Source organism: Nocardioides sp. Soil774 (assembly GCF_001428125.1).
Taxonomy (GTDB): Bacteria; Actinomycetota; Actinomycetes; order Propionibacteriales; family Nocardioidaceae; genus Nocardioides.
On record NZ_LMSM01000006.1, the window covers coordinates 334,753 to 390,193 of the forward strand.

Annotated in this window: 55 protein-coding genes and 1 pseudogene (1 of these 56 cut by a window edge); 26 read left to right on the forward strand and 30 right to left on the reverse strand. The window is 72.0% G+C overall.

Annotated features, from left to right (window positions below):
- Window positions 1–47 precede the first annotated feature (47 nt).
- Window positions 48–332, forward strand: a complete 285-nt coding sequence (locus ASG76_RS07205) for a GlsB/YeaQ/YmgE family stress response membrane protein (protein WP_056601804.1) — start codon at window positions 48–50, stop codon at window positions 330–332.
- Window positions 333–392: 60 nt separating this feature from the next.
- On the opposite strand, the gene ASG76_RS07210 is transcribed toward ASG76_RS07205, so the two are convergent.
- Window positions 393–1,067: a ferritin-like fold-containing protein gene (locus ASG76_RS07210; protein ID WP_056601805.1), complete on the reverse strand. Its 675-nt coding sequence runs from the start codon at window positions 1,065–1,067 to the stop codon at window positions 393–395.
- A gap of 158 nt (window positions 1,068–1,225) precedes the next feature.
- Between ASG76_RS07210 and ASG76_RS07215 the strand changes: the two genes are divergently transcribed.
- Complete coding sequence (locus ASG76_RS07215) at window positions 1,226–2,635, forward strand: DEAD/DEAH box helicase (RefSeq protein WP_235529442.1); 1,410 nt, start codon at window positions 1,226–1,228, stop codon at window positions 2,633–2,635.
- Between the two features lie 3 nt (window positions 2,636–2,638).
- On the opposite strand, the gene ASG76_RS07220 is transcribed toward ASG76_RS07215, so the two are convergent.
- Window positions 2,639–3,532 carry a ParA family protein gene (locus ASG76_RS07220; protein ID WP_056601806.1) on the reverse strand — a complete coding sequence of 298 codons (894 nt, stop codon included), beginning with the start codon at window positions 3,530–3,532 and terminating at the stop codon, window positions 2,639–2,641.
- 60 nt (window positions 3,533–3,592) lie between these two features.
- Here ASG76_RS07220 and ASG76_RS07225 point away from each other — a divergent pair, with 60 nt between their 5' ends.
- From ASG76_RS07225 to ASG76_RS07245, 5 genes and pseudogenes are all read left to right on the forward strand, one after another.
- Entirely contained in the window at window positions 3,593–4,357 is a 765-nt protein-coding gene (locus ASG76_RS07225; RefSeq protein ID WP_056601807.1) for an SDR family NAD(P)-dependent oxidoreductase, read from the forward strand.
- Window positions 4,354–4,839, forward strand: a complete 486-nt coding sequence (locus ASG76_RS07230) for a GNAT family N-acetyltransferase (protein WP_056601808.1) — start codon at window positions 4,354–4,356, stop codon at window positions 4,837–4,839. The genes ASG76_RS07225 and ASG76_RS07230 overlap by 4 nt, the downstream gene beginning before the upstream one ends.
- Before the next feature lie 142 nt (window positions 4,840–4,981).
- Window positions 4,982–5,320 (forward strand): annotated as a pseudogene (locus ASG76_RS19585) (hypothetical protein); the annotation flags it as partial.
- A gap of 444 nt (window positions 5,321–5,764) precedes the next feature.
- On the forward strand, window positions 5,765–6,454 hold the full coding sequence (locus ASG76_RS19590; RefSeq protein WP_056601810.1) for an HNH endonuclease signature motif containing protein: 690 nt from the start codon (window positions 5,765–5,767) through the stop codon (window positions 6,452–6,454).
- Window positions 6,455–6,669: 215 nt separating this feature from the next.
- The gene (locus ASG76_RS07245) at window positions 6,670–7,011 is read left to right on the forward strand and encodes a hypothetical protein (RefSeq protein ID WP_056601811.1); all 342 of its coding nucleotides are present in this window, start codon (window positions 6,670–6,672) and stop codon (window positions 7,009–7,011) included.
- 220 nt (window positions 7,012–7,231) lie between these two features.
- Here ASG76_RS07245 and ASG76_RS07250 read toward each other — a convergent pair whose 3' ends face one another.
- The gene (locus ASG76_RS07250) at window positions 7,232–7,507 is read right to left on the reverse strand and encodes an HU family DNA-binding protein (protein ID WP_056601812.1); all 276 of its coding nucleotides are present in this window, start codon (window positions 7,505–7,507) and stop codon (window positions 7,232–7,234) included.
- 213 nt (window positions 7,508–7,720) lie between these two features.
- Between ASG76_RS07250 and ASG76_RS07255 the strand changes: the two genes are divergently transcribed.
- Window positions 7,721–9,247, forward strand: coding sequence for a Re/Si-specific NAD(P)(+) transhydrogenase subunit alpha (locus tag ASG76_RS07255; RefSeq protein ID WP_056601813.1), 1,527 nt, complete (start codon window positions 7,721–7,723; stop codon window positions 9,245–9,247).
- A gap of 4 nt (window positions 9,248–9,251) precedes the next feature.
- On the forward strand, window positions 9,252–10,682 hold the full coding sequence (gene pntB / locus ASG76_RS07260) for a Re/Si-specific NAD(P)(+) transhydrogenase subunit beta (RefSeq protein ID WP_056601814.1): 1,431 nt from the start codon (window positions 9,252–9,254) through the stop codon (window positions 10,680–10,682).
- A gap of 19 nt (window positions 10,683–10,701) precedes the next feature.
- Here the strand turns inward: pntB and ASG76_RS07265 are convergent, their stop codons facing one another.
- The 3 genes from ASG76_RS07265 to ASG76_RS07275 all read right to left on the reverse strand — a co-directional run bounded on the left by ASG76_RS07265 (window position 10,702) and on the right by ASG76_RS07275 (window position 13,978).
- Window positions 10,702–11,613: a sugar ABC transporter permease gene (locus ASG76_RS07265; protein WP_056601815.1), complete on the reverse strand. Its 912-nt coding sequence runs from the start codon at window positions 11,611–11,613 to the stop codon at window positions 10,702–10,704.
- Window positions 11,613–12,560 carry a carbohydrate ABC transporter permease gene (locus ASG76_RS07270; RefSeq protein ID WP_200948096.1) on the reverse strand — a complete coding sequence of 316 codons (948 nt, stop codon included), beginning with the start codon at window positions 12,558–12,560 and terminating at the stop codon, window positions 11,613–11,615. The genes ASG76_RS07265 and ASG76_RS07270 overlap by 1 nt, the downstream gene beginning before the upstream one ends.
- Before the next feature lie 113 nt (window positions 12,561–12,673).
- Window positions 12,674–13,978 (reverse strand): extracellular solute-binding protein, encoded by a 1,305-nt coding sequence (locus tag ASG76_RS07275; RefSeq protein WP_056601817.1) that lies wholly within the window; start codon window positions 13,976–13,978, stop codon window positions 12,674–12,676.
- Window positions 13,979–14,103: 125 nt separating this feature from the next.
- On the opposite strand from ASG76_RS07275, the gene ASG76_RS07280 reads away from it, so the two are divergent.
- Window positions 14,104–15,117 carry a LacI family DNA-binding transcriptional regulator gene (locus ASG76_RS07280; protein ID WP_056601818.1) on the forward strand — a complete coding sequence of 338 codons (1,014 nt, stop codon included), beginning with the start codon at window positions 14,104–14,106 and terminating at the stop codon, window positions 15,115–15,117.
- A 15-nt stretch (window positions 15,118–15,132) separates the two neighbouring features.
- On the opposite strand, the gene ASG76_RS07285 is transcribed toward ASG76_RS07280, so the two are convergent.
- From ASG76_RS07285 to ASG76_RS07300, 4 genes are all read right to left on the reverse strand, one after another.
- Window positions 15,133–15,615 (reverse strand): DUF2231 domain-containing protein, encoded by a 483-nt coding sequence (locus ASG76_RS07285; RefSeq protein ID WP_056601819.1) that lies wholly within the window; start codon window positions 15,613–15,615, stop codon window positions 15,133–15,135.
- A 20-nt stretch (window positions 15,616–15,635) separates the two neighbouring features.
- A complete protein-coding gene (locus ASG76_RS07290) occupies window positions 15,636–16,364 on the reverse strand; it encodes a VIT family protein (protein ID WP_056601820.1) in 729 nt (242 codons plus the stop codon).
- A gap of 152 nt (window positions 16,365–16,516) precedes the next feature.
- On the reverse strand, window positions 16,517–17,074 hold the full coding sequence (thpR, locus tag ASG76_RS07295; protein ID WP_056601821.1) for an RNA 2',3'-cyclic phosphodiesterase: 558 nt from the start codon (window positions 17,072–17,074) through the stop codon (window positions 16,517–16,519).
- Complete coding sequence (locus ASG76_RS07300; RefSeq protein WP_056601822.1) at window positions 17,074–18,219, reverse strand: acyl-CoA dehydrogenase family protein; 1,146 nt, start codon at window positions 18,217–18,219, stop codon at window positions 17,074–17,076. Before ASG76_RS07300 ends, thpR begins: the two co-directional genes overlap by 1 nt.
- A gap of 119 nt (window positions 18,220–18,338) precedes the next feature.
- Between ASG76_RS07300 and ASG76_RS07305 the strand changes: the two genes are divergently transcribed.
- Both ASG76_RS07305 and ASG76_RS07310 read left to right on the forward strand, forming a co-directional pair.
- Window positions 18,339–20,120: a sensor histidine kinase gene (locus ASG76_RS07305; RefSeq protein WP_056601823.1), complete on the forward strand. Its 1,782-nt coding sequence runs from the start codon at window positions 18,339–18,341 to the stop codon at window positions 20,118–20,120.
- A gap of 107 nt (window positions 20,121–20,227) precedes the next feature.
- Complete coding sequence (locus ASG76_RS07310) at window positions 20,228–22,072, forward strand: sensor histidine kinase (protein WP_056601824.1); 1,845 nt, start codon at window positions 20,228–20,230, stop codon at window positions 22,070–22,072.
- Window positions 22,073–22,087: 15 nt separating this feature from the next.
- Here the strand turns inward: ASG76_RS07310 and ASG76_RS07315 are convergent, their stop codons facing one another.
- Window positions 22,088–22,861 (reverse strand): hypothetical protein, encoded by a 774-nt coding sequence (locus tag ASG76_RS07315; RefSeq protein WP_056601825.1) that lies wholly within the window; start codon window positions 22,859–22,861, stop codon window positions 22,088–22,090.
- A gap of 70 nt (window positions 22,862–22,931) precedes the next feature.
- A complete protein-coding gene (locus ASG76_RS07320) occupies window positions 22,932–23,609 on the reverse strand; it encodes an NAD-dependent deacylase (RefSeq protein ID WP_056601826.1) in 678 nt (225 codons plus the stop codon).
- A 79-nt stretch (window positions 23,610–23,688) separates the two neighbouring features.
- Between ASG76_RS07320 and ASG76_RS07325 the strand changes: the two genes are divergently transcribed.
- From ASG76_RS07325 to ASG76_RS07335, 3 genes are read left to right on the forward strand one after another with little or no spacing between them, the layout of a single operon-like run.
- Window positions 23,689–24,492: an N-formylglutamate amidohydrolase gene (locus tag ASG76_RS07325; RefSeq protein WP_056602280.1), complete on the forward strand. Its 804-nt coding sequence runs from the start codon at window positions 23,689–23,691 to the stop codon at window positions 24,490–24,492.
- Window positions 24,489–25,664 carry a flavohemoglobin expression-modulating QEGLA motif protein gene (locus ASG76_RS07330; protein ID WP_056601827.1) on the forward strand — a complete coding sequence of 392 codons (1,176 nt, stop codon included), beginning with the start codon at window positions 24,489–24,491 and terminating at the stop codon, window positions 25,662–25,664. The genes ASG76_RS07325 and ASG76_RS07330 overlap by 4 nt, the downstream gene beginning before the upstream one ends.
- On the forward strand, window positions 25,661–26,701 hold the full coding sequence (locus tag ASG76_RS07335; protein WP_056601828.1) for a glutathione synthetase: 1,041 nt from the start codon (window positions 25,661–25,663) through the stop codon (window positions 26,699–26,701). Before ASG76_RS07330 ends, ASG76_RS07335 begins: the two co-directional genes overlap by 4 nt.
- A 69-nt stretch (window positions 26,702–26,770) precedes the next feature.
- On the opposite strand, the gene ASG76_RS07340 is transcribed toward ASG76_RS07335, so the two are convergent.
- Window positions 26,771–27,931, reverse strand: a complete 1,161-nt coding sequence (locus tag ASG76_RS07340) for a sterol desaturase family protein (RefSeq protein ID WP_056601829.1) — start codon at window positions 27,929–27,931, stop codon at window positions 26,771–26,773.
- Window positions 27,932–27,959: 28 nt separating this feature from the next.
- Between ASG76_RS07340 and ASG76_RS07345 the strand changes: the two genes are divergently transcribed.
- Window positions 27,960–28,622 carry a hypothetical protein gene (locus tag ASG76_RS07345; RefSeq protein ID WP_157559011.1) on the forward strand — a complete coding sequence of 221 codons (663 nt, stop codon included), beginning with the start codon at window positions 27,960–27,962 and terminating at the stop codon, window positions 28,620–28,622.
- Window positions 28,623–28,642: 20 nt separating this feature from the next.
- Here the strand turns inward: ASG76_RS07345 and ASG76_RS07350 are convergent, their stop codons facing one another.
- Window positions 28,643–29,578 (reverse strand): 1,4-dihydroxy-2-naphthoyl-CoA synthase, encoded by a 936-nt coding sequence (locus tag ASG76_RS07350; protein WP_056601831.1) that lies wholly within the window; start codon window positions 29,576–29,578, stop codon window positions 28,643–28,645.
- Window positions 29,579–29,716: 138 nt separating this feature from the next.
- On the opposite strand from ASG76_RS07350, the gene ASG76_RS07355 reads away from it, so the two are divergent.
- A complete protein-coding gene (locus ASG76_RS07355) occupies window positions 29,717–30,157 on the forward strand; it encodes a nitroreductase family deazaflavin-dependent oxidoreductase (RefSeq protein ID WP_056601832.1) in 441 nt (146 codons plus the stop codon).
- Between the two features lie 15 nt (window positions 30,158–30,172).
- Here ASG76_RS07355 and ASG76_RS19080 read toward each other — a convergent pair whose 3' ends face one another.
- Window positions 30,173–30,340, reverse strand: a complete 168-nt coding sequence (locus ASG76_RS19080; protein ID WP_157559012.1) for a hypothetical protein — start codon at window positions 30,338–30,340, stop codon at window positions 30,173–30,175.
- Window positions 30,341–30,448: 108 nt separating this feature from the next.
- Between ASG76_RS19080 and ASG76_RS07360 the strand changes: the two genes are divergently transcribed.
- Window positions 30,449–31,765: an MFS transporter gene (locus ASG76_RS07360; protein ID WP_082587338.1), complete on the forward strand. Its 1,317-nt coding sequence runs from the start codon at window positions 30,449–30,451 to the stop codon at window positions 31,763–31,765.
- A 96-nt stretch (window positions 31,766–31,861) separates the two neighbouring features.
- On the opposite strand, the gene ASG76_RS07365 is transcribed toward ASG76_RS07360, so the two are convergent.
- From ASG76_RS07365 to ASG76_RS07400, 9 genes are read right to left on the reverse strand one after another with little or no spacing between them, the layout of a single operon-like run.
- Complete coding sequence (locus ASG76_RS07365) at window positions 31,862–32,467, reverse strand: ACT domain-containing protein (protein WP_056601834.1); 606 nt, start codon at window positions 32,465–32,467, stop codon at window positions 31,862–31,864.
- A gap of 36 nt (window positions 32,468–32,503) precedes the next feature.
- Window positions 32,504–34,255: an exodeoxyribonuclease V subunit alpha gene (gene recD, locus ASG76_RS07370; RefSeq protein ID WP_200948097.1), complete on the reverse strand. Its 1,752-nt coding sequence runs from the start codon at window positions 34,253–34,255 to the stop codon at window positions 32,504–32,506.
- Window positions 34,252–37,620 (reverse strand): UvrD-helicase domain-containing protein, encoded by a 3,369-nt coding sequence (locus tag ASG76_RS07375; protein WP_056601835.1) that lies wholly within the window; start codon window positions 37,618–37,620, stop codon window positions 34,252–34,254. Before ASG76_RS07375 ends, recD begins: the two co-directional genes overlap by 4 nt.
- Window positions 37,617–40,961, reverse strand: coding sequence for an exodeoxyribonuclease V subunit gamma (gene recC, locus ASG76_RS07380; RefSeq protein WP_056601836.1), 3,345 nt, complete (start codon window positions 40,959–40,961; stop codon window positions 37,617–37,619). The genes ASG76_RS07375 and recC overlap by 4 nt, the downstream gene beginning before the upstream one ends.
- A 37-nt stretch (window positions 40,962–40,998) precedes the next feature.
- Window positions 40,999–41,130, reverse strand: a complete 132-nt coding sequence (locus ASG76_RS19735; protein ID WP_268788349.1) for a hypothetical protein — start codon at window positions 41,128–41,130, stop codon at window positions 40,999–41,001.
- On the reverse strand, window positions 41,127–41,660 hold the full coding sequence (locus ASG76_RS07385) for a CinA family protein (RefSeq protein ID WP_056601837.1): 534 nt from the start codon (window positions 41,658–41,660) through the stop codon (window positions 41,127–41,129). The genes ASG76_RS19735 and ASG76_RS07385 overlap by 4 nt, the downstream gene beginning before the upstream one ends.
- A gap of 2 nt (window positions 41,661–41,662) precedes the next feature.
- Entirely contained in the window at window positions 41,663–42,406 is a 744-nt protein-coding gene (locus ASG76_RS07390; protein ID WP_056601838.1) for a hypothetical protein, read from the reverse strand.
- Window positions 42,403–43,632, reverse strand: a complete 1,230-nt coding sequence (locus tag ASG76_RS07395; RefSeq protein WP_056601839.1) for an NRAMP family divalent metal transporter — start codon at window positions 43,630–43,632, stop codon at window positions 42,403–42,405. The genes ASG76_RS07390 and ASG76_RS07395 overlap by 4 nt, the downstream gene beginning before the upstream one ends.
- Window positions 43,629–44,081 carry a hypothetical protein gene (locus ASG76_RS07400; protein WP_157559013.1) on the reverse strand — a complete coding sequence of 151 codons (453 nt, stop codon included), beginning with the start codon at window positions 44,079–44,081 and terminating at the stop codon, window positions 43,629–43,631. The genes ASG76_RS07395 and ASG76_RS07400 overlap by 4 nt, the downstream gene beginning before the upstream one ends.
- Before the next feature lie 94 nt (window positions 44,082–44,175).
- Between ASG76_RS07400 and ASG76_RS07405 the strand changes: the two genes are divergently transcribed.
- Window positions 44,176–44,919, forward strand: a complete 744-nt coding sequence (locus ASG76_RS07405; protein ID WP_056602282.1) for an ABC transporter permease — start codon at window positions 44,176–44,178, stop codon at window positions 44,917–44,919.
- 74 nt (window positions 44,920–44,993) lie between these two features.
- On the opposite strand, the gene ASG76_RS19265 is transcribed toward ASG76_RS07405, so the two are convergent.
- Together ASG76_RS19265 and ASG76_RS19270 are read right to left on the reverse strand one after the other, a co-directional pair.
- Window positions 44,994–45,167 (reverse strand): CsbD family protein, encoded by a 174-nt coding sequence (locus ASG76_RS19265; RefSeq protein WP_056601841.1) that lies wholly within the window; start codon window positions 45,165–45,167, stop codon window positions 44,994–44,996.
- Window positions 45,168–45,287: 120 nt separating this feature from the next.
- Window positions 45,288–45,509, reverse strand: a complete 222-nt coding sequence (locus ASG76_RS19270; protein WP_056601842.1) for a hypothetical protein — start codon at window positions 45,507–45,509, stop codon at window positions 45,288–45,290.
- Window positions 45,510–45,620: 111 nt separating this feature from the next.
- Here ASG76_RS19270 and ASG76_RS19275 point away from each other — a divergent pair, with 111 nt between their 5' ends.
- Window positions 45,621–46,469 (forward strand): DICT sensory domain-containing protein, encoded by an 849-nt coding sequence (locus ASG76_RS19275; RefSeq protein ID WP_056601843.1) that lies wholly within the window; start codon window positions 45,621–45,623, stop codon window positions 46,467–46,469.
- Window positions 46,470–46,494: 25 nt separating this feature from the next.
- Here ASG76_RS19275 and ASG76_RS07425 read toward each other — a convergent pair whose 3' ends face one another.
- Window positions 46,495–46,794, reverse strand: a complete 300-nt coding sequence (locus ASG76_RS07425) for a Rho termination factor N-terminal domain-containing protein (RefSeq protein ID WP_056601844.1) — start codon at window positions 46,792–46,794, stop codon at window positions 46,495–46,497.
- 85 nt (window positions 46,795–46,879) lie between these two features.
- Here ASG76_RS07425 and ASG76_RS07430 point away from each other — a divergent pair, with 85 nt between their 5' ends.
- The gene (locus ASG76_RS07430) at window positions 46,880–47,341 is read left to right on the forward strand and encodes a DUF6328 family protein (protein WP_082587339.1); all 462 of its coding nucleotides are present in this window, start codon (window positions 46,880–46,882) and stop codon (window positions 47,339–47,341) included.
- A gap of 5 nt (window positions 47,342–47,346) precedes the next feature.
- Here ASG76_RS07430 and ASG76_RS07435 read toward each other — a convergent pair whose 3' ends face one another.
- Window positions 47,347–47,784, reverse strand: a complete 438-nt coding sequence (locus ASG76_RS07435) for an SRPBCC family protein (RefSeq protein ID WP_056601845.1) — start codon at window positions 47,782–47,784, stop codon at window positions 47,347–47,349.
- Window positions 47,785–47,862: 78 nt separating this feature from the next.
- Between ASG76_RS07435 and ASG76_RS07440 the strand changes: the two genes are divergently transcribed.
- The 5 genes from ASG76_RS07440 (at window position 47,863) to ASG76_RS07460 (ending at window position 53,238) form a co-directional block, all read left to right on the forward strand.
- On the forward strand, window positions 47,863–48,474 hold the full coding sequence (locus ASG76_RS07440; RefSeq protein ID WP_056601846.1) for a Dps family protein: 612 nt from the start codon (window positions 47,863–47,865) through the stop codon (window positions 48,472–48,474).
- Window positions 48,475–48,707: 233 nt separating this feature from the next.
- A complete protein-coding gene (locus ASG76_RS07445) occupies window positions 48,708–49,805 on the forward strand; it encodes a sugar ABC transporter substrate-binding protein (RefSeq protein WP_056601847.1) in 1,098 nt (365 codons plus the stop codon).
- Window positions 49,806–49,912: 107 nt separating this feature from the next.
- Window positions 49,913–50,686 (forward strand): ATP-binding cassette domain-containing protein, encoded by a 774-nt coding sequence (locus tag ASG76_RS07450; protein ID WP_056601848.1) that lies wholly within the window; start codon window positions 49,913–49,915, stop codon window positions 50,684–50,686.
- A 32-nt stretch (window positions 50,687–50,718) separates the two neighbouring features.
- Window positions 50,719–51,996 (forward strand): sugar ABC transporter permease, encoded by a 1,278-nt coding sequence (locus ASG76_RS07455; RefSeq protein WP_056601849.1) that lies wholly within the window; start codon window positions 50,719–50,721, stop codon window positions 51,994–51,996.
- A gap of 9 nt (window positions 51,997–52,005) precedes the next feature.
- Window positions 52,006–53,238 carry an ROK family protein gene (locus ASG76_RS07460; protein WP_056601850.1) on the forward strand — a complete coding sequence of 411 codons (1,233 nt, stop codon included), beginning with the start codon at window positions 52,006–52,008 and terminating at the stop codon, window positions 53,236–53,238.
- 11 nt (window positions 53,239–53,249) lie between these two features.
- On the opposite strand, the gene ASG76_RS07465 is transcribed toward ASG76_RS07460, so the two are convergent.
- Entirely contained in the window at window positions 53,250–54,296 is a 1,047-nt protein-coding gene (locus ASG76_RS07465) for an ROK family protein (RefSeq protein WP_162254096.1), read from the reverse strand.
- A 143-nt stretch (window positions 54,297–54,439) separates the two neighbouring features.
- Window positions 54,440–55,441: the 3' portion of a xylose isomerase gene (xylA, locus tag ASG76_RS07470; RefSeq protein ID WP_056601851.1), read on the reverse strand. It continues 165 nt past the right edge of the window; the window shows 1,002 of its 1,167 coding nt (coding positions 166–1,167); the start codon falls outside the window, past its right edge; it ends in the stop codon at window positions 54,440–54,442.

The following is a 55,441-nucleotide window of genomic DNA, read 5'->3' on the forward strand; positions in this document are numbered from 1 at the left end:
TGCCGACACCCCGTCCGCGAGGGCGCGGGAAAGAAAGGTGGCCCATCATGGTCGTAGACCTCATCGTCCTGATCATCGTCGGTGCGATCATTGGCTTGCTCGGCAAGCTGGTCGCGCCGGGCGACAAGGACAACATCCCGATCTGGCTCACGATCCTGTGCGGCATCGGCGGTGTCCTCATCGGCTACTGGGTCTACTCGCTGTTCGGCGGGAACGGGTCCGGCGGAGTCGACTGGGTCCGCTGGATCGTCGCGATCATCGTGTCCGCCGTCCTGGTGGTCATCGCCTCGACGGTCACCGGCCGCAACACCGGGAACCGCACCCGGGTCTGACACCCGCACGGCACCAGGCCCCGCAACCGAGACGGTTGCGGGGCCTCGTCGCGTACGGCGTCAGGCGTCGAGCCCGAGCCGGGCCATGCGGGCAGCGTGCAGCTCGGTGAGGCGGGTGAACATCCGCCCGAGCGCCGCGAGGTCGAGCCCGGGGCGGTCCACTCCCCCGGCCAGCAGCGCGGTGAGCGAGTCGCGGTCGCCCGCCACCCGCTGGGCCTGGGTGAGCGCCTCGCCCATGAGACGACGGCCCCACAGCGCCAGCCGGCCACCGAGGCGGTGGTCGGCGGCGATCCCGGCGCGCACGCGCTCGACGATGAAGGCGGTCTGGCCGGAGTCCTCGAGCGAGGCGATGATGACCTCGCGGGTCTCGGCGTCGAGGTAGGCCGCGATCTCGCGGTAGAAGTCGGCGGCGAGGCCGTCGCCGACGTAGGCCTTGATCAGGCCCTCGTAGTAGTCCGAGGGCGCGGTGTGGGCGTGGAAGCCGTCGAAGCTCTCACGAAAGGCCTGCATCGCCTCACCCGGGTCGGCGCCGAGCTCCTCGAGGCGCCCGACGAGCTTCTTCAGGTGGGCGAACTCCGCGGTGGCCATCGCACAGATGGCGATCTTGTCGTCGATCCCCGGTGCCAGCTTGGCGTCCTCGACGAGTCGCTCGAAGGCCGACAGCTCGCCGTAGGCGATGGCTCCGAGGAGGTCGACTGCGGCGCGGCGGTAGTCCTCGTCGGGCGATTCCGTCATGTTCGCAGCCTAGCGATACCATCATGGTGACCGAGCCGCCGACCATCCGCCGGTGGCCGCCTGTATGTGCGCGGTCGTCACTAGCCCCGAGGGGCTCTCGAGTGGGCTGACCGCATACGCGTGGGACAACCCGACTCATCAGAGAGCGACACCTCTTCGTGACCACCTTCCGTGAACTGGGCGTGCTGCCCGAGATCTGCGACGCGCTCGAGCGCGCCGGCATCACCACCCCCTTCGCCATCCAGGAGATGACCCTCTCGGTCGCCCTGCTCGGCACCGACCTCATCGGCCAGGCCCGCACCGGCACCGGCAAGACCCTCGCCTTCGGCATCCCGGTCCTGCAGCGCTCGATCGCGCCGACCAACCCGGCCTACGCCGACCTCCCGCAGGGCAAGCCGCAGGCGCTCATCGTGGCCCCGACCCGCGAGCTCGCGCTCCAGGTCTCCAACGACCTGCACCTGGCCAGCAAGGACATGGGCCTGCGCGTGCTCACCGTCTACGGCGGCGTCGGCTACGACACCCAGCTCGAGGCCCTCGAGTCCGGCGTCGACATCGTCGTCGGCACGCCCGGTCGCCTCATCGACCTGGCCAACCGTCGCGCCCTCGACCTCTCGCACGTGCACGCGCTCGTGCTCGACGAGGCCGACGAGATGCTCGACCTCGGCTTCCTGCCCGACGTCATCACGCTGCTGTCGAAGACCCCCGAGACCCGCCAGACGATGCTGTTCTCGGCGACCATGCCCTCCGCGATCGTCGCGCTGGCCCGCACCCACATGCGCCACCCGATGAACATCCGCGCCGAGTCGTCCTACGACACCACGATGGTGCCGGCGACCGCGCAGTTCATCTACCAGGCCCACGACCTCGACAAGCCCGAGATCATCGGCCGCGTCCTGCAGGCCGAGGACGCGGAGAAGATCATCGTCTTCACGCGCACCAAGCGTCAGGCGCAGCGGGTCGCCGACGACCTCGCCGAGCGCGGCTTCAGCGCCTCCCCGCTGCACGGCGACATGGCCCAGGTCGCGCGCGAGAAGGCGCTCGCCAAGTTCCGTGAGGACAAGATCCGCGTGCTCGTCGCCACCGACGTCGCCGCCCGCGGCATCGACGTGCGCGGGGTCTCCCACGTCATCAACTACACCTGCCCCGAGGACGACAAGACCTACGTCCACCGCATCGGCCGCACCGGCCGCGCGGGCGCCTCGGGCATCGCGATCACCTTCGTCGACTGGGCCGACCTGCACCGCTGGAAGATGATCAACAAGACGCTCGAGCTGCCCTTCCCCGAGCCGCAGGAGACGTACTCGACCTCCGAGCACCTCTTCCACGACCAGGGCATCCCCGAGGGCACCAAGGGCCGCATCGTGCCGCCCGCCCCGGTCGAGAAGAAGGAGCGGCCCGCCCGCGAGCGTGGCTCGCGCGACGGTGGCTCCCGCGACGGTGGCCGTGACGGTGGCTCGCGCGAGGGCTCCCGCGAGAAGGCGACCGGCGACGCCCCGCGTCGTCGCAACCGCAGCCGGAGCCGCACCCGTGGGGGCTCCCCGGTGAAGGACAGCCCGAGCCAGGGCTGATCCCTAGCGGGCCGCTGCCTTCCGGGCAGCGGCCTTCGTGGCGGGGTTCTCGGCGGGCTTCTTGGCGGGCTTCTTCCTCGCCTTCGGCCTGCTCGCGCGAGCGACCAGGTTCTTGGCCACCTCGCGGTAGGCCTGGGCGCCCTTGTTGCTGCGGCTCGTCGCGAGGATCGAGCGTCCCGCGGCGGGCGCCTCGGCGAACTTGATCGTCTTGGGGATGGGCGGCTCGACGACCTCGAGGTCGTAGGTCTCGCTGATCGTCTCGAGCACGGTGCGGGCGTGGTTGGTGCGCCCGTCGTAGAGCGTCGGGAGCACGCCCCACACCTCGAGCCCGCGGTTGGTGAAGCGGCGTACGTCGTGGACGGTGTCGAGCAGCTGCCCGACCCCGCGGTGCGACAGCGTCTCGCACTGCAGCGGGATCAGGACTCCGTCGGCGGCGGTGAGGGCCGCGACGGTCAGCACGCCGAGCGAGGGCGGGCAGTCGAGCAGCACCCAGTCGTAGGCACCCACCTCGGAGTCGTCGAGGTCCTCGGCGAGCTGCTCGAGCGCGCTCTTGATGACGTGCTCGCGCCCGGTGCGGGTGAGCAGGTCGGCCTCGGCGCGAGCCAGCTCGATCGTGGCGGGCAGGACGTCCACGCCGTCCTCGGTCTCGATGATGACCTCGATCGGGTCCACGCCCTGGGTCAGGACGTGGTGGACCGAGAGGTCGAGGTCCTCGGGATCGATGCCGAGCGAGAAGGTGAGGCACGCCTGCGGGTCGAGGTCGACCAGCAGCACGCGGTGCCCCAGCTCGGCCAGCGCGGCGCCGATGGAGGCGACGGACGTCGTCTTGGCGACGCCGCCCTTCTGGTTGGCGACAGCCAGCGTGACGGGGGCCGGGCCACGGCTCTGGGTGCTCATCGCTGGCCATTGTGCCGGACGGGGTCGCGGGCTTTGCCGGTGTCCTGAAATGCTGGGCCCATGCCCCCCTCGAACACCACCGCCCTCATCACCGGCGCCACGGCCGGCATCGGCCACGAGTACGCCGTCCAGCTCGCCGCTCGCGGCCATGACCTCGTGCTCGTCGCGCGCGACGGCGCCCGCCTCGACCAGGTGGCCGAGGAGCTGCGCCGCGCCCACCAGGTCGAGGTCGAGGTGCTCGTCGCCGACCTCGTCGACCGTGCCGCGCTGGCCCGCGTCGAGGCCCGCCTCGCCGACCAGGACCGTCCGGTCGACCTGCTCGTCAACAACGCCGGCTTCGGGCTGAAGAAGCGCTTCCTCGACAACACCGCCGACGAGGAGACCGAGATGCTCGAGGTGCTCGTCACCGCGGTGCTCCGGCTCAGCCACGCGGCGCTCGGCGCGATGGCCGCGCGCGGGCACGGCGGCATCATCAACGTCTCCAGCGTCGCCGCCTTCCTGCCCCGCGGCAGCTATTCCGCCGCGAAGGCGTGGGTCAACAGCTTCAGCGAGTGGGCCCACATGGAGTACGGCCCGCGCGGAGTGAAGGTGATGGCGCTGTGCCCCGGGTTCACCAAGACCGAGTTCCACCAGCGGATGGAGGTCAAGCGCGGCGACGGCTTCATGTGGCTCGACGTGGAGTTCCTCGTGCGCACGTCGCTGGAGGACTTCGACAAGGGCCGGGCCTACTCGATCCCCGGCGCGCAGTACAAGGCCGTCCGCGCGCTCACCGCCGTCATCCCCAACCGGGTGCTGCGGCTCACCCAGTCGATGGGTCGCCGGTGACCCTGCGCGTCCTCCCCGCCCGGGTCGAGGACGCCGAGGCCCTCACCGACCTGCACCTCGACGTGTGGGACGAGGCCTACGGTGCGCTCGTCGACCCCGTGATCCTCCACGCGCGGCGCGAGCGCCGGGCGGAGCGGGTGGCGAGCTGGTCCACCATCATCGCTGCGGGCTCGAGCGCCAACCTGCTCGCGTGGGACGACGAGCGGCTCGTCGGGTTCTCCAGCACCGGCACCGGCCGCGACCCCGACGACGACCTGCCGCCGCTGGAGCTGATGGGGCTCTACGTGCGGGCGTCGTCGTACGGCTTGGGGGTGGGGTTCGCGCTGCTGACCGAGGCGATCGGCGGGGCCGACGCCTATCTCTGGGTCCTCGACGGCAACGAGCGCGCGATCTCGTTCTACGAGCGCCAGGGCTTCGCGTTCGACGGGTCGACGAAGCCTGAGGACGTCGGGCTCGAGCGGCGAATGGTGCGGCGGGGCTGAGGGGTCCGCGCGTGGTCGAGGTGCGAGCGCAGAGAGCCTCGAGACCACTGCCTCCACAGCCGGCGAGCTTGACCGGAACTCAGGCGTTCCTCGCCGACACTCACCCGGTTGACTGTCGGTGGCGACGACTAGAATCGATCACATGATCGAGGCACTGGCAGGATCCGGAGCAGAGGCTGAGGCAGACGCCCTCGGCCCCGCCGGYCTGCTCGCCTCGATCCGYGACGCCCGGTCYGYCGAGGATGCCGCAGCCGCSCGACAGCTCGACCTCGCCGCCCGGTGGGCCGAYCTSCACCCGCCCGAGTCCATCCACTCCGCGGCCGCGTTCACCGTCCCCGGCAGCGAGCACGAGGAGCCCATCGCAGGAGACGGCTGCCCGCTGGTCGCGGAGTTCTGCATCGCGGAGCTCGGCACCGTGCTCGGCATCTCGACCACTGCTGCGAAGAAGCTCATCGGCCACGCCCTCGAGCTGCGGCACCGCNGTCGCGGAGTTCTGCATCGCGGAGCTCGGCACCGTGCTCGGCATCTCGACCACTGCTGCGAAGAAGCTCATCGGCCACGCCCTCGAGCTGCGGCACCGACTCCCGCGGTTGTGGGCACAGGTCCAGTCGGGGCGCGTGCCGGCCTGGCGGGCGCGGCTGGTCGCGGAGACCACCATCCACTCGGCGCCTGCACTCACACGGGACGCGGCCCGCTTCGTCGACGCCCAGGTCGCCGCTGTCGCCGGGAGGATCGGCACCGCGCAACTGGACCGCCTGGTGGCGGAGACCATCAAGCGGTTCGACCTCGCCGCCGCCGACCCCGCTTCGGATCCGGAGGACGGCTACCTCCACGTCGACCCGCGCCACGTGACCATCCACGACGAGGACGTGCACTTCGCCGGCACCGTCCGCGTCGAGGCCGAGGTGCCGCGACTCAGAAGGCGTTGGGGTCGACTGAGTGCCTCGACGCCCGACGCGCGGTCGCGCTCGGTGAGCTGGCCCGGACCCAGACCGCGCTCGACCTGTTCGCTCAGGGCGGCGGTGGCGAGGCGACCGAGGACGGACTTCCCGCCGCGCGCGAGGTCGTGCTCCACGCCCACTTCGCCGCCACCACGAGCGGCGAGCAGACCGTGTTCGGTCCCACCGGCCGGCTCGAGGAGCGCCATCGCCTTCTCCTCCTCGGTCAGCTGCAGTCGTGGTGCGCCGACTCCCGGACCACGATCACCGTGAAGCCCATCATCGACCTCAACACCGAGGAGTCCACACCGGCGTACGCCGTGCCCGACCGGCTCCGTGAGCAGGTGGATCTCCGCGATCGCACGTGCGTGTTCCCCTGGTGCGGCCGCAACGCCCGGGCCTGCGACATCGACCACGTCATCGAGTTCGACCACGACGCCGAGGCCGAGGGACGCGAACAGCCCGGACCGACGACGACCTCGAACCTCGCCGCGCTCTGCCGATCCCACCACCGCCTCAAGACCCACTCGGCCTGGCGCTACCGGATGACTCAGCGCGGAGTGTTCGAGTGGACCTCGCCCCACGGCCACCGCTACCGACGCGACCGGCACGGCACCACCGCGCTCGATCCACCCGAACCTGGCCCGCCGCTGATTCCACGCCAGCACCGACCATGACCCCGCCCTGCACCTCGCCAGCCACGAGCTGACGGGGTATCAGGCGCGTCCCTGGGGCAAGGCGGCTCCCGCTCACACCCGATGCGTCCGATTGCCTGGTCCTGCGCACGCCCGTGCGGACTACACGGATCGCGGCAGATCCGGACATTCGTTGCGGCTCAAGTCGTGGCGGCACACCGCTCGCAGAGGACCGTGTGGTGCGTCATGCTGCGTGCGTGCTTCGACTGGCAGCGTTCATCACCGCCTGCGGCCTGCTCGTGTCATGCGCAGAGCAGCCAGACCAGCCGACGGCCGCTCAGGAGACGGCGTACCAACAGCGTCTGCCGCCAACGGATGAGTCCGTGGAGTACTTCTTGTACGCCCACTGCGGGGTTCAACCGATCAGTCTTGGTGGCGAGTGGTGGCATCCGGTCACGGTTGATGGCGACGAGGAAGACCTCAACGATTACGAGCGGGGAACGCTGACTGTGCTCTCGCAGTCACGCGCCCGATTCGAGAGTGACGACATCGAGGTTGAGTTCGAGCCCGGACCGAACGTCTCGCCCTCCTGTCGTTGAGGACCCGCGCATCGCCCTCATCTCGCCAGATCCGGTAACGGGCGGCGCCAAGGACACACCTAGTCGGACCTCGTTCCTTGGGCCGGCAGCAGTGCCAGTCCGTTCACGTCCCGGAGCACGAAGTCGCCGTCCTTGAAGGCGCCGATCCCAGCGTCCTCGCCCCCGGACGCAGCTCGGCCCCGTGAGGAGTCCTCACGGGGCCGAGTCGTGGTGCGTCAGATCAGCTGTTGACGGCGTTCTTGAACGCAGCAGCCGGCTTGAAGGCAGGCGCCTTGCTGGCCGCGATCTCCATCGTCTCGCCGGTCTGCGGGTTGCGGCCGGTGCGGGCCGAGCGCTCGCGGGACTCGAAGGTCCCGAAGCCCGGCACGGTCACCTTGTCGCCGCCGGCGACGGCGCTGGTGATGGAGGTGATGACAGCCTCGAGGGCCTTGTCGGCCTGGGCGTTGCTGAGGTCGGCGTGCGACGCGATGGCGTCGCGCAGATCGGTCTTGTTCACGTAGATCTCCTGATCGTCGGTTCCGGTACTGCTGCCATTCAACATGGCCACACGCCCGCGGTGTCGACCGGCCAACCCCAACGGGTGAGCGGCGACGTGACACGCGCCACCTGAGACACCCGTGACAAGGGTCCCTGTTTCGATACCTTGTGCCCCGGCCCGCACGCCGCTCTGGTCCCGACCAGGACCGGAGCCCCCACCCAGGAGGCAGCAGTGCGCATCGGCATCCCACGTGAGTCACGACCCGGCGAGACCCTCGTCGCAGGCACGGCGAAGACGGCCTCGCAGCTTGCGAGCCTCGGCTACGAGGTCGTGGTCGAGGCCGGTGCGGGCGCGGCGGCCGACCAGCCCGACGCGGCCTTCGCCGATGCTGGCGTCGTGGTCGGCAGTGCCGACGACGTGTGGGCCAGCGACGTGGTGGTCAAGGTCAACGCCCCCACCGAGGCCGAGATCGCCCGGATGCGCCGCGGCGCGACGGTCATCAGCCTGATGGCGCCGGCCCGCAGCCCCGAGCTCGTCGAGCAGCTGGCCGCCGCCGGTGTCACGGCGCTCGCGATGGACGCGGTGCCGCGCATCTCGCGAGCCCAGTCGATGGACGTGCTCTCCTCGATGGCCAACGTCGCGGGCTACCGCGCCGTGATCGAGGCGGCCCACGAGTTCGGCCGGCTCTTCACCGGCCAGGTCACTGCCGCCGGCAAGGTCCCGCCCGCGCGGGTCTTCGTGGTCGGTGCCGGCGTCGCGGGCCTCGCCGCCATCGGTGCCGCCGGATCGCTGGGCGCGATCGTGCGCGCCTTCGACGTACGCCCCGAGGTGGCCGAGCAGGTCGAGTCGATGGGCGCGCAGTTCGTCACCGTCGAGATGGAGCAGGAGGTCTCCTCCGACGGCTACGCCAAGGAGATGACGGCCGAGCAGGAGGCCGCCACCGCCGCGATGTACGACGAGGAGGCGCGCGCCGCCGACATCGTCATCACCACCGCGCTGATCCCCGGCCGCCCCGCGCCGCAGCTGCTGAGCGCGGAGACGGTCGCGGCGATGAAGCCCGGCTCGGTCGTCGTCGACATGGCCGCCGCCAACGGCGGCAACGTCGCGGCGACGGTGAAGGACGAGCGCGTCGTCACCGCCAACGGCGTCACCGTGCTCGGCTACACCGACCTCGCCGGGCGCCTCGCCGCGCAGACCAGCCAGCTCTACGGCACCAACATCGTCAACCTGCTCAAGCTCCTGACGCCCGGCAAGGACGGCGCGCTGGTCCTCGACATGGACGACGTCGTCCAGCGCGGCATCGCGGTGACGCGCGACGGGGACGTGATGTGGCCGCCGCCGCCGGTGCAGGTGTCGGCCGCCCCGAGCGCCCCCGCCGCGGAGGTCGCGCAGCAGGAGCCGCCCGCACCGCCCGACCCCCGGCGCAGGCTGTACGCCGTCGGGCTGGCCGCCGTCGTGTTCCTCGCACTCGCGACCCTGGCGCCGGCGAGCTTCCTGCCGAGCCTCACGGTCTTCGTGCTCGCTGTCGTCATCGGCTTCTACGTCATCGGCAACGTCCACCACGCGCTGCACACCCCGCTCATGAGCGTCACCAACGCCATCAGCGGGATCATCGTGGTCGGCGCGATCCTCCAGGCCCCGATCGACAACCTCGCGGTCCAGGTGATCGCCGGGGTGGCCATCCTGCTCGCCAGCATCAACGTCTTCGGTGGCTTCCTCGTCACCCGGCGGATGCTCAACATGTTCCAGAAGGGCTGATCCGGTGGTCTCGTTCGTGACGGGCGCCTACATCTTGTCGGCGCTGCTGTTCATCCTCGCCCTCGCCGGGCTCAGCAAGCACGAGACGGCGCGACGGGGCAACGCCTTCGGCATGGCCGGCATGGGCCTGGCGCTGGTCGCCACGCTGCTGCTGGTGCTGCGCCAGCTCACCGACGACCTCGTCGTCGACCGGACCCCGATCGTGGTGGGGCTCGTCATCATCGCGGTCGCCGGCTCGGTCGGTGCCGTGATCGGCATCCGCCTGGCCCGCGGCGTCGAGATGACCGGGATGCCCGAGCTCATCGCGATGATGCACAGCTTCGTCGGCCTCGCGGCCGTGCTGGTCGGCTACAACACCTACATCGAGGTCGCCTCGCTCCACGAGCTCGGGGTGGGGTCGGACGCGGTGCACAACGCCGAGGTGTTCCTGGGCGTCTTCATCGGAGCGGTGACCTTCACCGGCTCCGTCGTGGCCAACCGCAAGCTCGCGGGCCGGATGAGCTCGGCGCCGATGATGCTGCCCGGTCGCCACCTGCTCAACCTCGCGATCCTCGTCGTCTCCGCGGTGCTGATGGTCTGGTTCATGCTGGCCGACGGCTGGGTCGGCATGGTGCCGCTGGCGATCATGACCGTGCTCGCGCTCGTGCTCGGCTTCCACCTGGTCGCCGCGATCGGCGGTGGCGACATGCCCGTCGTCGTGTCGATGCTCAACAGCTATTCCGGCTGGGCCGCGGCCGCTGCGGGCTTCATGCTCGGCAACGACCTGCTCATCATCACCGGCGCGCTGGTCGGCTCTTCGGGTGCGATCCTGAGCTACATCATGTGCCGGGCGATGAACCGCTCCTTCGTGAGCGTCATCGCCGGCGGCTTCGGCTCCGACGGTGGTCCCGCCGAGGACCGCGACTACGGCGAGCACCGCGAGATCCAGGCCGACGAGGTCGCCGCCCTGCTGGCCGATGCCTCGTCGGTGGTGATCACGCCCGGCTACGGCATGGCCGTCGCGCAGGCGCAGTACCCCGTGGCGGAGCTGACCCGCAAGCTGCGCGACAAGGGCGTCGACGTACGTTTCGGCATCCACCCGGTCGCCGGCCGCCTGCCCGGCCACATGAACGTGCTGCTCGCCGAGGCCAAGGTGCCCTACGACATCGTGCTCGAGATGGACGAGGTCAACGACGACTTCCCCGACACCGACGTGGTCCTCGTGATCGGCGCCAACGACACCGTCAACCCCGCCGCGATGGAGGAGCCCGGCTCGCCCATCGCCGGCATGCCGGTGCTGGAGGTCTGGAAGGCCCGCGACGTCATCGTCTTCAAGCGCTCGATGGCCACCGGCTACGCCGGCGTGCAGAACCCGCTGTTCTTCAAGGACAACACCCAGATGCTCTTCGGCGACGCCAAGGACAAGGTCAACGAGATCGTCGCCGCCCTGGGCTGAGCCCCCCTCGAGGGCGGGCTCAGCCCTTGGTGCCGCCGGCGGTCAGGCCGGCCACGAGGTGGCGCTGGGCGAAGAAGAACACGATCGCGGCGGGCAGGGTGATGAGCACCGCGCCGGACGTCAGCAGCTCCCAGCGCGGGCTGAACTGCGGCACGAAGGTCTGCAGCCCCGCACCCAGCGTGTAGTGGTTGCTGCCCTGCATGAACGCGATGGCGTACGCCACCTCGCCCCACGCGGTGAGGAACGTGTAGAACGCCGTGACGGCGAGGCCCGGGCGCGCCAGCGGCAGGATGACGCGCCAGAAGGTGCCGAACGGGCCGAGCCCGTCGAGCGCCGCGGCCTCGTCGAGCTCACGCGGGATGGTGTCGAAGTAGCCGCGCAGCATCCACGCGCAGAACGGCACGGCGACCGTGCAGTAGGCGATGACCAGCGACGGCTTGGTGTCGATCAGGCCGAGGTTGGCCATGATCGTGTAGATCGGCACGATCAGGATCGCCACGGGGAACATCTGCGTCAGCAGGAAGACCCACATCAGGCCACGCTTGCCGGGGAAGTTGAAGCGGCTCAGCGCGTAGCCCGCGGTCGCCGACATCGCGATGCCGATGACCATCGTGAACGCCGCGACGACCACCGAGTTGACGAACCAGGTGGGGAAGTCGGTCTCGGTGAGCAGGCGGCGGTAGTTGTCGAGCGTGGGGCTGGCGAAGACCTGGATCTCCGTACGCCGGATCTCGCTGGCCGGCTTGATCGAGCTGAGCACGACCCACAGGATCGGGAACAGCGCCGAGAAGGTGGCGACAATGAGCGTGGCGTGGAGCGCGATGCTCGCGCCGACCGAACGCTCGCGGCGTCGTCGGTTGCGGACCGGGCGGGTGTCGGCCACGGACTCCAGCGGGTCGGCAGCGACGGCTGCCGGGGGCATCGTGGACATCAGAACACCTCTCCCTGCTTGGCGAGCAGGCGCTTGTAGACACTGGCGTAGACGACGAGGATCGAGAGGATCAGCACGCCGTAGGTCGCGGCGAGCGAGTAGTCACGGATCCCCTCGAACGCCGCGCGGTAGGCGCCGGTCACCAGGATCTCGGTCTCGCCGGCCGGCTGGCCGCGGGTGACGAAGTAGATGATCGGGAACATGTTGAAGGTCCAGATCGTGCCGAGCAGGACCACCGTCGAGCTGACCGGCCGCAGGCCCGGCAGCGTGATGTTGACGAAGCGCTGCCACGGCGTGGCGCCGTCCATCTCGGCCGCCTCGTAGAGGTCGCCGTTGATCGACTGCAGGCCCCCGAGCAGGGCGACCATCATGAACGGCACACCGAGCCAGACGTTGGCCACGATCGCGGTGAACAGCGAGGTCCACCGCTGCTCGAACCACGACACCGGGTCGATGCCGACCGCGCGCAGGACGCCGTTGATCACGCCGAAGCGCTCGTCGAAGATGAAGCGCCAGGCGAAGGCCGCGACGAACGACGGCACGGCCCACGGCAGGATGAGGGCGACGCGGTAGAAGCTGCGGCCGCGGAAGTTGCGGTTGAGCATGACGGCCAGGCCCAGGCCCAGGCCGTAGTGGAGGGCGACGCAGGCCAGCGTCCACACGAGGGTGTTGGAGAACTGCAGCCAGAAGTGGCCCTGCTGGCCGGTGAGGATGTCGACGTAGTTGTCGAGACCGACGAACTTCGCGGCGTCGGGGTTGGGCTCGCAGGTGACCGCGCCGCCGAGGATCTTGGTGCAGATCTCGGCGCGCTGGTTGGACTCGTTGAGGTTGGTGAAGGACTGCCACACGCCCTGCAGGAGGGGGTAGAAGACCAGCACCCCGAGCACGATCACGGTGGGCAGCACCATGGCCCACGCGTACCAGTGCTTGTCGAAGCTCTTGCGCATCGGAGTCGTGCCTCTCAGGGGTGATCGAGCGTGCGGTGATGAACCGTGGCGGGGCGCCTTCCACGCAGGGCCGCACCGAGGATCCGGTGCGGCCCTGCGCGGTCAGCGGGGTGTCACTGGAGCGAGTAGTCGGGGACCACTTCGCTCTTGTAGGTGTCGGCAGCCTCGTCGAGGGCGCCCTGGACGGGCTTGTCCTGGATGAGGACGGCGGTCGCCATGGTGTCGAGCGCGGCGAAGAACTGTCCACCCTCGGGGATCCACGGACGCGGCTGGGCGACGTCCATCGCGTCGGCCCACAGGGCCACGCGCTCGTTGGTGACCATGTCGTAGGAGTCGGCGTTGCCGGGCAGCAGGCCGAGCTCGTCGGCGATGAAGGCCTCCGACTCCGCGGAGCTCATGAAGGCGATGAAGGCAGCAGCGGCCTCGGCCTTCTGGTCGTCCATGCCGGAGTAGACCACGTAGTTGTGGCCGCCGACGGGCGCACCCTGACCGGCGCTGCCGGCCGGGACGGGGGCGACGCCGAGGTTGTCGATGCCCCCGAACTTCGGGTCGTCGCTGATGCCCGCGACCTCCCAGGGGCCGTTGATGATCATGGCGACCTTCTGCTCCTTGAACAGGGTCATCATCGTGCCGTAGGGGTCGTTGGCGGTGGGCTTCACCGCGGTGCCGTCCTCGACGAGGCTCTGGGCGGTCTCGATGCCCTTGACGGCCTCGGGGCTGTTGACCGTGATGGTCTGGTCGTCGGTGTTGACCAGGTCAGCACCCTCGCCGTAGAGGAACGGCAGCAGGAAGTAGCCGCCGGAGTTGATGTAGATGCCGTCGACCTTGGCCTTGCTCTTGAGCGCCTTGGCGGCATCGCGGACCTCGTCCCACGTGGCGGGCGGGTTCTCCGGGTCCAGGCCGGCCTTCTCGAACAGCGCCTTGTTGTACATCAGGCCGAGGGTGTCGGTGACCTGCGGGACGCCGTAGGTCTTGTCCTCGTAGACGTTGCTCGACAGCGGCGTCTCGGCGAAGTTGTTCTCGAGTGCGGCGGTGCCGTCGAGGGCGTAGAGGTAGCCCAGCGAGGCGAACTCGGGGGTCCAGGCGACCTCGGCGCGCAGGATGTCGGGCGCACCCGAGTCGGCCTCCGCCGCGGTCTTGAACTTGTTCTGCGTCTGGTCGAAGGGGACGACCTCGTGCTTGATCGTGATGTCCGGGTATTCCTCGTTGAACTTCTTGATCAGCTCGTCGTAGGCCGGTGCCTCGTTGTCGGGGTCCGAGGTGTCCCACCACGTGAGCTCGGCGCTCATGTCGGTGTTGGCCTCGGAGTCGTTGTTGCTCGTGGTGTCGGTGTCCCCGCCGTCGCTGCCGCACGCCGCCAGCGTGAGGGCGAGGGCGGCGACGGCGATACCGGCGGAGCCGGCCTTGAGTCGACGCATGCTGTTTCTCCCAGGGATACGCGCCCCGAGACGGGCGCTGTGATGGTGGTCACCGGAGGCTAGCAAGGAACATGCAGGAAATGAAAGACCTTGCAAGCGCTGTGCAAGGCTGCTTTCATTCCCCCATGGCAACCCTGGCCCAGATCGCCACCGAGGCCGGCGTCAGCGAGGCCACGGTCAGCCGTGTGCTGAACTCCAAGCCCGGTGTCAGTGAGGGCACGAAGCAAGCGGTCATCACCGCGCTCGACGTCCTCGGCTACGAGCGACCCGCCCAGCTGCGCCAGCGCAGCGCCGGCCTCGTGGGCCTCGTCGTGCCCGAGCTGGAGAACCCGATCTTCCCCGCGTTCGCCCAGGTCATCGAGGACGCCCTCGCCCGTCGCCGCTTCACCCCCGTGCTGTGCACGCAGTCGCCCGGCAGCCTGTCGGAGGACGAGTACGTCGAGTCGCTGCTCGACCACGGCGTGGCCGGCATCATCTTCGTCTCCGGCAAGCACGCCGACACCCGCGCCGACCACGACCGCTACCGGGTGCTGCTCGAGCGCGGCCTGCCCGTGGTGTTCATCAACGGCTACGTCGAGGGCGTGGACGCCCCGTTCATCTCCGCCGACGACCGGGTGGCCATGGACCTCGCGGTCGCGCACCTGACCCACCTCGGGCACCGCCGGATCGGCCTCGCGATCGGCCCCGCCCGCTTCATGCCGTCGGCCCGCAAGCACGAGGGCTTCGTCGCCGCGCTGGGCCGACACCTCGGCCAGGCCGAGGACGAGGCGCGCGGCTGGATCGCGGAGACGATCTTCTCCGTCGAGGGCGGCGCCGCGGCCACCGACCAGCTGCTCGCCCAGGGCGCCACCGCCGTCGTGTGCGGCTCCGACATGATGGCGATCGGTGCGATCCGCGCGGCCCGCGCACGCGGCCTGGCGGTCCCCGGCGACGTGTCGGTCATCGGCTTCGACGACTCACCGCTCGTGGCCTTCCTCGACCCGCCGCTCACCACCGTGCGCCAGCCGGTCGCACCCATGGGCAGCACCGCCGTCGCCGCCCTGGCCGACGCGATCGGCGGCGACCCGGTGGCGTCGCGCGAGTACCTCTTCGCACCCGAGCTGGTGCTCCGCGGCTCGACGGGCCCGGCACAGGGCTGAGGCGCCCCGGTCGGCTCAGTCGTCCTCGCCCTCGCCACCGCCGGACGACGTGCCGGCGATCGTGCCCTTCCAGACCGACGAGGCACCGGAGTGGCCGGCATCGATGACCGCGAAGATCGCGAAGGCGGCCGCGGCCAGCGACACCACCACGGTGACGGCTGTCATCCGGGCGGCCTGTCCGGCGCGGGCGAGCACGAACACGACGAGGACCACGGCCCCGACGAGGACGTACATCGAGATGCCTGCGAGGTCGCCCTTCTCGGCGTGCTCGTAGGCCGGGTCGCCGACGCGGTGCTCGAGCGCCTCGCCGCTCTGCGTGGCCACGAACGCCGACACCGCCGCAATCAGCGACAGCGCCACGGTCGGCCAGCGCAGGCCCGTGCGCCAGCCCGGGCGGGCGGCGTACGCCACCAGCATGAGCGCGGCGAGCGGACCCAGCACCACGACGGCGTGGACGACGAGTGCGTGGACGGGCAGACCGGCGACGATGTCGAACATGGAGCTCCTCCGGGGTGGGTTCAGCCGAGGGTAGTGCCCGCGAGCATGCCGATGAGGTAGGTGACCCCCATCGCCAGCAGGCCACCGGAGACGTTGCGGACCACCGCGGGCAGGCGGGGGCTGTAGCCGATCCGGGCGCTGACGAACCCGGTGAGGGCGAGCGCCGCGACGACGCTGAGCACCGTGACGAGGATGCGCACGCTGTCGGGCACGAACGCCACGATGAGCAGCGGGAGCAGGGCGCCGACGGTGAAGGCGATCATCGAGGCCCAGGCCGCGTGCCAGGGGTTGGTGAGGTTGTCGGGGTCGATGCCGAACTCGATGTCGGCGTGCGCGCGCAGCGCGTCCTTCTCGGTGAGCTCGGCGGCCACGCGCTCCGCGGTCTCGCGCGAGAGGCCCTTCTCCTCGTACATCCGGGCCAGCTCGCGCTCCTCGGTCTGGGGCATCCGCTCCAGCTCGACGGCCTCGAGGGCGAGCAGGGACTTCTCGGAGTCGCGCTGCGTGCTCACCGAGACGTACTCGCCGGCCCCCATGCTCAGCGCGCCCGCGGTCAGCGCCGCGATGCCCGCGATCACGATGGCCCCGCTGTCGTCGGTGGCGCCCGCGACGCCCATCACGACGCCGGCGGTCGAGACGATGCCGTCGTTGGCGCCCAGCACGGCTGCGCGCAGCCAGTTCAGGCGGGTCCCGACGTTGTTGCCCATCTCGTCGTGGAAGTGCTGCGGCTCTTCGTCCGTCCCGATCTCCATGCTCATGCACGTACTCGCTTCGCTCCGTGCGCGCATGAGGCACTGTGTCCGATGGTTCGCTCGCTTCGCTCGCTCACGACCCCATCGTCGCGTCCTGCGCAGCGGGCCGCAACGAAGGTGAGCCTGTGCTCAGCGTCCGACAGTGGTCGGGGTCAGGCGAGGGTGTACGTGCCCACGACCTCGTGGCGCGGACGTCGGCGCGGGCCCTCCCCGAGGTGGGAGGCGATGAGCGCGACCTCGCCGACCTGCCAGCGGGGCCCGGCGTAGCCGTCGAGGAGGCGGACCCACGAGGTCACGTTGGCCGGCCGCCCGAGCCGCGCGAGGGTGAGGTGCGGGCGGAACCGCTGACCGTCGACGCGAGCGCCGGCGCGGGAGACGGCCGTGCGGCAGGCCTGGGCGAGGCGGTCGAGCCCGGCGTCGTCGTCCGGCTCGAGGCCGGCGTAGAGGACGTGCGCGCCGTCGGCGTGTGGGAAGGCCCCGCCACCGGTGACCCGCATCCCGAACGACGCCCGGCGCAGCGCGGCGGCGCCCAGCAGGTCGTCGAGCGCCTCGAGGGCGTGGTCGGGCAGCGACTCGGTGAACGCGAGCGTCACGTGCCACTGCTCCACGCCCGACCAGCGGAACGGCGCCGCCTCCCGCCGCACGGACAAGAAGGCGTCGAGGTGCTCGACCACCTCCGGCGGCGGGACGACGGCGACGAAGGCCCGCATCAGAGCCCCAGGTCGCGCCCGATCAGCATCTTCATGATCTCGTTGGAGCCCGCCCAGATCTTCGTCACGCGGGCGTCGCGCCACGCGCGGGCGACGCGGTACTCGTTCATGTAGCCGTAGCCGCCGTGCACCTGGACGCAGTGGTCGAGGACGTCGTTCTGGACCTGCGAGGTCCACCACTTGGCCTTCGCGGCGTCGACCGGCGTCAGCTCCTGCTTGGTGTGGGCGATCACGCACTGGTCGACGAAGGCCTGCGTGACGTCGACGCGGGTCACCAGGTCGGCGAGGAGGAACTGGGTGTTCTGGAAGGCGCCGATCGGCTGGCCGAACGCCTGGCGGTCCTTGGCGTACTGGATGGTCTCCTCGAGGATCTGCTTGGCGTGGGCCAGGTTGGTGATGGCCGAGCCGAGGCGCTCCTGGGGCAGGAACTGCATCATCGAGATGAAGCCGGTGTCGAGCGGGCCGACGAGGTCGTCGTTGCTGACGCGCACGTTGTCGAAGGCGAGCTCGGCGGTGTCGGACTCGTCCTGGCCGACCTTGTCGAGCACGCGGCCGACGCTGAAGCCCTCCAGGGTGGTGTCGACGGCGAAGAGCGAGATGCCCTTGGCCTTCTTCTCCGGGCTGGTGCGCGCCGCGACGAGCACGATGTCGGCGGAGCCGCCGTTGGTGATGAAGGTCTTGGACCCGTTGATGATCCAGTCGTCGCCGTCGCGCACGGCGGTGGTCCTGAGGTTGGCCAGGTCGGAGCCGCCGCCGGGCTCGGTCATGCCGATGGCGGTGACGAGCTCGCCGCTCGCGGCCCTGGGCAGCCACCGGGCGCGCTGCTCGTCGTTGGTGAGGTGCACCAGGTAGGGCACGGTGATGTCGGCGTGGATGCCGACGCAGCTGGGCAGCGTCATGTTGACCTTGGCGAGCTCCTCGGTCAGCACCGCGTTGAAGCGGTAGTCGCCGGCCTCCGAGCCGCCGAACTCCTCGGGGATCTCCAGGCCGAGGAAGCCCTGCTTGCCGGCGGCGAGCCAGAAGTCGCGGTCGAGGCCGTGGCGCTCGGCGTAGGTCTCGAGGTGCGGGGTGACCTCGCGGTCCAGGAACTGCTTGACGGAGGCGCGGAAGGCCTCGTGGTCCTCGTCGTAGATGTCGCGCTTCATGACCCGTATGTTACCCGCGAGTCACCAAGGCGCCATCGAACCTTCCGAAGTTGCCGCGCGACCAGCCACGGCACGCGTACCGTCGCTCCTGTCCGGCGCAGACGGGGCGGGGAGCAGCTGTGGGTGACGACGATGCGGCGTGGGTGCGCCCACGCGGGAGGGCGTGGGGCAACGAGGCCCAGCGCGCGGTCCTGCACGCCATCGCCGAGGACGTCGCGCGGCGCACCGAGCACAAGGTGGTGGCCATCGAGGCGCTGCGCTCCGACGGGTTCCTGGAGTTCGTGGCGATCGCCGGCGACGAGGCGGCGCGCGAGGAGATGCTCGGCAAGGCGTCCCCACTCGCCCTCGACCACATCCTCACCCTCGGCGTCGACCTCGACGGCTGGAGGCACATCCCCAACGAGCGGCTCGACGAGACGACCCGCACCTTCCTCGACCAGTACGGCCACAAGCCGGACGTCCCGGCCTCGGGCCTGCCCAACGGCTGGGACCCCGACGACCAGCTGGTCCGCCTGCTGGAGAACGACGAGGGCGAGCTGCGCGCGCTGATCTACCTCGACGAGCCGCTGTCGGGCCTGCGCCCGACCCCCGAGACCGTCGCTGCGATCAACGCCGAGGCGGGCGTGATGCTCGAGGCGGTCGTCAGCATCGTGGAGCGCGAGCTCTACGGCGAGCAGGTGCGCATGGTGGCACAGGCGCGACGCGCGATCGAGAGCGTGCGGCCCGGCCTGGGCGAGGAGCAGTTCCTCGCCGAGGTGTCACGGGCGATGGTCGAGGCGATGGCCGTCGACACCGTCGACGTCATCTCGGAGGCGACCGAGGTCCCCGAGCTGGAGGACGAGCGACGCCACGTCTCGGAGCTGATGCGGCGCCAGTGGCGGCGGCGCGGGCACCTCGTCGTCGAGCGAGAGCACACGTGGGGCAGGGGCGAGGACGCCATCGAGACCCCGCCGTCGCTCACCCGGATCATGGACACCCACTCCCTGGGCTCCGGCCTGCTCGTGCCGATCGGCGCGGGTGAGGAATACCTCGGCACCCTCGCGATGGGACGTGCGATCGGCGAGCCGCGCTGGACCACCTCCGAGATCGTGGCCGCGACCACGGTGGCCGGCGACCTGGCCCGTCTGGTGCTCGAGTCGCGACTGATGGAGCGCGAGCGGGCGCTCAACGCCGAGCTGCGGGGCGTCGCGGACTACCGGCGCGACATGGTGTTCACGCTGGCCCATGAGCTCCGCAACCCCGTCAGCGTCCTGTGGACCCACCTCGAGCTGCTGGCCGACGAGGCCGACCCCGAGCTGCGGGACGAGTCGGTGCACGCGATGGACCGGGCCGCGCGCCGGATCGAGGACATGATCGAGGACCTCATGGCGCTGGCCACCGCCGACGACCCCGAGCGCTCGACGCCACGCACGCGCGTCGACTTCTCCGCCCTGGTGCGCGAGAGCTGCCAGTTCCAGGCGACCACCGCCGGTCTCTCGGGCGTGGAGCTGGAGGTGGACGTCACCGACGACCTCCTGATCGTCGGCGAGGTCGCCGGGCTCCAGCGGCTGGTGACCAACCTGCTGTCCAACGCCTTGAAGTACACCCTGAGCGGCGGCGCGGTCCGGGTCACGCTCGCCCCCGAGCGCCATGAGCAACGCGACGGGGTGCTGCTCACCTGTGCCGACACCGGGGTCGGCATCGCGCCCGGCGACCTCGAGTCGGTGTTCAAGCCGTTCTACCGCTCGGCGCGCCCCGAGGCGCGCCGACGCCCGGGCACCGGCCTCGGCCTGGCGATCACCGAGCGCGTCGTCAGCGGTCACCACGGCCGGATCGGCGTCGAGTCGGTGCTGGGCGAGGGCAGCACCTTCAGCGTGTGGCTCCCGCTGGCTCCCCCCGACGCACCCCGCGGCGCAGCCTGAGCCGACCACGGACGCCGCGGGCCAAAGTGAAGACCTGCGGAAAAACTTCCGACAGTCACCACCGCGCGCCTACCATCCCCATGGCGGGTGGGGAGGGCGAGTGCGCCATGGAACAGGGTGGGGCGGGTGAGCGCAGGACGCGCGACCTGAGCTGGGGCGACGCGCGTGCGCGTGCGCTGATGCATGCCCTTGCCCGCGACGCCGCCACCCGCGCCGGCTTCCGCGTGTGCGCCATCGAGGTCGTACGCCCCAAGGGGCTGCTGGAGTTCGTCGCCATCTACGGCGACGTGACCAACGCGGAGGAGCGGCTGGGCACCGCCTCCCGCCTGGCCGACATGCAGATGGTCTTCGCCGAGGGCGAGCCGTTCGGCAACTTCGTCTGGGTGCCCGACGAGAGCTATTCCGACGACGTCCGCGACCTCATCGACGGCGTCGTCGTGGTCCCCGACATCCCGACCACGGGCGACCCGGGCGACTGGCACCCGATGGACATGCTGGCCGCGCAGATCGCCGATGAGCGTGGTGACCTGCGGGCCCTGCTCTACCTCGACGTCCCCACCGACCTCAAGCGGCCCGACAAGAACCGGCTGCTCGAGATCTCCGACGAGCTGGCGATGACGCTGCGCTCGGTCGTGACCGTGGTCGAGCGTGAGGAGTTCGCCGACCACATGCGCGTCATCCGCGCGACGCGCCGGCTGGCGCGGTCCAACCCCGCGCGCCACGACGTCAACCACCTCCTGCGTGAGGCGCGCTCGACGCTGCTCGGTGCGCTCTCGGTCGACGAGCTGGAGATCCACGTCTTCATCGACCAGGACGCGGAGACGCCCGACAGCCTGGGGCTGCAGATGGCACCGGACGTACGCCGCGCGCTGGACGAGGCCGCGGCGCGCGCCTGGGCCGAGCAGCGGGTGCTGATCATCGAGCCCGGCCGCATCTGGGGCGACGCCGAGCTCGACACCGCCCACGCCGACTGGTTCACCGAGGCGCTGCGCGGCGCCGGCTTCGAGGCCGTGGTCGTGGCGCCCGTCGGCGTGGACGACGAGGTGCTCGGCATGCTGATGTGCGCGCGCCGCACCGGCTCGCGCAGGTGGACCGACGGCGAGGGGGTCGCCGCGCTCGAGCTCGGCCACGACCTGGGCCGGGCCATCGCCAACGCCCACGCCACCCAGCGCGAGCGCCGCCTCCTCACCGAGCTGCGTGAGCTCGAGGAGGCGCGTCACCGCTTCCTGCGCGAGCTCACCCACGAGATCAACAACCCGATGACCGTGATCTCCGCCAACGCGGAGTTCCTCGCCACCAGCGACTTCGTCGACGAACGCGACCGGCGCCGCGCGCAGGCCATCCTGCGCGGCAGCGAGCGTCTCGGCGACCTGCTGGAGGGGCTGGCCATGCTCTCGCGCGTCAGCGACCCGCAGCACCCGCCCACGATGCGTCGCATCGACCTCCTGCCGATCGTGGAGGAGACGCTGGCCTCGATGAGCGCCGTCGCGGAGCGCCGCGACATCACCCTCCACCTCGTCGGCGACACCCGCGAGGCGATCGTCCTGGCCGACCCGCGCGAGATCGCCAGCGCCGTCACCAACCTGGTCGACAACGCCGTGAAGTACTCCGACCAGGGCGACGAGATCTGGCTCGGCATCGAGCGCCGCGCCGACGGCGGCCTGTCCTTCAGCTGCAAGGACGAGGGGATCGGCATCTCCGAGGACGACCAGGCCAAGCTGTTCACCCCCCTCTTCCGCTCGACCAACGAGGAGGCGCTGCTGCGACCGGGCACCGGCCTCGGGCTCGGCATCGTGCGCGAGGTCATGCAGCGCCACGGCGGGACCGTCGAGGTCGTCTCCTCGCTCGGTCGCGGCACCTGCGTGCGCCTGCACTTCCGCCCGACGCCGCCGGACACGACACCGCGCACGCCTGCGCCGCGCGGCGCCTCGACCTGGCGCGGCGGCGACTGAGCGTCGCACCCCGGGTCAGGGGCGGTAGACGTCCTTGGCCTTGGGCACCTCGACCTCGACGTCCTCGTCGAACTCCGTGAGCGCGATCGACCCGCCGTCCTGCGCCGACGTCGACTCGATGCGTACGACGTAGTGGGGCGCGTCGCTGCGCACCCAGGCCAGCTCCTCGTGCTGCCCGCCGGGGCTGCCGCTGAGCTGCACGACGTTCTCGCCATCCACGCTGGTCTCGTCGCCGACGGTGGTGGGCGCGTCGCCGGACAGGTCGTCGCGACCGCCCTTGCCGCCCTTGCCCTTGCCGCCCTTGCCCTTGCCGGCGTCGTCCGCGCCGAGGTCCACCACCTCGAAGGAGTCCAGGAACGCCTCGAGGTCGCACGCCTGGCGCAGGCTCTTGTCGTCCTCGAACAGCACCCACGACGTGCTGAGCTCGTCGACCACCGAGTCGGGCAGCCGGGTGCTGCTCAGCCGGTTGTAGGCGCCCGACTCGCCCTTGAGCCACACGCGGTCGCCCACGCGGCGGATGTCGATGTTGCTCGAGCCGAAGCGCATGGTCCCCGCACAGTGGCCGTCGCGGTCCAGGCGCAGGTCGATGAAGTACTGGTTGCCCCGCGAGCGCACCTGCCCGGTGAGCCGGACGCTCTGGACGTCCTGCATCGCCTCGCTGGCGGCCGCGACGATCGCGTCGCCGTCCTGCTTGGCGAAGTCGGAGGTCGTGAAGTCGTGGTAGACGCTGCACCCGCTCAGGGCGCCCGCGAGCGCCAGCACGGCGACGGCCGGCGTGGTCCTGCGCATGACTTCTCCCTCGTGACGAGCCGCTCGATCACATCACGCGGGTGCCCGGCGCGCAGGCGAACGCAGCAAGTCAGCCGAGCAGCTCCTCGACCCACGCGGGCACCAGGCGGGTCGCCGGTCCGTGGAGCGTGCGGGCGAAGTCGGTGGCACCTGCGCTCGGCTCGAGGTTGAGCTCGAGCGTCTCGCCGCGTGCCCAGTGGACGAAGGCGGCGGCGGGGTAGACCACGCCCGAGGTGCCGATGGAGACGAACAGGTCGCACTCGGCGAGCGCCTGCTCGACGAGGTCCATGCCGTAGGGGATCTCGCCGAACCACACGATGTCGGGCCGCAGGGTCGTCGCGTCGCAGGCGGGGCAGGGCGGCTCGTGCCCCAGCGGGCCGTCCCACTCGTGGCGCCCGCCGCAGGTCGTGCACCACGCCGAGCGCAGCCGGCCGTGGATGTGGTGCACGCGGCGCGAGCCGGCCCGCTCGTGGAGGTCGTCGACGTTCTGGGTGACGACGAGCAGGTCGTCCCGGAGGGTCTCCTCGAGGCGGACGAGCGCGTGGTGGGCGGCGTTGGGCCGCACCCGCTCCAGTGCGGCGCGGCGCTCGTCGTAGAACCGCTGCACCAGCGCCGGGTCGTCGGCGTACGCCTCCGGGGTGGCCACCTGCATCGGGTCGTGCCCGTCCCACAGGCCGCCGGAGTCGCGGAACGTCGAGAGCCCGCTCTCGGCGGAGATCCCGGCACCGGTGAGGACCACGACTCGCATGCCCCAGTCCTACCAGCACCCACCCCTAGGGATGCGGGCCGCATGGCCGGGGCGGCGGCGCTCCGGTAGACACATGGCCATGACGGACTTGGGAGGGACGTCGGACGCTGTCGCGTTCGCCGGGGAGTGGGACGGGCCCGTGGTGGCCACGTCGGTGCATGCCGGTCACGAGCTGCGGCCCGAGATCGCCGAGGCGATGGTGCTCGAGGAGAGCGAGCGCTTCCGCGAGGAGGACCCGTGGACCGACCGCATCGCCTCGGTGGTGCCGGACCGGGTCATCACCGCGCGCTCGCGCTTCGAGGCCGACCTCAACCGGCCGCGGCGCGAGGCGGTCTACCGCACGCCGGAGGACTGCTGGGGCCTGGAGGTCTGGCACGGCGGGACGCTGTCGGACGAGCTGTTCGAGGGCAGCCTCGCGACGTACGACGCCTTCTACGACGCGCTGGCACCCAGGCTCGACGCGCTGGCCGAGCGCGGTCCGTTCGTGCTGCTCGACGTGCACTCCTACAACCACCGGCGTGACGGCGCGGACGCCCCGCCCGCGCCGGCCGAGGACAACCCCGAGGTCAACGTCGGCACCGGCAGCCTCGACCACGACCTCTTCGGCCCCCTGGTCGAGCGCTTCATGGGCGACCTGCGTGACGCCTCCCTCGGCTGCGGGCCGCTCGACGCCCGCGAGAACGTCGCCTTCGAGGGACGCAACCTCGCGTGGTGGGTCCACGACCGCTACCCGCGCGTGGGCTGCGTGCTCGCCCTGGAATTCAAGAAGACCTTCATGGACGAGTGGACCGGCGAGCTCGACGAGCAGCGGCTGCGCCGGGTGCAGGACGGGCTCGCCGCGGCACTGCCCGGGCTGCACGACGAGCTGGCGAAGCTGCGGTGAGCACCGACGACGACCCGGGCCTCAGCCCCTCCGACCTGGCGGTCGACCACCGGCTCGCGCTGCTCGCCCAGAGCTTCCGCTTCCTGCTCGACATCACCCCGGTCGACGCCGACGACCTGCGCGACGACTTCCTGGAGGGTCGCGAGCCGGAGCCCGACTTCACCTATCGCGAGCTCGACGCCGACCCCGCGGTGGTGCGCGCCGAGCTCGAGGCGATCGACCTCGGCGAGGTGGAGGACCCGGTGCTCGGCCAGCTGCTGCGCGCCAAGCACCGCGAGATGGAGCTCCAGCTCGACATGCTGGAGGCCCGTGACACCGACGACTTCCTGCCGCTGAGCGTGGAGCTCTACGGCGGTGTGTCGCCGAGCCTGCGCCGGCAGGCCGAGGAGCTCCTGGTGGGCATCACCCGCACCGAGCCCACCGACGAGGCGCTGGACGCCGAGGCGTTCCTCGCGCTGGCCGAGGAGGAGATCGCGCACTACCGCGCCGAGGACCCCGACCTCGCCATGCACGCCGAGGTCCGCGTCGACGTCAACGGCGTGATGGTCTCGGGCGACACGCTGCTCATCGGGCCGGAGACCAAGGTGCAGCGCTCGCGCGCCCGCGCCCTGCTCCACCACGAGGTCGGCACCCACCTCGTCACCCAGGCCAACGGCAGCCACCAGCCGATCAAGGTGCTCGGCGTCGGGCTCGCGGGCTACGACGAGACGCAGGAGGGCCTCGCCGTCCTCGCCGAGATCGCGTGCGGCGGGCTCACCGCCTTCCGCCTGCGCCAGCTCGCCAGCCGGGTCGTCACCGTGCACCGGATGATCGGCGGCGCCACCTTCGCCGAGGCCCACGAGGCCCTGGTCGCCGACGACTTCCCTCCCCACAGTGCGTGGACGACGGTGATGCGCGTCTACCGCTCGGGCGGCATGACCAAGGACGCGATCTACCTGCGCGGCCTCGTCGAGCTGCTCGAGCACCTCGGCGCGGGCGGCGGGCTCGACCAGCTCTGGCTGGGCAAGTTCTCGCTGCGCGACCTGCCGCTCATCGGCGACCTGCAGTCGCGCGGGCTGCTGCGAGCACCCCGCGTCCTGCCCCGCTACCTGCACGACCCGGCGACCACCGCCAACCTGGCCCGCGCGGCCGGGACCGAAGATCTCGGCACACTGCTGGAGGCACCCGCATGAAGATCGGATTCGTCGTCAACGACATCGAGACGGAGAAGGCGGAGTACACCACCAACCGCCTGGCCATGGCGGCCAAGGAGATGGGCCACGAGGCCTGGTACATGGGCATCGGCGACTTCGCCTACGAGCCCGACGGCTCCCTGAGCACCAAGGCCCGCGCCGGGCACGCCAAGTCGTACCGCTCCCTCGAGCGCCACATGTCCGACGTGAAGCGTCCCGACGTCGAGGAGCTCATCGGGATGGACGAGTTCGACGTGGTGATGCTGCGCAACGACCCGGCCGACGACGCCGAGAGCGACCCGTGGCGCAACAACGCGGGCGTCGCGTTCGGCCAGCTCATCGCCTCCAGCGGCGTGCTGGTGGTCAACGACCCCACCAGCCTGGCCAACGCCCTGTCCAAGGCCTACTTCCAGCACTTCCCCGAGATCGTGCGACCCCGCACGCTGATCTCGCGCGACGAGGACATGATCGAGGAGTTCATCACCGACCTCGGCGGCAAGGCGGTGCTAAAGCCGCTGCAGGGCTCCGGCGGCGCCGGGGTCTTCCTGATCGACCGCAAGGAGGCGCCCAACCTCAAGCAGATCATCGAGGCGATCTCGCGCGACGGCTACGTCGTGGCCCAGGAATACCTCCCCGAGGCAGCCAAGGGCGACGTGCGGATGTTCGTGATGAACGGCCAGCCGCTGATGGTGGACGGCAAGTACGCCGCCTTCCGCCGTACGCCGTCGACCAAGGACATCCGCTCCAACATGTCCGCCGGCGGCAAGGCCGAGAAGGTCGCGGTCACCGACGAGATGCTCGAGATGGTCGAGGTGGTGCGACCCAAGCTGGTCGCCGACGGGATGTTCCTCGTCGGGCTCGACATCGTGGGCGACAAGCTCATGGAGATCAACGTGTTCAGCCCCGGTGGCCTCGGCAGCGCGCAGGCGCTGTCGGAGGTCAACTTCGCCCCCGCGGTCATCGGCGAGCTCGAGCGCAAGGTCAACATCCGCAAGCACTACCCGGAGATCGACAACCACACGCTCGCGACGAGCTGATCGCCTGGACCTGCTGGTCGAGGAAGGCGCCTCGGCGCCTGTCACGAGACCCGGCCAGCCGGGTCGGGCTCAGGCGACGCCCGCGGCCGCGCGACGGGCGTACGCCCAGCCCGGTCGACGCAGGAGGGACGACCAGCGGTCGTGCCAGGAGTCCGCGGTGGCGACGTCGGCGGCGATGTCGGTCCACTCTTGGGTCGCGACGCGCAGCGGGTTGAACGTGTCGATGTTGGACGTGAGGCCGTAGACCACGGGCTCGTCCTCCTCCTCGAACGTGCCGAACAGGCGGTCCCAGAGGATCAGGATGCTGCCGTGGTTGCGGTCGAGGTAGTCGCGGTTGGAGCCGTGGTGCACCCGGTGGTGCGACGGGGTGTTGAAGACCTTCTCCACCCAGCCGAGCCGCTGGATCGCCTCGGTGTGGATCCAGAACTGGTAGATCAGGTTGATGCCGCGGGCCTGCTCGATGAGCGCGGGTCGTACGCCGGCCAGCGCGAGCAGGCCGTAGGGCACGGTCAGCGTGACGCCCTCGGCGACCGGCTGCCGCAGCGCGGTCGAGAGGTTGTAGCGCTCGCTGGAGTGGTGGACCGAGTGCACGGCCCAGAGCCAGCGGCTCTCGTGGCTGAGGCGGTGGTTCCAGTAGTAGATGAAGTCCCAGCCCAAGATCGCCGCCACGATCGCCCACCGGCCCGTGCCGAGATCGAGTGGTGAGCAGGCGTGGAGCCGCCTGCCCGAGGTCATCGCCGCCCAGGTCGTCGAGGTGATCAGGGCGGTCGAGGCGACTGCGCTGACCGCGAGCGCGCCGTGCGCCTTGCGCAGCACCGGAGGTGTGCGGTCCGCGGCGGCCGTCGCCGGGCCGAGGCGGATCTCGGCGAGATCGTCCTGCACCGCACGCACCTGCGCCGGCACGGTCTGGGGATCGGGCAGCCGGCCGTCGCGAAGCCGACGGCGTACGACGTCGCCCACCGTGGTCAGCACGGCGGTGGCCGCACCCACCGCGAGCAGCGCGCGGCCGTGCCGGCCGACGCCGGGGGTGACCGGGTCGAGCAGCCGGCGCGCGACGTAGGGCGCGGCGAGGCTGCCGACACCCATGCTCAGGCTCGCGACGGTGTCGGCGAGCTGGTAGTCACCGGCGCGGGTGCCGGGCGCGACCGGGTGCGTGCGCTGCCAGGCGTACTCGGCGGCCATGGCGCCGATGAACGCGGGGATGGCCGCGACGGTGAGGTCGATCTTCATCCGGGCATTGTGCCGGACAATGCGGACCGTGAACCTCGACGAGATCGACTGGTCGGCCGTTCAGGGCGCCTACGGCCCGGCGACGTCGGTGCCGACGTTGCTGCACCAGCTGGCGAGCTCGTCGCCTGGCGAGCGCTCCGAGGCGATCGACGAGCTCTGGGGATGCCTGTGCCACCAGGGGACCGTCTACCAGGCCTCGGCGCTCGCCGTCCCGTTCCTGTTCGACGCCGCCAAGGCGCCCGGGCTCCCACGAACCGAGCGCAACCTGCTGCTGGCCCTGGTGGTGCACATCGGCCTGGGCGAGGACACGACCTGGGAGGGCTACACGCCGTGGGCGGTCGTGCAGGACTGTGCCCAGGCCGTCCGGGGACTGATGCCCGAGCTGGTCGGCTGGGCACGGGACGGCTCGCTCGAGGCGCGCACGTGGACCCTCGTCGCAGCCGCGCAGCACCCCGACGCCTGGGCCTCGCTCGGAGTCGACGCGTCCGAGCTGATGGCGGACACCGATCCCGCTGTCGCGGACCTTGTCCGGCACGCAGTGTCAGGGAGCATCCCCGAGCAGTCCGTCCTCGACGACGTGCTCTCGGACGCCGACCTGCGCGACTACTTCGAGGAAGTCGTCTCCGGTCTCCCGCCTCACCAGTGGGCCCGGCGCCTCGTCGTCGAGCTCGCCGTCGCGGAGCGGCTGTAGCACCGACGAAGTCGGGAGGCTCAGTAGTACCAGGGGTAGGGCGACCAGTCGGGCTCGCGCTTCTCGAGGAACTGGTCGCGGCCCTCCTGCGCCTCGTCGGTCATGTAGGCCAGGCGCGTGGTCTCGCCGGCGAAGAGCTGCTGGCCGACGAGGCCGTCGTCGAGGAGGTTGAACGAGTACTTCAGCATCCGCTGGGCAGTTGGGGACTTGCCGTTGATCTTGCGGCCCCACTCCAGTGCCTCGCGCTCGAGGTCGGCGTGGTCGACGACGCGGTTGACCGCGCCCATGCGGTGCATGGTCTCGGCGTCGTACTCGTCACCGAGGAAGAAGATCTCGCGGGCGAACTTCTGGCCGACCTGCTTGGCGAGGTAGGCCGAGCCGTAGCCGCCGTCGAAGGAGCCCACGTCGGCGTCGGTCTGCTTGAAGCGCGCGTGCTCGCGGCTGGCGAGGGTGAGGTCGGCGACCACGTGCAGGCTGTGCCCACCGCCGGCGGCCCAGCCGGGCACGACGCAGATGACGACCTTCGGCATGAAGCGGATGACTCGCTGGCACTCGAGGATGTGCAGGCGCGCGAGCTTGGCCTTGTCGATGGGGTTGGGGTCGGCTCCGGCGTCGGTGTGGCCGTCGGTCTCGTACTGGTATCCGGCGCGACCTCGGATCCGCTGGTCGCCGCCGGTGCAGAAGGCCCACTTGCCGTTCTTCGCGCTGGGGCCGTTGCCGGTGAGGATCACGCAGCCGACGTCGGCGGACATCCGGGCGTGCTCGAGGGTGCGCAGCAGCTCGTCGACCGTGTGCGGCCGGAAGGCGTTGAGCACGTCGGGGCGGTCGAAGGCGATCCGGACGGTGCCGTGCTCGCGGGCGCGGTGGTAGGTCAGGTCGGTGAGGTCGTCGAAGCCGGGCACGACGTCCCAGGCCTCGGGGTCGAAGATCTCGCTGACGCCCTCGATCGAGCTCATGCACGTACTCGCTTCGCTCCGTGCGCGCACGAGGCACCTTGCACTCGGTACTGGATGATTCGCTCGATCGCACTCATGTGCGCACCGTATCCATCCTGCGGCTGGAAGATCGCCGCGGCCCGTGCTGTTGTGCCGGGCATGACCTTGACTGGAACCTACGTCCCGAGCACGTCCGACTGGGTGCGCGAGCAGGTGGAGGCCTACGAGGCCTCCGACGGCCGCGAGGCCTCGACCCTGCCGGGCACCGACTACCCGATCGTCGTCGTCACCTCGGTCGGCGCGAAGTCCGGCAACCTCCGCAAGAACCCGGTGATGCGGGTCGAGCGCGACGGCGCCTACCTCGCGGTCGCCTCCAAGGGCGGCGCCCCGGAGAACCCGGAGTGGTACCACAACTTCGTGGCCCACCCCGAGGTCGAGCTCCAGGACGGCGCGGAGAAGCACACCTACCGCGTCCGCGAGCTCGCGGGCGAGGAGCGCGAGGACTGGTGGCAGCACGCGGTGGCCACGTGGCCGACCTACGCGTCGTACGCCGAGAAGACCGACCGGCTCATCCCGCTGTTCCTGCTCGAGCGCGCCTGACCTGGTCCGTCCGGGTCAGAGCGCCTGCTCGCTGACGTCGTCGGGGCCCTCGGCCTCGTCGACGACGGCCTCCTCGTCGAGGTCGACGTCGTGCACGACCTCCTCGGCGTCGGGGTCGAGGTGGGACGGGGCTTCCGGCTCGAAGGCTTCCGGCTGGTCGGGCTCGATGGCGTCGCTGGTCATGAGCTTCTCCCTTCGTCGCGGCGGTCGGTGGACTCTCCGAGCGCACCACGCGCAGGTGCCGCGCGCAAGGCCTTCCCGCACCATCGGGTGGGGCCCCACAATGTCGCCGTGACGACCACGGTGCCGGCCCGCTCGGCCTTCGACGACCCGGTCGAGGTGCCACCGGCCCGCTGGGTCGGGGCGCTCGTCCTGCTCAACCTCGGCGTGGTGGCCGGCTGGTTCGGCCCGATCCAGGTGCTGCTCGCCCAGCAGTCCGACCGGATCGCGGCCGCCGAGGCCGGCGGGATGAGCAAGGAGGCGCTGCTCGAGGTCGTGCTCTTCAGCGGCGCCGCGGTCTCCATGGTCGCCAACCCGGTGTGGGGCGCCTTCTCGGACCGTACGCGCTCGCGCCTGGGTCGCCGGGTGCCGTGGGTGCTCGGCGGGGTGATGCTCGGCGCCGCGTCCCTGCTGCTGCTGTCGGTGGCGCAGAACGCCCCGCTGATGGTCGTCGCGTGGTGCCTGGTGCAGCTGGCGCTCAACGCCGCGTGGGCCGGAGGGGTCGCTGCCGTGCCCGACCAGGTGCCGGTCGAGCGACGCGGCCTGATCGGCGGGCTCGTGGCCATCGCCGGCACCGTCGGCGTGCTGCTCGGCATCAAGATCGCCGAGCTGACGGGCTCGATCGCGCAGGGCTACCTCGTCATCGCGCTCGTGATGCTGGTGCTGTCGGTGCCCTACCTGCTCGGCTCGCGCGACGTGGCGCTGCCGGCCGACCACGTCCTCGACCCGCTCGACTGGAAGCGGCTGCTGCGCTCCTTCTGGGTCTCCCCGCGCGAGCACCCCGACTTCGCGTGGGCCTTCGTCACCCGGCTGCTGGTCAACCTCGGCAACTGGATCGCGCTGAACTACCTCTACTACTTCCTCACCGACGGCCTCGGCTACGGCGACGACGACGCGACGGGGCGCCTCGGGCTGCTCGTGCTGATCTACGGCGTCGCGACCGTCGCGACCACGGTCGTCGTGGGGCACTGGAGCGACCGGATCGGACGACGCAAGGTCTTCGTGATCGCCTCCGGCGCCCTGATCGGCACCAGCTCGCTCGTGCTCGGGCTGTGGCAGGACTGGCCGGGCGCCCTCCTCGCAGCCGTGGTGCTCGGAGCGGGCTTCGGCGTCTACCAGGCCGTCGACTTCGCCCTCATCACCCAGGTGCTCCCCGGCGCCGGCGACCGCGCCAAGGACCTCGGCGTCATCAACATCGCCTCGGCGCTGCCCCAGGTGCTGGCGCCCGCCATCGCCGGCCTCATCCTCGTGCTGGTGCGCGAGCTCGGCGGCACGGTCGCCACCCGCGGGGAGAGCTGGTCGCTCGGCTACGGCGTGGTCTACCTCGTCGGCTTCGTGCTCTGCGTGCTCGGCTCGGTCTTCGTGACGCGGATCCGCTCGGTGGCCTGACCGCAGGGGTGGGGTCGGCGTACGCGGGAGCGGTGGTGGAGCGACACTTTGAGGGTCAGGAGTGTGGCTGGACCACCGCTGTGGGGTCGGCGCAGGTCAGTCGCGGCTGATGGTGATCGCCAGGCCGAGCAGGTGCTCGAGCCGGGCGAGCTCGGAGTCGAGGAACTCCGGGCCGCCGCGACGGCCCATGGCGATGACGTCGTCGCCGAAGGGGGCCGCGCACTCGACGTAGGTCTCGTCGCCGGGCAGGCGGGCAGGCGCGGTGAGCGGGCCGATCTCGAAGGTGCTGGGCGCCGCGTCGGTGGCGTGCACGACCTCGAGGCCGTCGTCGCCGGGGCGCACCCGGGCGGCCCAGTCCACGCGGAAGGCGATGGGCAGCAGGTCCACAAGTCGGTCGCGGGCGGTGGCGGGGTCCTCGGTCAGCGACTCGACGACCTCGAGGTCGAGGAAGAGGTTGCCGCCGGCGGCGTAGCGGTTGATCCACAGCACGCTGACCCCGTCGAGCACGCTGCACGCGGAGACGATCGAGTCGGGCATCGTGCCCGGCGGGATCTCGAGCAGGACGTCGTCGACTGCGTAGCCGTCGCGCTTCTCGACGATCTCGATCGCCTCGATGTCGCCACCTGCCTCACCGATCGCGCTCGCGACGCGACCGAGCGACCCCGGGACGTCGGGGAGCTCGACTCGGATGAGGTAGGGCATGCCGCGAGGCTATCGGGAGTCTGTGTCGCGCAGGTTTCAGGCATCCGCCAGCCGGGCACGCAGCCCGCTCGCGCGCAGGGCCTGGCGACCGACCGCCGCGCGCACCGCCGACTCCGAGCCGATGACGCGCACCTTGGTCTGGGCGCGCGTGACCGCGGTGTAGAACAGCTCGCGCGTGAGCAGCCGCGACTCCTCGTCTGGGAGCAGGACCGTCACCTCCTCGGCCTGGCTGCCCTGCGACTTGTGGATGGTCATCGCGTGCATGGTCTCGACGTCGCCGAGGCGTGAGGGCGCCAGCTCGAGGAAGCCGACCCCGGTCGCGATGGCGGCGCGCCGACCGTTCGCGCCGGCCACGACGACGCCGGTGTCGCCGTTGTAGACGCCCAGCGCGTAGTCGTTGGCCGCGACCAGGAGCGGGCGCCCGAGGTAGGCCGAGTCGTGCACGGGCTCGCCGGTCTCGGCGGCGAACCACTGCTCGATGCGCCGGTTCCAGTGGCGTACGCCGAAGGGGCCGTCGCGGTGCGCGCACAGCAGGCGGTGCCGGTCGAGCGCCGCGAGCGCCCGGGTGGCGTCGCCGGCCGCCGCGGCGTCGCGCACTGCCAGGGCGTGGGGCAGCACCGCGGAGCGGATGGTGCGGGCGGGGTCGCCCTCGCGCACCCACTCCACCGCGTCGTCGCCGGCACTGAGCGCTGCGATAGCCCCGTCGGCGTCACCGAGCCGCAGCGCCTCGGCGAGCCTGCCGATCTCGCGGCCGTAGCGGTGCGCGGTGCGGAGCGCGGCGACGGGGGAGTCGTCGCGCTGCTCGTAGCCCCTGACCAGGTCGGTCAGCACGGCGCCGGCGTCGACCGAGCTGAGCTGGTCGGGGTCCCCCACCAGCACCAGCCTGGCCTCGGGGCGCACCGCCTCGAGCAGGCGCGCCATCATCGTCAGCGACACCATCGATGCCTCGTCGACCACGACCAGGTCGTGGGGGAGCCGGTTGCCACGGTGGTGGCGGAAGCGCGTGCTGTTGCCGGGGTGCTGGCGCAGCAGCCGGTGCACGGTCATGGCGGTCACGTCGGCCAGCCGCGAGCGGTCGGCCTCGCCGAAGCGCGAGGCGGACCCGCGCACCGACTGCTCGAGCCGGGCCGCGGCCTTGCCGGTGGGTGCGGCGAGGGCGATGCGCAGCCGCTCGCCGCGGGCCTCGGCCTGCTCGACGAGCGCGGCGAGCAGGCCCGCCACCGCCGTGGTCTTGCCGGTGCCCGGACCACCGGTGACGACGGTCGTGGCCTGGGTCGCCGCCCGGCGGCAGGCCTCGCGCTGCTCGTCGGAGTCGGCGGTGGGGAAGACCCGCTCGAGCGAGCGGTCGAGCAGGGCGGCGTCGACGTGGTGGACGACCTGTCCGCGCTCGCGCAGGTCGTGGAGCACCTGCGTCTCCTGCTCGTGGTAGCGGTCGAGGTAGACCAGGTCGTGGTCGATCCGCACCACTCCCTCCGTCCGCAGCGGGCTCGCCGCGACGGCCGACGTCCAGGTGCCCGGGTCGGGCCACGGCAGGTCGAGGTCGGACAGCGAGTCGGCGACGGCGGTGAGGTCGAGGCACACCGAGCCGTGGCGCACGGCCCGCACGGCCAGGGCGACCGCGAGCAGCACGGACGGGTCGGGCTCGCCCGCCAGGCGGCCCAGCGTCGTGGCGACGTGGACGTCGGCTGCGGTCACCACCCCGGCGGTGTTGAAGTCGCGCAGGACACCGGTGGCGCCCAGGGCCAGGTCGCGGTCGTGGGCGTCGACCGGCTCGAAGGTGTCGCTCACCGGGCCACCCCCTCACGCACGCCGTCGAGCAGGTCGGACAGCTCCTCCACCAGCGCCACCGGCGGGCGCCACGAGAAGACCCCGCACGGCATGCCGTCGACCACCGGCGTCTGCGGCCCGCACATCCCGCGGAGGTAGAGGTAGAGCACCCCGCCGAGGTGGGTCGCCGGGTCGTAGCCCGGCAGCCGCCACCGCAGGAACCGGTGGAGCACCACGGTGTAGAGCAGCGCCTGGAGCGGGTAGTCGGAGTGGGCCATCGCCTCGTCGAGCATCTCGGGCCGGTAGTCGTGCGCGGTGAGCGGCTGGTCGAGCGGGCCCAGCCAGTTGGTCTTGTAGTCGACGGTGAGGAAGCGCTGCTGCCCGTCGACGTCGAGGCGCAGCACCACGTCGATCGAACCGGTGAGGTAGCCCCGCAGCGACTGCGCGGCCAGCTCCGGGTCGCCGTCGAGCGCGTCGGCGTAGACCCGGACGGCGTCGCCGTCGGGCAGGTGACGCCTCAGGAGCGGCGCCAGGTCGCCGAGTCGTACGTCGACGGGCGAGGCGGTCGTGTCGCCCCCGGCCAGCGGCACCTCGAAGTCGAGCTCGCGCAGCCGGTCGCCCAGGCTGAGGGACATCAGCGTGCGGTCGTCCGCCAGGGGACCGAGCGGACTGGTGCAGACCGCGGCCAGGGCGTCGGCGAGCTCGTCGGGGTCGAGGTCGACCGGCCACCAGACGAGCTGCTCGCCGATGAGTCGCAGCAGCTCGGCGCGGAAGTCGGCGGCACCGGGGTCGGCGTGCTCGAGCACCGCGTGGACCAGGGAGCCGAAGGTGGCCCCGACCGGCAGGGTCGCCATGGGGGACGGCACCGATGCGGCGGCGGCGTCGGCCGCCACCTCCCCGTCGAGGTTGAGGTCCGCCGCAGCAGCGGCGGCCTCCAGCCCTGCCTCCATCTCGGCGTCGAGCTCGGGCTCGGACAGGGCCGCGGCGGCGTGCGCGGCGCTGGCCGCCGACAGCGACGAGTAGGAGGTGCGGCGCCAGGTGGTGTCGACGTCGCGGGTGAACGAGCGGACCTGCAACGGCTGCGTGGAGCGCTCGAGCGGCGTGGGGTCGGGCGGCACGAGGGTGGCGAGCTCCACCTGCGGGCCGCCCGCCTGCTGCCACGCGGTGAGGATCGCCATCAGCCGGTCCTCCTCGACCAGGGCCTGGCTGTCCGGCACCGGCGACATGCCCGGTCGGCGCCCGAAGAGCATCCGGTGCAGCGGGGAGTCGGGAGTGTTGCGGTCGGCAGCGGCGTACCACGCGACGACCTGCGACTGGGCCCGTGTCATCGCGACGTAGAGCAGGCGCAGCGACTCGCCGGCATCCTCGCGCCAGTGGCGCCGCACCGCCTCGCGGTGGGACGCGCTCGCCCCGCCGACGTCGCGGCAGCGGCGACCCTCGTCGTCGTGGAACAGGGGAACCGCGGGGTCGCGGCCGGTGTAGCGGTTCCACAGAGTCGGCAGGTAGACGACGGGGTATTGCAGTCCCTTGCTGCCGTGGATGGTCACCAGCTGCACGGCGGCGGCGTCGGAGTCGAGACGCCGGGTGCGCTCGGAGGCGACCTCGAGCTTGTCGTCGGCCACCTGCTCGCGGAGCCAGGCCAGCAGTCCCACGAGCCCGAGGTGCTGCTCGGTCGACACGCGCAGCAGCGACTCCCCGATGTGCCGCAGGTCGGTCAGCGTGCGCTCGCCACCGACGCGGGCGAGCACGCGCGCGGTGAGCCCCTCGACCGCGGTCACCTCGACCACGGCGGCCAGCCCGCGCCGCGTGAAGACGTCGGCCAGGGTGCGCACCCGTGCGGCGAGCTGGTCGGTGAGCGCGTCACCGCCGGCCTCGAGCGAGGCGGCGGTGTGGCCGAAGAAGGAGGTGAGGGCGGCGGCACGCACCCGGTCGGCGCGGTGCGGCTGCTCCATCGCCTCGAGCAGCGCCAGCCACTCGCCCGCCGCCGGGGTGTGGAAGACCGAGCCGCCGGCGTTGACCACCGACGGGACACCGACGTCGGCGAGCGCCTGCTGCACCGCCTCGAGCTCGTTGCGCCGGGCCGCGAGCACGGCGATGTCGCCGGGCCGGAGCTCGCGGCCCTCGAACCTCGCGCGGCTCTCGATGAGCCGCTTCACGTCGTGGGCGGTGTCGGTGATGACGTGGTCGCGCCACAGCGCCACCGGCGGCCTGGAGCGCGGCCCCTTGCCGAGCTCGGCGCGGCGCACCACCCGCAGCCGGAACGGGGCGCCCGCTCCCTCGAGCCGCGACTCGGCGAGGTGGGCCTGGACGGGGTGCACCACGATGCGCTCGTCGCCGAGCCGGGCGCCTTGCAGGACCGCGTGCACCGCGTCGAGCAGCGGCCGGTCGGAGCGCCAGTTGACCCCGAGGGTCTGGGTCGTGGTCGCGGAACCGGCGGCCTGGAGGTAGGTGACGACGTCGCCGCCGCGGAAGGCGTAGATGGCCTGCTTGGGGTCACCGATGAGCACCATCGTGGTGGTCGCCGCGAATGCCCGCTGGAAGACCTCCCACTGCACCGGGTCGGTGTCCTGGAACTCGTCGATCAGCACGAACTTCCACCGGTGCTGCATGCGCCTGCGCGCGGGGGCGTCGGCGCGCTCGAGCGCGTCGGCGAGCTGGCTGAGCAGGTCGTCGTAGCTCAGGATCCCCAGGCGCCGCTTGCGCCGCTCGACCTCCTCCAGCACTGCGCACGCGAACGACACCCGCATCTTCGCCGTCGAGTCCGCGGCGTCGAGTGCCTCCGCCGGCTCGACCCGGGCGCGCGGGTCGCCCACCACGGTGCGCGCCAGCTCGAGCGCGGCGGCGCGGGTCCAGGGCGGGTGCGGCTCGGAGCCGAAGCGGGCGAGGTAGAGGTCGTCGACGGTCTCGGTGGTGAGCTGCTCGAGGTCCTCCACCAGCGTGGCGGAGGCGTCGGTGTCGCCGGCGACCCCGAGGCTGCGCAGCACCAGCTGGCAGAACTGGTGGATCGTGGCGATCGTGGCGGCGTCGAACGACACCAGCGCCTGGGTCAGCCGGTCGAGGCGCGCGGCGAGGACGACCTCGTCGCCGTCGAGCAGCCAGTCGTGGAGCCGGTTGGCAGGGTCGCGCAGCGTCGGGTCGCCGAGCAGCTGGACCGCCTCGTCGAGCTGGCGGCGTACGCGCTCGCGCAGCTCCTGGCTGGCGGCACGCGTGAAGGTGACGACCAGCATCTCGTCGAGGCGTACGTCGCCCGACGCGACGTGCTTGGTCACCAGCGCCGCGATCGTCCAGGTCTTGCCGGTGCCGGCGCTCGCCTCGAGGAGCGTCGTGCCGGGCGGGAGGTCGGCGGCGATGTCGAAGGTGGCCGGAGTGGTCGTCGGCGTGCTCACAGGCCCCTCACCTGCTCGTACCCGCCGTCGATCAACGGGGCCCAGAGTCGCCAGGCGTGGTGGCCGAGACGGTGCGGCCCGTCCTCGCCGTCGCGGACGGGCGTGGTGAGGAGGGTGTAGTCGGCGTGCTCACCGAAGGCGCGCACGTGCCAGGGGTCGGCGTCCTCGCGCGGGAAGCCGGAGTCGTTGAAGCGCGGGGTCTCCCACTCGGCCCGGGCCTTGACGTCGGGGTCGCCGTCGCTGCCGGCGAGCACGCGGCGGTGCTCCTCGGCCCACGCGAGCGACGTCTTGACCGGGAGGGGGAGCGGCTCGCACTGGCCGGCGTCGTAGAGGGCGACGAGGTCGCGCAGCCACTGCTCGGCCTCGTGCTGGGCCAGCGGACCGATCTGCTGGACCTGGCCCCCGGAGCGGTGCTTGCCGATGGTGTGCACGGTCCAGTTCTCGTCGGGCAGTCCGGCAGCCAGCGCGAGGGCGTCGATCCAGGCGGCGAGCCGGTGCTTGGCGGCGAGGGTGGAGAAGGAGACCGACACCCGGTTGTTGCCCCACACGTCGCTGACCGTGCCGGAGAGCCGACGGCCGCCGCCGAGGTCGATGTCGACGTCGAGGGTGCGCTGCGGAGCGCGCCGCAGCTCGAGAGCGCGGATGACCAGGGGTCGGACCACGCCGATGATCTCGTCGAGCACGCCGGCACCCAGGGGGCCGGGCGGCAGCTGCCCGGTGACCTTGAGTGCCTCGCCGACGGCGATGGCGTCGGCACCGCCGAGCACCTGCGAGGCCAGGTGGTCGCCCACCGCCCACTTCTCGAGCCCGTCGAGGGTGATCGGGATGGCGTCCTTGACCTCGTCGGCGTCGTAGGGGCGCGCGATCCGCAGGCGCCGGAAGAACCCGCGCACCGGGTGGGCGAAGAAGTCGTGCAGGTCGGCCAGCGAGACGTCCTGGCGGGCGGGAGGCGGCAGGGGGCTCGGCACCAGCACGCCGACGGGGTGCCGCTCGGCGCGCGCGGCCGTGGCGCCCGCGAGGGCGAGGCGGTCGAAGGTGAAGGCATGCGGCTCGCGCAGCGCCCCGGCGACGAAGTTGTCCTCGTCGAAGGGCTGCAGCGGGTGGTGGGTGAGCACGTGGTCGCGCACGGGTGTGGCCGAGGTGCGGTCGAGTGCGTCGAGGAGCTCGCCGAGCGGCACCGCGGGCGGTCGCTCGGCCCCGGTGTGCTCGCCGCGGCCGGTGTAGGTGATGACGAGCTTGTCGGTGGCCGCGACGATCGCGTCGAGGAACAGCTGGCGGTCCTCGGCGCGCAGGTCGCGCTCGCCGGTGCGCGGACGCCGGGCCAGCACGTCGTCGCCGTCGACGGTCGAGACCCGTGGGAACACGCCGTCGTCGAGGCCCACCAGGCACACCACCCGGTGCGGCACCGATCGCATCGGCACCATCGTGCAGACCGTCAGCGTGCCGGTGCGGAAGTTGGACCGCGTCGGGCGCCCGCGCAGGCGCTGCTGGAGCAGCGCTCGCACGTCGGCCTGGCGCAGCGTGGTGCCGGAGTCGCCGGCGCCCGCCGCGATGCGCGTGACCTCGCGGTCGAACTGCGCGACCTGCCAGACGTCGTCGAGCGGGGTCGACGTGAGGCCGTGCACCGCCTCGCTCAGGGCCGTGGTCCAGTCGGTGACGCTCACCGCACGCTCCGCGCTCGCGACGAAGGTGTGGACGCGGTCGACGAGCTCGGCGAAGCGCCCGACCAGGTCGAGGTCGCCGTCGCTCACGTCGTCGACGGGGACGGTGCCGGCGACCTGCCGGTGGTCGAGGCCCGACATCGCGGCGCCGAGGAGGACCCGCCGCAGCCCGGAGGCCCAGGTGTTGGCGCCGATGCCGGTGAGGCCGAAGGTGCCCCGCTGCTCGGCGTCGTAGCCCCAGCGGATGCCGCTGACGTCGATCCAGTGCGCGATGCGCTCCAGCTCCTCGTCGCCCAGCCCGAAGCGCGCGCGCACCGGGTCGGCACCGGCCACGTCGAGCACCTGGCTGGCCGTCATCCGCCCGCGGACCAGCTCCACGAGCTGCGCGGCGAGGGCGAGCAGGGGGTTGGTGGCGGCCAGCGACCGGTCGGCGAGGCGCACGCGCAGCCGGTGGCCCGGGTGGCCCGCACCCTCCCCCGCGACGTCGGCCATGCCGAAGGCGGCGGAGATCAGCGGCGCGTAGGTCTCGATGTCGGGCACCATCACCAGGATGTCGCGCGGCTCGAGGGTCGGGTCGTCCTCGAGCAGGCCCACGAGCACCTCGCGGAGCACGTCGACCTGGCGTGCGGCGCCGTGGCAGGCGTGCACCTGCACCGAGTCGTCGGCTCGGGTGCGGGTGGCGCGCAGCGCGGCGTCGGGCGCCAGGTTGGCCCTCAGGTCGTGCTGCAGCCAGCCCAGGAGCGTGTCGGGAGCCGGCGGGGAGACAGGTGCCGGGGTGCCGGGCAGGTCGCCGAGCGTGCGTCGCAGCTCCCGCGCGTCGCGGCCGAGCGAGCCCAGCAGCGGGTGACCGACCAGGGCTGCGGAGGTGTCGCGGTCGCGCGGCACCTGGCCCTCCTGCGCGGTGGGCGCGAGGGCGTGCCACAGCTCGGTCGATGCCTGCGGCAGCCACAGGTGCACCTCGCGCTGCTCGCCGAGGACCCGCAGCAGCGCGACCTCGGTCTCCGGCAGCCGCGTGTGGCCGAAGAGCGAGAGCCGCGAGGGCAGGTCGAGCCCGGCGCCGCTGCCCGAGCGCAACCGCGCCACGGTGTCGGCGTGGCGCACGTCGGGCGGCGGGACGTCGACGACCGCGAGCAGCCGGCGCCACAGGTCGGCCTGCCACAGCAGGTCGACGTCGAGCGCACCCCCGGCCCCGTCAGAGGGGGAGTGGGCCGCCCACTCGCTGAGCAGCGCTGGGCGCTGCACGGCGTAGGAGGAGAACAGGCCCGCCAGCCGGCGGGCGACGGCATAGCGCCGCGCGGACCGGTCGTCGTCGGGGTCGCCCCCGCCGAGGTGGGTCGTGAGGTCCTCGAACCCGGGTGCACCCATCACGTCGTCGATCACGGCGAGCAGGGGCCAGGCCAGCCGGTCCGCGCTCCACGGGTCGTCGGCGTCGCGGTCGAGCAGCATCGAGACCAGCGAGTGCGGCGTCACGAAGTCGACACCGGCGCAAACCCCGTCGCCGCCGCGGGCCCCCACCCCCAGCCGGTGGGACAACCGCTGCGTCAGCCAGCGCTCCACCCCGCGCGCCGGCACCACCACGACCTCGCGGGCGAACGGGTCGGGCAGAGGTGTGACCAGCAGGTCGGCCAGGCCGTCAGCGAGCGCGTCGGTGCGCTCGGCCGTGTGCAGGTGCAGGGTCACGGGCGCCACCCTATGAGCGGGTGCCGACAGCCGGGCGTCAGCGCGCGAGGAAGTAGACGACCACCATCAGGCCGAGTGCGACCAGCACGCCGATGATCGCCCCGGTCACCATCACGGGGCGCCCGGTCTGGTCGGTGGGGTCGAGGTCCTCCGGCGAGTGTCGGGTCATGCGCCCACGTACCCCTGCTCCGACGCGTCATGCGCCGGGCCCGACTCCGGCTGCAGGGCCTTGGCGAGCTCGAGCAGCGCCAGCGTCGTCGCGGAGGCCACCACGACGTCGGGTTCGCCCTCGAAGAGCACCTCGTGGGCGCGGGTGCCGCGACGGTCAGAGATGGCGAGGTGCACCGTCCCCGGCGGCCGGCCCTCCTGGCTGCCGGGTCCGCCGACACCGGTGATGCCGAGGCCGACGTCGGCGCCGAGGAGGCGGCGTACGCCCTCGGCCATCTGGCGCGCGCAGGCGTCGCTGACCACCGGGCCCGGGGCGACGCCGAGCACGTCGTGCTTGACCTCGGAGGAGTAGGCGACGAGGGCCCCGCGGTACCACGTCGAGGCGTCCTCGCCCTGGCCGAGCGCGGCAGAGAGCCGCCCCGCCGTCAACGACTCGGCGACGGCGATCGTGGCCCCTGCGGTGTCGTCGGCAGCCAGCGCGGCGATGCGCTCCACCCACTGCCGGTCGCTCACCTGGTGCGTGTGGTCCATCCTCAGTCCTCCCCTGCTCCGCCGGGCTGCACCCGTGGGCCGGGTCCTCCCCGGCGTCCGTCCTCACGGTCCTGCGCGAGAGGCCGACGGGGGCCCTGCGCGCGCACCGACCCGCGCGTCCAGTCGATGTCGCACTGGCGCGCGTCGACCACCCACGAGTCGCGGTGCAGCCGGCGCACGACGGCGGCGACGAGCCACGGACCCATGTCGGGCGTGCGGTCGTATCCGAGCATCGAGCCCGGCCCGCCGCGGCCCACGACGAGCTCGCGGACCACGAGCCCGCGCCCGGGCTCGGGCCGCGCGCGGACGTCGACGACCCGGCCCGCCGGTGTGCCGTCGTGGGTGACGGGGGCGCCGAGGAGCTGCGCCAGCCGGACCCGGTCGGCGGCGAGGGCGGGTGCGGGCGGCGCCGCCCCGGCACGCCCGGTGCGCAGGCGTACGCCGCTGTCGAGCCGCTCCACGAGCGCGAGGTCGATGCGGTCCGCGACGTGCTGCCCGGGTCGCTGCGGGGCCGCGGCGACGTGCAGCTCCTGCGCGCGTCGCCACAGCCGCGGGAGCAGGGCGTTGGCGCCCAGCAGCAGCCCCGACACCACGAGCGTGCCGTCGTCGTGGCGGGTGAGCTCGAGGTCGTCGACCTTGCCGACGAGCGCGCCGTCGGCGTCCTGGACCTGCCGGTCGAGCAGGTGCAGCGCCAGGTCGAGCTCGCCCTCGAAGCGGCCGCCCGGCAGGCCGTGCGGGGTGCTCATGCGCCCATCCCCGTCAGCGCCATCAACGGGATCGCGGCCACCGCGGCGACCAGGATCAGCACCAGGTAGACCGTGCCGAGGACGTTGGCGACCCGCCCGTTGACGTGGCGGCCGAGGTAGTCGGGGTCGTTGGCGACCACCAGGATCGGGAAGTACGTCAGGGGCAGCGCGACCGCGGAGAACACCACCGACATCTCCGTCACCAGGATCGGGTCGACGCCGAGGAGCAGCACGGTGGCCGCGGCCAGGGTCGCCAGCACCAGCACGACGTGGAAGGTGACGGCCTGCTGCGGGCGGACGTACTTGCCCCACTGCTGGCCGACGTACTGCATCAGCGAGTAGCCGACGGAGAGGCCGGTCTCGCAGGCCGCACCGAAGGTGGCCGCGACGAACCCCAGGACCGCGACGGCGACGCCGACCTTGCCGAGGGCCTCCGCGACCGGCAGCGCCGTCTCGCCGAGGGTGTCGACCATAATGCCGTCGGGCTGGAGCACCACCGCCGCGCAGCCGGCGATCGCCAGCGAGAGCAGCCCGCCGAGCGGGAAGCCGATGAACACGTTGGCCCGCATCGTGCCGATGTCGCGCTCGGTCCACCGCTCCTCGACGCCGCCGGAGGAGAAGAAGAACACCTCGTAGGGCGTCATCGCCGCGCCGAAGAGCGCGACGGCGTAGTAGGCCCACGTGGTCCAGTCCTCGCTGGCGGGCTTGTCGACCGTGACGGCCTGGTGGGCCATCGCAGCCCAGTCCGGTCCGAGCTGCCACAGCGCGACGGCGAAGACGATCAGCGCCAGGCCGAGGAGCCCGAGCACGTTCTCGATGGCGCTGAACTTCGCGCGCCACAGCAGCAGCCACACGGCCAGCGCCACGAAGGGCACCAGCAGGACCTCGTTCACCGAGCTGACCAGCTGCAGCGACAGGGCGACGCCGCCGATCTCGGCGATGAAGGTCAGGAACGTGACGCCCATCGATCCCACGAGGTTGAGCAGCGCGACCCGCGGGCCGAGCCGCTCGCGCACCAGGTCGAAGGTGGCCCGTCCGCTGACCGCGGCGACGCGGCCCGACATCTCGGCGAAGAGACAGATGCCCACCACGCCCACCACGACGACCGGGGCCAGCGAGAGCCCGAACCGTGCGCCCACCTGCGCGTTGGTGACCAGGTCGCCGATGTCGACGAAGCCGCCGATGGCGGTGAGGATGCCGAGCGCGACGGCGAAGAACTTCTTCACCGCAGGTCCTCGCCGACCCGGTCGAGGTCGTCGGACAGCTCGCCCAGCCGCGCGCGGAGGGCGTCGTACGACGCCTCGTCACCGGCGGTCACCGCGACGCGGGCCTCCCGCAGCAGGTCGGTGGCGCGACCCAGCACGTCCTGGACCTCGGCGTCCTGGCGACCGGTGCCGGGCGGCGGCTGCTGGCTGGTGAACGTCTGCTCGGCACTCGCCAGCGACTCCTCCGACTCCACCGCCGCGACACGGGCCGACCGCCCGGGGAGCCGGTCGCGCGACTCGAGGTCGAGCACCAGCGCCACGGACTCCACCTCGCTCGTCGTGTCGTCCAGGGCCTGCCGGGCGCTCGCGCGCCAGTCCGCGCGCGACGGCTGGCTCGGCACGCACGCGGTGAGCCCGGTGGCGAGGAGCACGGTGGCCCCGAGCGCCACGCACGCACGTGAGGGGTTCACGTCCGACGTCGTACCCGCCGGTTGCTCCGTCCATGCGGTCGCGTCCGGCGGCCGTCGCTGGCCCTGCGCGCCCCGGTCGGCGAGGATCGGCGCCGTGGACTACGCGGGGTGGGGGCTGGGGCTGCTGGTCGTCGGCTTGACGACGCTCGGGCTCGCGCGCCTGGCCCGCATCGAGCTGGGCTGGCTCCCGCTGACCGCGCTGCTGCGCGCGGTCGTCCAGCTCGCGGTCGTCGCTGCGATCCTGCGTGGCGTGCTGGCGCTGCCGTGGACGGTCGTGCTCTTCATCGTGCTGATGCTCACCACCGCCACGACCACGGCCGGATCGCGGCTCTCCGAGCTGCCGCGGGGCCGCTCCCTGGCCCTCGTCGGCGTGCTGTCGGGTGCCACCGTGAGCCTGGTGCTGGTCCTCGCCCTGCGGCTGGTCGACCTCGAGGCCCGCTACGTCGTCGCGGTGGCGGGCATCGTCATCGGCAACGCGATGTCGGCGGCCACCCTGTCGGGGCGCAACTTCCTGCGCGGGGCCCGCGCCCGACGCGACGAGGTGGAGGCGTGGCTCTCGCTCGGCGCCACGCCCGCCCAGGCGTACGACGCCATCGGCCGCGACGCGGCCCGCGAGGCCCTCCTGCCGACGCTCGACCAGACCCGCTCGACCGGTCTGGTCACGCTGCCGGGGGCGTTCGTGGGAGCCCTGTTCGGGGGCGCGTCGCCCATCGTCGCCGCGCAGTTCCAGCTGGTGGTGCTCGCCGCCATCGCCCTGGCCATGCTCACGTGCGCGGTGGTGGTCACGCGCCTCGCGGGCCGCTCGCCCCACGTGGTGGCGGAGGCGGCACCGGCCTGACGGCCGGGTGGGGCTTGCCTGAACAGGTCCGCCGACGGCCACACGGGGGTGGTGGCCGCCGGCGGGGACGGGGGTCAGCCCTTGAAGGCGTCCTTGACCTTCTCGCCGGCCTGCTTCAGGTTGGCGCCGGCCTGGTCGCCCTTGCCCTCGGCCTCCAGGCGCTCGTCGTCGGTCGCCTTGCCGGTGGCTTCCTTGGCCTGGCCCTTGAGCTCGTCAGCCTTGTTGTCGATCTTGTCGTCGAGACCCATCGTGGTTCCTCCTGTGCAGTCGGTGCCGACCGGAGTTGGTCACTGTCGAACCTGCCACGGTGGTGCCCGTCGAACGACACCCGTGCGGGTGGGCCCGGCCCCGGCGCCGGTTCGGGCGCCTCAGGCGCCGAGGTGGCGCGGGGGCGTCTGCGTCGGCACGACCACGAGCTGCGGGCGCGGCTGCGGCGCGGGTGCCGGCACGACCGACAGCTGCGGACGCGGCGCCGGTGCGGTCTGGTGCTCGATCTCCTCGGCGCGCGAGGCGTCGAGACGCCAGATCACGAAGCAACCGACGATGGCAACGATGATCGCCGCCGTGCTGATCAGGATCACACTGCCCATGGGAATCTCCTGGTGTTCTGGTCGGGTGGGGGTCCCTTGACCTCTACAGTCCTGTATAGATTACTTCAGCAGGTTGTACAAGAGTTGGACACCATCAATCGAGGAGGCCTCGTGCAGACCGCTCCCCAGGACGGGTTCAGCATCGGCGTGCTCGCGGCACGCACCGGGCTGACCCCGGCGGTGCTGCGCACGTGGGAGAACCGCTTCGGCTTCCCTGCCGGGGTGCGCTCGCCCACCGGCCACCGCCGCTTCACCGACGCCGACGTCGACCTCGTCAAGCAGGTGCTCGAGGTGCGCACGAGCGGCGTGGGGCTCCAGGTCGCCATCGACACGGTCCGGCGTCGCCAGGACCAGGGCGGGGTCGAGTCGGTCCACGCCGTGCTGTCGCGGGAGTTCCCCCACCTGGTCGTGCACCGGCTCGGCCGGCGCGCCCTGATCGCCGCCTCGCACGCGGTCGAGGACGAGGCCCTCGCCCGCGCCGACGGCGCGCTGGTGCTCGGCACCTTCCAGGAGGGCCACAAGTACGCCCGCTCGCGCCACCGCTGGGACGAGCTGGCCCGCACCGCGTCGTGGGCCGCCGTGGTCGCCGACTTCGACGAGGCCCTGCCCGCCGACCCGGGCGCGACCCCCGCCCGCTGCCAGCTGCCCGAGCGCTCGCCGCTGCGGCGCGAGTGGACCGTCGTGACGCTCAGCGCCGCGCGGGCCGCGGTGGTCTCGGCGTGGGAGGTTCCGGCCGCCCCGGGGCGCGCGCCGGTCTACGAGTCGGTCATCAGCACGCACCGCCCCGCCGCCGTCGCGGCCGCGCGCGTGCTGGTCGACGTCGCCCGCTCGGCGGGCGCTGCCCCGCCGCTGTCGGCCGTCGGCCTGCTCGACGAGCCCGCGGTGGGCCCGGCGACCCCCGCCGTCGACGCCGACCGGATGTGGCTGCGCGCCCTCGCCCGGCTCGATCCTCCGACCTGAGCCCCCCGGACCAGGTGCCGACGCCTCAGTGGTGGCGCAGCGCGTCGACCAGCTGGGCCTTCGTCATCGACGAGCGGCCCTCGATGTCGAGCTCGGCGGCCCGCTTGCGCAGCTCGGCGACGGTGCGGTCCTCGTAGTCCGCGGCCTCGCCGCCGCGCTCGCCGACCTTCGAGCGCCCCTGGGCGGCGGCCGCGTTGGCGATGCGTGCCGCCTTCTCCTTGCTGGCGCCCTCGTCACGCAGGGCCTCGTAGACCTCCGGGTCCTTCACCGACGGTCCCGGGTCACGCTTCTTGGCGGTCTTCTTCGCGGGCTTCTGGTCAGCCATGTCCGCCACGGTGCCACCGGCGACCGACCGTCTGCTCACCCGTCGGGGGGTGTGCGGCGCCCGGCCCGCGAATAGCATCCGGTGCGTGCCTGACGACGACCGCGACGAGAGCCCCGACGAGCGGGCCGACCGCAACTGGGACGAGCTGCTCCAGGAGCTCAGGGTCAGCCAGACCGGCGTACAGCTGCTGGCCGGCTTCCTCGCCACGCTGCCCTTCCAGTCGGGCTTCGACAAGCTCGACGGCTTCCAGCGTGGGTGGTACGTCGGACTGCTGGCGCTGGCGTTCACCACCGTCGGGGTCACGCTCGCGCCCGTGGCGATCCACCGCCGCGTCTTCCAGGACGGCGCCAAGCCCGAGCTCGTCCGCGCCGGGCACCGGTTGACCATGGCCGCGCTCGTGCTCATCAGCGTGATGCTGGGGGGAATCCTCTTCCTGGTCGTCGACGTGGTCTACGACCGGTGGGCCGCGGCTGCCAGCGCGCTCGCCTCCGTGGTGGTGCTCGTGGTCCTGCTCGTGGCCCTGCCCGCCAGGGTGGCGCGCGACTGAGTCGCTCAGCCCGCCTGCCGGTCGAGGCAGGCGCGCAGCTGGTCGATGGTCTTCGACGCGAGCAGCGGCAGGTAGGCCTGCACCAGGGGCGCGGCCAGCCGGGACAGCCCGGAGAACTCCATCCGCGCCGTGTAGACGACCCGCGACCCGCCGGTGGCGGGCGCGACCTCGAAGATGTCGTCGCCCTCGAACGACGGGCCGGTGCCGTGCAGGTGCACGTGGCGCGGCGCGTCGACCTGGGTCGCCTCGTAGGTCAGCTCCACGGTGCGGCCGAGGAAGGACGAGACGTTGCGGTACGTCGTCCCGACCCCGCCGTCGCCACCGGTCCGCTCGCAGGTCACCGTGCCGGGGTCCCACTCCGCGGCGTTGCGGAAGTCGGCGAGGTAGGCGTGGGCGGCCTCGGGGGAGGCGGTCGTGGCGAAGGTGCGGGTGATCGAGGGCATGGCGCCACGCTAGCCAGCCACCCCAGCCCCACCCCGCGGGCTGGTGCCGGCCTTGCCCGTGCGACCTAGCGTGGCGACATGGCCAAGAAGACGACCCGATCCGCGAGCCCGCAGGTGACCAGCGGCGCCGACGCCCCCCTGACCGTGCCCGGCCTGAGCGCCGAGACGGGCCACCGGGTGGCCGACGCGCTGCAGATGCGGGTGCACGCGCTCAACGACCTCCAGCTCACCCTCAAGCACGCCCACTGGAACGTCGTGGGCCCGCACTTCATCGGCGTGCACGAGATGCTCGACCCGCAGATCGACGGCGTGCGCGACATGATCGACGTGCTCGCCGAGCGGATGTCGACCCTCGGCGTCGCGCCCAACGGCCTGCCCGGTGCGCTCGTCTCCGCGCGCACGTGGGACGACTACGACCTGATGCGGGCCGACACCAGCGCGCACCTGGCCGCCCTCGAGCTCGTCTACACGGGCGTCATCGAGGACCACCGCGCCGCCATCGAGGCCGTCGGCGACGACCCGGTGACCGAGGACATCGTGATCGGCCAGACCGCCGACCTCGAGCAGTACCAGTGGTTCGTGCGCGCCCACCTCCAGGGCACCAGCGGCGCGCTCGTCACCGACGGGGCCTCGGGCGAGGTCGAGGCGGCCGAGAAGGCCACCACCTCGAGGCGCGCGCGCAAGCGCTGAGGCGACTCCTCGGCACCTCGCGACAGCAGGGGCGGCTGGACCACTGGTCCAGTCGCCCCTACGCCTGTCCGGGCGGGGACGACCCCCAGTTGGGTAACGAACCGGTCACGGCTCGGCTTCGCTCTGGACGTGACGACCATCACTCCATATGTTGTTCCGCACAACATATGTACGTCGGTCCAGTGTTCCACACCTGGCCGCCGTGCGATTGAAATCGCTAGGAGGCGGTTCGCGTGAAGCGGAAGCACAGTTTGGTACTGGTCCCCCTGCTCGGTCTCTCGATGGCGCTCACCGCCTGCGGCAGCGACGACAGCGGCGACACCGGCAGCGGCAGCGACAACTCCGGCAGCGGAGAGGCGCAGGGCAAGATCGGCGTCATCCTCCCCGACACCGAGTCCTCGGTGCGCTGGGAGAGCGCGGACCGCCCGGCCCTCGAGGCAGCCTTCAAGGAGGCCGGCGTCGACTACGAGATCCAGAACGCCGAGGGCGACGCGGAGAAGATGACCACGATCGCCGACAGCATGATCGGCAACGGCGTCACCGTCCTGGCCATCGTGAACCTCGACTCCGAGTCGGGCGCCGCGATCCAGGAGAAGGCGAAGTCGCAGGGCGTCGCCACCATCGACTACGACCGCCTCACCCTCGGTGGCTCGGCGGAGTACTACGTCTCCTTCGACAACACCAAGGTCGGCGAGCTGCAGGGCCAGGGCCTCGCGGACTGCCTGGGTGACAAGGACGCCAACATCGTCTACCTCAACGGCTCGCCCACCGACAACAACGCGACCCTCTTCGCCGAGGGCGCGCACAGCGTGCTCGACGAGATGAGCAACTACAAGGTCGTCGGCGAGCAGGCCGTCCCGGACTGGGACAACGAGCAGGCCGCCACGATCTTCCAGCAGCTCTACACCGCTGCTGACGGCAAGGTCGACGGTGTCCTCGCCGCCAACGACGGTCTCGGTGGCGCTGCGATCAGCATCCTCGAGGGCGCCGGCCAGGCCGGCAAGGTCCCGGTCACCGGCCAGGACGCCACCGTCGAGGGTCTGCAGAACGTCCTCGCCGGCACCCAGTGCATGACGGTCTACAAGTCCGCCACGCAGGAGGCCGGCGCGCTGGCCGACGTCGCCATCGCCCTCGCGAAGGGCGAGAAGGCGGACGCGACCGGCACCACGGTCGACTCCTCCGACGACAGCGAGGTCCCCTCGATCCTGCTGACGCCGCAGGCGATCACCAAGGACAACGTCGGCGACGTGATCGACGACGGTGGCCAGAAGGCCGAGGACGTCTGCGCCGGCAAGTTCGCCGACCTGTGCTCCGAGGCCGGCATCTCCTGACCTCCTGAGGTCCGGACACATCACGGACGACGCCCGGGCCGCACCCGGCCCGGGCGTCGTCCCTGTCCACCCGCACAACAAATTCTTCTCGATCGGAAGTGAATCCCATGGTTGAGCCGCTGCTCGAGCTGCGTGGAGTCAACAAGAGCTTCGGCGTGGTGCACGTGCTGCACGACGTCGACTTCGCGGTCTATCCGGGCCAGGTCACCGCTCTCGTCGGCGACAACGGCGCCGGCAAGTCGACCCTGGTCAAGATCGTCGCCGGCATCTACGGCCGCGACAGCGGCGACTACCACTTCGAGGGCAAGAAGGTCGAGGTCCACGGGCCGCGCGACGTCGCCGCCCTCGGCGTCGAGGTCGTCTACCAGGACCTCGCGCTCTGCGACAACCTCGACATCGTCGAGAACATGTTCCTCGGCCGCGAGGAGACCACCCGCTTCGGGCTCGACGAGGTCGCGATGGAGACCCGCGCCCGCGAGACCCTGGCCTCGCTCTCGGTGCGCACCGTGAAGTCGGTGCGCCAGAGCGTGGCCAGCCTCTCCGGCGGCCAGCGCCAGACGGTGGCGATCGCCAAGGCGGTCCTGTGGAACTCCAAGGTCGTCCTCCTCGACGAGCCGACCGCCGCCCTCGGTGTGGCCCAGACGCGCCAGGTCCTCGACCTCGTACGCCGTCTCGCCGACCGCGGCCTGGGCGTCGTGCTCATCTCGCACAACATGGGCGACGTGCTCGAGGTCGCCGACCGCATCACCGCGCTCTACCTCGGGCGGGTGGCCGCGGACGTGTCGGCGAAGGACGTCAACCACAGCCAGATCGTCGAGCTCATCACCGCCGGACGATCCGGGGACCTCGGCATCGCCGACCCCGCGACCGCGACCGTCTGACCCCCGTCAGAGAAGACCGGAGACCTCACATCATGAGTACTGACACCGACACCGCGTCCGCCCCCAGCCCGGCGGCCGGCGGCTTCGACAACGACAACCGCCAGGCCGGCAGCATCGCCGACTCGGCCCGCGACTACGTCAACCGGCTGCGCGGCGGTGACATGGGCTCGCTGCCCGCTATCCTCGGCCTGGTCGTCCTCGTCGTGATCTTCGCCTCGCTCAACGACCGGTTCCTCACGACCTACAACATGGCCAACCTGGTCGTCCAGGCGAGCGCGATCATCGTGCTGGCGATGGGCATCGTGTTCGTGCTGCTGCTCGGCGAGATCGACCTGTCGGCCGGTGTCGCGGGCGGCGCCTGCGCGACGATCACCGCGCTGATGCTCATCGACTACGACTGGACCTGGTGGATGGCGACCCTCGCCGGCGTCGCGTTCGGCGCGGTGATCGGCCTGGCCATCGGCTCGCTCGTGTCGTTTCTGGGCATCCCGTCCTTCGTCGTGACCCTCGCGTTCTTCCTCGGGCTGCAGGCGGTGCCGCTCAAGCTCATCGGCTCCGGCGGCTCGCTCCGCTTCAACGACCCCGTCCTGCGCGGCCTGTCGATCAAGAACGTGCCGGTCACGGCCGGCTGGGTCGCCGCGGTGGTGATCGTGGTCGCCTTCGCCGCGCTGTCGCTGTGGCGCTACCGCTCGCTGTCGGCCAAGGGCCTGATCCACCCGCCCATCGCCCTCGTCGTGATCCGGATCGCGGTCCTGGCAGTCATCGTGCTCGGCCTGACGGCGCTGCTCAACGCCAACCGCTCGCCGAACCCGATCTTCGACATCAGCGGCATCCCGTGGGCGGCGCCCGTGGTCATCGCGCTGCTGCTCTTCTGGACCTACGTGCTGACCAAGACCCGCTTCGGGCGCCACCTCTACGCCGTCGGCGGCAACGCCGAGGCCGCGCGCCGCGCCGGCATCAACGTGCTCCGGGTCCGCATCATGGCCTTCGTCATCTGCACCGGCATGGCTGCGCTCGCCGGCCTGCTGTCGGCGTCGTACACCGGCAAGGTCTCGCCCGGCTCCGGTGGCAGCAACACGCTGCTCTACGCCGTCGCGGCAGCCGTCATCGGCGGCACCAGCCTCTTCGGTGGCCGCGGCCGCGCGCTCGACGCGGTCATCGGCGGCCTGGTCATCGCGACCATCTCCAACGGCCTGGGCCTGCTCAACCAGGCGGCGTACATCAACTTCGTGGTCACCGGCAGTGTGCTGCTGCTCGCCGCGAGCGTGGATGCGATCTCGCGCCGTCGTCGCTCCTCGGCGGGCGTCTAGGTCACGGTCATGAGCCCGCAGCAGCGGCGCTCCGGTCTCGGCACCAACCAGGAGGCCGTGCGACGCCACAACCTCGGGACGGTGCTGCGCCACGTCCACGGCGCCGGGCAGATCTCCCGGGCCGAGCTGACCAGCCTGATGGGGCTCAACCGCAGCACCATCGCGGGGCTGGTCGGCGAGCTGGAGTCGCTGGGCATCTCCGAGCGGGCCACGCCCGCCGGAGGTGCCCGCCAGGGGGCCGGGCGGCCCTCGGCCGGCGTCGCGATCGCCGGCGACGGACCCTGCGTCATCGCCGTCGACCTCGGCGTGGACCGTGCCGTCGTGGCGCGCGTGGGCCTCGGCGGACGGGTGCTCCGCCGCGCCCAGGCGCCGGTGCCCCACGACGGCGAGGCCTGGCAGGTGGGCGCGTCGGTCGCCGCCCTGATCCGCGAGGTGGTGGAGGACGCCCCGACCGCCGCCCCGCTGGTCGGCATCGGCATCAGCGTGCCCGGCATGGTGCGCCGCAGCGACGGCCTGATCCGGCTCGCCCCCAACCTCGAGTGGCACGACGTGTCCTTCGGCGGCATCGTGCTCGCCGCGCTCGGCCTCGACGTCCCGGTCTCGCTCGCCAACGACGCCGACCTCGGCGCGCTGGCCGAGCACACCCGCGGCGTGGGGGTCGGCATCGACGACCTGATCTACGTCTCGGGCAACGTCGGCGTCGGTGCCGGCGTGATCATGGGCGGGCACCGCCTCGAGGGCGCCGGCGGCTATGCCGGTGAGGTCGGCCACCTGCGCTTCGACCCCGGCGGGCGCCCCTGCCACTGCGGCAACCGCGGCTGCTGGGAGACCGAGGTCGGCGGCCACGCCATCGCCGAGGCCATCCACTGCCCTCCCGACAAGGTCGCCCAGCTCGACGAGGTGCTCGACGGCTTCACCTCCCCCTCGCCCGAGCTGCGTCGCACCGGCACCGCGATCGGCCACGGCCTGGCCAGCATCGTCAACATGTTCAACCCTCGCCTGGTCATCCTCGGTGGCTACTTCCGCTCGCTCTACGAGCTCGTCGGCCCGGAGATCGACGCCGGCCTCACCGACCGCGCGCTGCCTGCGCCGCTGGAGTCGGTGCGCCTGAGCCTCCCCGGCCTCGGCTCGGACTCCGCCCTGCTCGGTGCGGCCGAGATCGCGCTCGAGCCCCTCTTCGTCGACCCGGTCGCCGCGCTCGGCTCGGCGCTCGTCGACGTACGCGCCCAGCTGGCGGGCTGAGCGACCGGGCCTCAGGCCGTCAGGTCGATCTCGCCGCTGAAGACCGGACCGAGCGACTGCTCGGCCGCGCCGAGGGCCGCCGCGCGGATGCCGAGGGTGCTGAGCCGCAGCTCGGGTCGCACCTGCACCGCGGAGGCCAGGCGCTCGTCGAGGGTGCGCCGCGCCTGCTCGACCACCAGGTCGCCCAGGGGCACGAAGTAGCCACCGAGCACCACGACCTCGGGGTCCAGGACGCTGCTCAGCATCGCGATGCCGAGGCCGACGTTGCGGCCGACCCGCGCGAGCCCGGCCCGCACCTCGGGGTCCGTGGCGGCACGCTCGGCCACCGCCTCGGCGGTGCGCAGGGGGGTGTCGAGCTCGCCCATGCCCACCTCGGCGAGCATCGCGTGGAGGCCGACCGAGGCCTCCCAGCACCCGTGCCGGCCGCACCCGCACAGGGCGGAGGCGTCGCCGAGCGGCATGTGGCCGACCTCGCCGGCGAAGCCCGCGCCACCGCGCACCAGCTCGCCGCCCTGCACGATGCCGGCCCCGATGCCGACGGTGCCGGTGAGGTAGAGCGCGTGCGCCGCCCCCCGCGCCGCGCCGTGGTGCGACTCGGCGTACGCCGCACAGTTGGCGTCGTTGCTCACCCGCACCGCGGTCGGGGCGACGCTGTCGCCGAGCGCCGCCAGCTCCGTCGCGAGGTCGTCGGCGAGGCCTGGGCCGTCGAGGACGAGGTTGGGCGCCCACGCCACGGTGCGGTTGTCGGCGCGCACGAGCGCGGGCACGGCGACGGTGGCGCCGACGAGGGTGCGCGTGGGTCCGACGGCCGCGGCGTGCGCGTCGCGGGCCAGGGCCAGCAGGTCGTCGGCGTCGCCGCCGTGCCTGCTCTCGCTGAAGCGCACGCGGCCGGCGAGGTCGAGCACGACCGCGGAGACGTAGTCGACGTTGAGCTCGAGCCCGAGCGACACGACGTCGTCACCGCGCAGGGCCACCGGACGGCCCGGGCGCCCGCGCACGCCGGGGCGCGGGTCCTCCTCCGCGACCGCGCCGGCCGCCTGCAGGTCGGCGACGATCACCCCGACGGTGGCCTTGGCCAGTCCGGTGTCCTTGGCGAGCTCGGCGCGGCTGGCCGGCCCGGAGCGGCGCAGGGACCGGAGGACGGCGGCGGTGTTGTCGCGCCGCAGTCCCTCGGTGCCCGCGCCGCCGGGCCTGTCGGTGGTCAGCGGACGCCGTAGAGGTGCTCGAGGGCCAGCTGGTCCAGGTGCTCGGTCGCCGCACCGATCGCGCCCAGCTGGTCGGGGTCGGGCAGCGGCCAGTCGAGCAGCTGCTTCCAGTCCTCGCCCTCGCCGAGCGTCGGCTGGGCGAGCTCGGGGAGCCGGGCCGCCTCGAGCGCGGCCTGCACCTCGGGGTCGGCGCGGAACGCCTGCACCTTCTCGCGCAGGATGAGGTAGTTGCGCATGTTGGCCGCGGCGCTGACCCACACGCCGTCCTCGTCCTCGATGCGCGAGGGCTTGTAGTCGAAGTGCACCGGACCGTCGTAGCCGCCGGCGAGCAGCACGTCGACGATCCAGAAGGCGCCACGCACGTTGCCGGCGCCGAAGCGCAGGTCCTGGTCGTACTTCGGACCGTTCTGGCCGTTGAGGTCGATGTGGTAGAGCTTGCCCTGCCACAGCGCCTGGGCGTAGCCGGCCGCTGCGTTCATGCCGGCCATCTCCTCGTGCCCGATCTCGGGGTTCACCCCGACGAGCTCGGGACGCTCGAGCTCGTTGATGAAGGCCAGCGCGTGGCCGATCGTCGGGAGCAGGATGTCGCCTCGGGGCTCGTTGGGCTTGGGCTCGATGGCGAAGCGCATGTCGTAGCCCTTCTCCGTGACGTAGTCGCCGAGCAGGTCGAAGGCCTCCTTCATGCGGTCCAGCGCGACGGCCGTGTCCTGCGAGGCGCCGTACTCCGCGCCCTCGCGGCCGCCCCACGCGACGTAGACCTTGGCGCCGAGCTCGGCGGCCAGGTCGATGTTGCGCATCACCTTGCGCAGCGCGAAGCGGCGGATGTCGCGGTTGTTGTTGGTGAAGCCGCCGGCCTTGAAGACCGGGTGGCTGAAGAGGTTGGTGGTCGCGGTGGTGACGACCAGGCCGGTGTCCTCCAGGCCCTGCTTGAAGCGGGCGATGATCGTGTCGCGGGTGGCGTCGTCGCTGCCGAAGGGGATGACGTCGTCGTCGTGGAA

What these genes read in the sequence shown, in the direction of transcription:
- ASG76_RS07455 (WP_056601849.1), top strand. Translation starts at nt 50,719, where the DNA reads ATGAGTACTGACACCGACACCGCGTCCGCCCCCAGCCCGGCGGCCGGC.
- ASG76_RS19265 (WP_056601841.1), bottom strand. Translation starts at nt 45,167, where the DNA reads ATGGGTCTCGACGACAAGATCGACAACAAGGCTGACGAGCTCAAGGGC.
- ASG76_RS07300 (WP_056601822.1), bottom strand. Translation starts at nt 18,219, where the DNA reads ATGAAGCGCGACATCTACGACGAGGACCACGAGGCCTTCCGCGCCTCC.
- ASG76_RS07350 (WP_056601831.1), bottom strand. Translation starts at nt 29,578, where the DNA reads ATGAGCTCGATCGAGGGCGTCAGCGAGATCTTCGACCCCGAGGCCTGG.
- ASG76_RS07425 (WP_056601844.1), bottom strand. Translation starts at nt 46,794, where the DNA reads ATGGCTGACCAGAAGCCCGCGAAGAAGACCGCCAAGAAGCGTGACCCG.
- ASG76_RS19080 (WP_157559012.1), bottom strand. Translation starts at nt 30,340, where the DNA reads ATGACCAGCGACGCCATCGAGCCCGACCAGCCGGAAGCCTTCGAGCCG.
- ASG76_RS07385 (WP_056601837.1), bottom strand. Translation starts at nt 41,660, where the DNA reads ATGGACCACACGCACCAGGTGAGCGACCGGCAGTGGGTGGAGCGCATC.
- ASG76_RS07335 (WP_056601828.1), top strand. Translation starts at nt 25,661, where the DNA reads ATGAAGATCGGATTCGTCGTCAACGACATCGAGACGGAGAAGGCGGAG.
- ASG76_RS19270 (WP_056601842.1), bottom strand. Translation starts at nt 45,509, where the DNA reads ATGGGCAGTGTGATCCTGATCAGCACGGCGGCGATCATCGTTGCCATC.
- ASG76_RS07355 (WP_056601832.1), top strand. Translation starts at nt 29,717, where the DNA reads ATGACCTTGACTGGAACCTACGTCCCGAGCACGTCCGACTGGGTGCGC.
- ASG76_RS07280 (WP_056601818.1), top strand. Translation starts at nt 14,104, where the DNA reads ATGGCAACCCTGGCCCAGATCGCCACCGAGGCCGGCGTCAGCGAGGCC.
- ASG76_RS07265 (WP_056601815.1), bottom strand. Translation starts at nt 11,613, where the DNA reads ATGTCCACGATGCCCCCGGCAGCCGTCGCTGCCGACCCGCTGGAGTCC.
- ASG76_RS07320 (WP_056601826.1), bottom strand. Translation starts at nt 23,609, where the DNA reads ATGCGAGTCGTGGTCCTCACCGGTGCCGGGATCTCCGCCGAGAGCGGG.
- ASG76_RS07270 (WP_200948096.1), bottom strand. Translation starts at nt 12,560, where the DNA reads ATGCGCAAGAGCTTCGACAAGCACTGGTACGCGTGGGCCATGGTGCTG.
- ASG76_RS07315 (WP_056601825.1), bottom strand. Translation starts at nt 22,861, where the DNA reads ATGCGCAGGACCACGCCGGCCGTCGCCGTGCTGGCGCTCGCGGGCGCC.
- ASG76_RS07310 (WP_056601824.1), top strand. Translation starts at nt 20,228, where the DNA reads ATGGAACAGGGTGGGGCGGGTGAGCGCAGGACGCGCGACCTGAGCTGG.
- ASG76_RS07275 (WP_056601817.1), bottom strand. Translation starts at nt 13,978, where the DNA reads ATGCGTCGACTCAAGGCCGGCTCCGCCGGTATCGCCGTCGCCGCCCTC.
- ASG76_RS07340 (WP_056601829.1), bottom strand. Translation starts at nt 27,931, where the DNA reads ATGAAGATCGACCTCACCGTCGCGGCCATCCCCGCGTTCATCGGCGCC.
- ASG76_RS07390 (WP_056601838.1), bottom strand. Translation starts at nt 42,406, where the DNA reads ATGAGCACCCCGCACGGCCTGCCGGGCGGCCGCTTCGAGGGCGAGCTC.
- ASG76_RS07435 (WP_056601845.1), bottom strand. Translation starts at nt 47,784, where the DNA reads ATGCCCTCGATCACCCGCACCTTCGCCACGACCGCCTCCCCCGAGGCC.
- thpR (WP_056601821.1), bottom strand. Translation starts at nt 17,074, where the DNA reads ATGCGGGCCTTCGTCGCCGTCGTCCCGCCGCCGGAGGTGGTCGAGCAC.
- ASG76_RS07440 (WP_056601846.1), top strand. Translation starts at nt 47,863, where the DNA reads ATGGCCAAGAAGACGACCCGATCCGCGAGCCCGCAGGTGACCAGCGGC.
- ASG76_RS07205 (WP_056601804.1), top strand. Translation starts at nt 48, where the DNA reads ATGGTCGTAGACCTCATCGTCCTGATCATCGTCGGTGCGATCATTGGC.
- ASG76_RS07210 (WP_056601805.1), bottom strand. Translation starts at nt 1,067, where the DNA reads ATGACGGAATCGCCCGACGAGGACTACCGCCGCGCCGCAGTCGACCTC.
- ASG76_RS07220 (WP_056601806.1), bottom strand. Translation starts at nt 3,532, where the DNA reads ATGAGCACCCAGAGCCGTGGCCCGGCCCCCGTCACGCTGGCTGTCGCC.
- ASG76_RS07460 (WP_056601850.1), top strand. Translation starts at nt 52,006, where the DNA reads ATGAGCCCGCAGCAGCGGCGCTCCGGTCTCGGCACCAACCAGGAGGCC.
- ASG76_RS07225 (WP_056601807.1), top strand. Translation starts at nt 3,593, where the DNA reads ATGCCCCCCTCGAACACCACCGCCCTCATCACCGGCGCCACGGCCGGC.
- ASG76_RS07285 (WP_056601819.1), bottom strand. Translation starts at nt 15,615, where the DNA reads ATGTTCGACATCGTCGCCGGTCTGCCCGTCCACGCACTCGTCGTCCAC.
- ASG76_RS07325 (WP_056602280.1), top strand. Translation starts at nt 23,689, where the DNA reads ATGACGGACTTGGGAGGGACGTCGGACGCTGTCGCGTTCGCCGGGGAG.
- ASG76_RS07365 (WP_056601834.1), bottom strand. Translation starts at nt 32,467, where the DNA reads ATGCCCTACCTCATCCGAGTCGAGCTCCCCGACGTCCCGGGGTCGCTC.
- ASG76_RS19735 (WP_268788349.1), bottom strand. Translation starts at nt 41,130, where the DNA reads ATGACCCGACACTCGCCGGAGGACCTCGACCCCACCGACCAGACCGGG.
- ASG76_RS07290 (WP_056601820.1), bottom strand. Translation starts at nt 16,364, where the DNA reads ATGGAGATCGGGACGGACGAAGAGCCGCAGCACTTCCACGACGAGATG.
- ASG76_RS07450 (WP_056601848.1), top strand. Translation starts at nt 49,913, where the DNA reads ATGGTTGAGCCGCTGCTCGAGCTGCGTGGAGTCAACAAGAGCTTCGGC.